At 36.6% G+C, this 57,671-nt stretch carries 60 protein-coding genes, 2 pseudogenes and 1 riboswitch (1 of these 63 running past the window's edge); of the genes and pseudogenes, 37 read left to right on the top strand and 25 right to left on the bottom strand.

Features of this window, described 5'->3' with window-relative positions:
• The 13 genes from AN964_RS22385 to AN964_RS26160 form a co-directional block, all read left to right on the top strand.
• Positions 1-309 carry the final stretch of a peptide ABC transporter substrate-binding protein gene (locus AN964_RS22385; protein WP_055742020.1) on the top strand. Its footprint begins 1,317 nt before the window's first position, so 309 of the gene's 1,626 nt are visible here — the last part of the coding sequence; its start codon lies off the left edge, out of view; the stop codon is at positions 307-309.
• A gap of 130 nt (positions 310-439) precedes the next feature.
• Positions 440-1,375 (top strand): ABC transporter permease, encoded by a 936-nt coding sequence (locus AN964_RS22380; RefSeq protein WP_055742019.1) that lies wholly within the window; start codon positions 440-442, stop codon positions 1,373-1,375.
• A gap of 5 nt (positions 1,376-1,380) precedes the next feature.
• On the top strand, positions 1,381-2,319 hold the full coding sequence (locus AN964_RS22375) for an ABC transporter permease (RefSeq protein WP_055742018.1): 939 nt from the start codon (positions 1,381-1,383) through the stop codon (positions 2,317-2,319).
• Between the two features lie 45 nt (positions 2,320-2,364).
• Positions 2,365-4,398 carry an ABC transporter ATP-binding protein gene (locus AN964_RS27370; protein WP_055742017.1) on the top strand — a complete coding sequence of 678 codons (2,034 nt, stop codon included), beginning with the start codon at positions 2,365-2,367 and terminating at the stop codon, positions 4,396-4,398.
• A gap of 230 nt (positions 4,399-4,628) precedes the next feature.
• Positions 4,629-5,168: a CcdC protein domain-containing protein gene (locus tag AN964_RS22365; protein WP_055742016.1), complete on the top strand. Its 540-nt coding sequence runs from the start codon at positions 4,629-4,631 to the stop codon at positions 5,166-5,168.
• A 366-nt stretch (positions 5,169-5,534) separates the two neighbouring features.
• Complete coding sequence (locus tag AN964_RS22360; RefSeq protein WP_055742015.1) at positions 5,535-6,395, top strand: GNAT family N-acetyltransferase; 861 nt, start codon at positions 5,535-5,537, stop codon at positions 6,393-6,395.
• A 176-nt stretch (positions 6,396-6,571) separates the two neighbouring features.
• Positions 6,572-7,183, top strand: a complete 612-nt coding sequence (locus tag AN964_RS22355; RefSeq protein WP_055742014.1) for a TetR/AcrR family transcriptional regulator — start codon at positions 6,572-6,574, stop codon at positions 7,181-7,183.
• 267 nt (positions 7,184-7,450) lie between these two features.
• On the top strand, positions 7,451-7,726 hold the full coding sequence (locus tag AN964_RS22350; RefSeq protein WP_126649973.1) for a GNAT family N-acetyltransferase: 276 nt from the start codon (positions 7,451-7,453) through the stop codon (positions 7,724-7,726).
• A gap of 68 nt (positions 7,727-7,794) precedes the next feature.
• Positions 7,795-8,073 (top strand): hypothetical protein, encoded by a 279-nt coding sequence (locus AN964_RS22345; RefSeq protein ID WP_055742012.1) that lies wholly within the window; start codon positions 7,795-7,797, stop codon positions 8,071-8,073.
• A gap of 5 nt (positions 8,074-8,078) precedes the next feature.
• The gene (locus AN964_RS27570) at positions 8,079-8,270 is read left to right on the top strand and encodes a GNAT family N-acetyltransferase (RefSeq protein WP_083489517.1); all 192 of its coding nucleotides are present in this window, start codon (positions 8,079-8,081) and stop codon (positions 8,268-8,270) included.
• A 44-nt stretch (positions 8,271-8,314) separates the two neighbouring features.
• Positions 8,315-8,776 carry a ParB N-terminal domain-containing protein gene (locus tag AN964_RS22340; RefSeq protein WP_055742011.1) on the top strand — a complete coding sequence of 154 codons (462 nt, stop codon included), beginning with the start codon at positions 8,315-8,317 and terminating at the stop codon, positions 8,774-8,776.
• Positions 8,777-9,025: 249 nt separating this feature from the next.
• Complete coding sequence (locus tag AN964_RS22335; protein WP_055742010.1) at positions 9,026-9,265, top strand: hypothetical protein; 240 nt, start codon at positions 9,026-9,028, stop codon at positions 9,263-9,265.
• 69 nt (positions 9,266-9,334) lie between these two features.
• Positions 9,335-9,511: a DUF4083 domain-containing protein gene (locus AN964_RS26160; protein ID WP_126649976.1), complete on the top strand. Its 177-nt coding sequence runs from the start codon at positions 9,335-9,337 to the stop codon at positions 9,509-9,511.
• 149 nt (positions 9,512-9,660) lie between these two features.
• On the opposite strand, the gene fabF is transcribed toward AN964_RS26160, so the two are convergent.
• Complete coding sequence (gene fabF, locus AN964_RS22330) at positions 9,661-10,896, bottom strand: beta-ketoacyl-ACP synthase II (protein WP_055742009.1); 1,236 nt, start codon at positions 10,894-10,896, stop codon at positions 9,661-9,663.
• Between the two features lie 111 nt (positions 10,897-11,007).
• Here fabF and AN964_RS22325 point away from each other — a divergent pair, with 111 nt between their 5' ends.
• Positions 11,008-11,889 (top strand): helix-turn-helix transcriptional regulator, encoded by an 882-nt coding sequence (locus AN964_RS22325; RefSeq protein WP_055742008.1) that lies wholly within the window; start codon positions 11,008-11,010, stop codon positions 11,887-11,889.
• Positions 11,890-12,245: 356 nt separating this feature from the next.
• On the opposite strand, the gene AN964_RS22320 is transcribed toward AN964_RS22325, so the two are convergent.
• The 3 genes from AN964_RS22320 to AN964_RS22310 all read right to left on the bottom strand — a co-directional run bounded on the left by AN964_RS22320 (position 12,246) and on the right by AN964_RS22310 (position 14,074).
• The gene (locus tag AN964_RS22320) at positions 12,246-12,758 is read right to left on the bottom strand and encodes a CBO0543 family protein (protein ID WP_055742007.1); all 513 of its coding nucleotides are present in this window, start codon (positions 12,756-12,758) and stop codon (positions 12,246-12,248) included.
• A gap of 167 nt (positions 12,759-12,925) precedes the next feature.
• Positions 12,926-13,234: a TIGR04104 family putative zinc finger protein gene (locus tag AN964_RS27565; RefSeq protein ID WP_055742006.1), complete on the bottom strand. Its 309-nt coding sequence runs from the start codon at positions 13,232-13,234 to the stop codon at positions 12,926-12,928.
• Positions 13,235-13,477: 243 nt separating this feature from the next.
• Positions 13,478-14,074, bottom strand: coding sequence for a hypothetical protein (locus AN964_RS22310; RefSeq protein ID WP_055742005.1), 597 nt, complete (start codon positions 14,072-14,074; stop codon positions 13,478-13,480).
• Between the two features lie 393 nt (positions 14,075-14,467).
• Here AN964_RS22310 and AN964_RS22305 point away from each other — a divergent pair, with 393 nt between their 5' ends.
• The 3 genes and pseudogenes from AN964_RS22305 to uvsE all read left to right on the top strand — a co-directional run bounded on the left by AN964_RS22305 (position 14,468) and on the right by uvsE (position 16,777).
• A complete protein-coding gene (locus tag AN964_RS22305; RefSeq protein ID WP_055742004.1) occupies positions 14,468-15,322 on the top strand; it encodes a DUF6612 family protein in 855 nt (284 codons plus the stop codon).
• A gap of 58 nt (positions 15,323-15,380) precedes the next feature.
• Positions 15,381-15,665, top strand: a pseudogene (locus tag AN964_RS22300) (FtsW/RodA/SpoVE family cell cycle protein); the annotation flags it as partial.
• Between the two features lie 158 nt (positions 15,666-15,823).
• Complete coding sequence (gene uvsE, locus AN964_RS22295) at positions 15,824-16,777, top strand: UV DNA damage repair endonuclease UvsE (RefSeq protein WP_055742002.1); 954 nt, start codon at positions 15,824-15,826, stop codon at positions 16,775-16,777.
• A gap of 33 nt (positions 16,778-16,810) precedes the next feature.
• Here uvsE and splB read toward each other — a convergent pair whose 3' ends face one another.
• Together splB and AN964_RS22285 are read right to left on the bottom strand one after the other, a co-directional pair.
• Positions 16,811-17,839 (bottom strand): spore photoproduct lyase, encoded by a 1,029-nt coding sequence (gene splB / locus AN964_RS22290; RefSeq protein WP_055742001.1) that lies wholly within the window; start codon positions 17,837-17,839, stop codon positions 16,811-16,813.
• Entirely contained in the window at positions 17,832-18,113 is a 282-nt protein-coding gene (locus tag AN964_RS22285) for a transcriptional regulator SplA domain-containing protein (RefSeq protein WP_235950753.1), read from the bottom strand. The genes splB and AN964_RS22285 overlap by 8 nt, the downstream gene beginning before the upstream one ends.
• A gap of 97 nt (positions 18,114-18,210) precedes the next feature.
• Here AN964_RS22285 and AN964_RS26540 point away from each other — a divergent pair, with 97 nt between their 5' ends.
• Positions 18,211-18,369: a hypothetical protein gene (locus AN964_RS26540; protein ID WP_161809307.1), complete on the top strand. Its 159-nt coding sequence runs from the start codon at positions 18,211-18,213 to the stop codon at positions 18,367-18,369.
• 317 nt (positions 18,370-18,686) lie between these two features.
• Positions 18,687-19,433, top strand: a complete 747-nt coding sequence (locus AN964_RS22280; protein WP_055742000.1) for a polysaccharide deacetylase family protein — start codon at positions 18,687-18,689, stop codon at positions 19,431-19,433.
• A 107-nt stretch (positions 19,434-19,540) separates the two neighbouring features.
• Here the strand turns inward: AN964_RS22280 and AN964_RS22275 are convergent, their stop codons facing one another.
• Positions 19,541-19,888, bottom strand: a complete 348-nt coding sequence (locus tag AN964_RS22275) for a potassium channel family protein (RefSeq protein ID WP_055741999.1) — start codon at positions 19,886-19,888, stop codon at positions 19,541-19,543.
• Positions 19,889-20,138: 250 nt separating this feature from the next.
• Here AN964_RS22275 and AN964_RS26535 point away from each other — a divergent pair, with 250 nt between their 5' ends.
• Positions 20,139-20,306, top strand: coding sequence for a hypothetical protein (locus tag AN964_RS26535; RefSeq protein WP_161809306.1), 168 nt, complete (start codon positions 20,139-20,141; stop codon positions 20,304-20,306).
• Between the two features lie 248 nt (positions 20,307-20,554).
• Here the strand turns inward: AN964_RS26535 and AN964_RS22265 are convergent, their stop codons facing one another.
• A complete protein-coding gene (locus AN964_RS22265; RefSeq protein WP_055741997.1) occupies positions 20,555-22,906 on the bottom strand; it encodes an FdhF/YdeP family oxidoreductase in 2,352 nt (783 codons plus the stop codon).
• Positions 22,907-22,955: 49 nt separating this feature from the next.
• Positions 22,956-24,230: an L-lactate MFS transporter gene (locus AN964_RS22260; protein ID WP_055741996.1), complete on the bottom strand. Its 1,275-nt coding sequence runs from the start codon at positions 24,228-24,230 to the stop codon at positions 22,956-22,958.
• Between the two features lie 405 nt (positions 24,231-24,635).
• Between AN964_RS22260 and AN964_RS22255 the strand changes: the two genes are divergently transcribed.
• From AN964_RS22255 to AN964_RS22245, 3 genes are all read left to right on the top strand, one after another.
• Complete coding sequence (locus AN964_RS22255; RefSeq protein ID WP_055741995.1) at positions 24,636-26,027, top strand: MATE family efflux transporter; 1,392 nt, start codon at positions 24,636-24,638, stop codon at positions 26,025-26,027.
• A 58-nt stretch (positions 26,028-26,085) separates the two neighbouring features.
• The gene (locus tag AN964_RS22250) at positions 26,086-26,907 is read left to right on the top strand and encodes a GNAT family N-acetyltransferase (RefSeq protein ID WP_055741994.1); all 822 of its coding nucleotides are present in this window, start codon (positions 26,086-26,088) and stop codon (positions 26,905-26,907) included.
• A gap of 259 nt (positions 26,908-27,166) precedes the next feature.
• A complete protein-coding gene (locus AN964_RS22245) occupies positions 27,167-27,694 on the top strand; it encodes a CBO0543 family protein (RefSeq protein ID WP_055741993.1) in 528 nt (175 codons plus the stop codon).
• Between the two features lie 360 nt (positions 27,695-28,054).
• Here AN964_RS22245 and AN964_RS22240 read toward each other — a convergent pair whose 3' ends face one another.
• The 4 genes and pseudogenes from AN964_RS22240 to AN964_RS27365 form a co-directional block, all read right to left on the bottom strand.
• Positions 28,055-28,681, bottom strand: coding sequence for a cysteine hydrolase family protein (locus AN964_RS22240; RefSeq protein ID WP_055741992.1), 627 nt, complete (start codon positions 28,679-28,681; stop codon positions 28,055-28,057).
• Positions 28,682-29,062: 381 nt separating this feature from the next.
• Positions 29,063-29,431 carry a DoxX family protein gene (locus AN964_RS22235; protein WP_055741991.1) on the bottom strand — a complete coding sequence of 123 codons (369 nt, stop codon included), beginning with the start codon at positions 29,429-29,431 and terminating at the stop codon, positions 29,063-29,065.
• A 36-nt stretch (positions 29,432-29,467) separates the two neighbouring features.
• Positions 29,468-29,866: an SRPBCC family protein gene (locus tag AN964_RS27185; protein WP_235950756.1), complete on the bottom strand. Its 399-nt coding sequence runs from the start codon at positions 29,864-29,866 to the stop codon at positions 29,468-29,470.
• A 93-nt stretch (positions 29,867-29,959) separates the two neighbouring features.
• Positions 29,960-30,193, bottom strand: a pseudogene (locus AN964_RS27365) (ArsR/SmtB family transcription factor); the annotation flags it as partial.
• A gap of 359 nt (positions 30,194-30,552) precedes the next feature.
• Between AN964_RS27365 and AN964_RS22225 the strand changes: the two are divergent.
• Complete coding sequence (locus AN964_RS22225; RefSeq protein WP_055741989.1) at positions 30,553-30,888, top strand: ASCH domain-containing protein; 336 nt, start codon at positions 30,553-30,555, stop codon at positions 30,886-30,888.
• Positions 30,889-31,333: 445 nt separating this feature from the next.
• Here AN964_RS22225 and AN964_RS26910 read toward each other — a convergent pair whose 3' ends face one another.
• Positions 31,334-31,540, bottom strand: coding sequence for a hypothetical protein (locus tag AN964_RS26910; protein ID WP_055741988.1), 207 nt, complete (start codon positions 31,538-31,540; stop codon positions 31,334-31,336).
• Between the two features lie 586 nt (positions 31,541-32,126).
• On the opposite strand from AN964_RS26910, the gene AN964_RS22210 reads away from it, so the two are divergent.
• The 4 genes from AN964_RS22210 to AN964_RS22195 all read left to right on the top strand — a co-directional run bounded on the left by AN964_RS22210 (position 32,127) and on the right by AN964_RS22195 (position 35,031).
• A complete protein-coding gene (locus AN964_RS22210) occupies positions 32,127-32,531 on the top strand; it encodes a hypothetical protein (RefSeq protein ID WP_055741986.1) in 405 nt (134 codons plus the stop codon).
• Positions 32,532-33,029: 498 nt separating this feature from the next.
• On the top strand, positions 33,030-33,782 hold the full coding sequence (locus tag AN964_RS22205) for a peptidoglycan-binding protein (protein WP_055741985.1): 753 nt from the start codon (positions 33,030-33,032) through the stop codon (positions 33,780-33,782).
• Between the two features lie 305 nt (positions 33,783-34,087).
• Positions 34,088-34,480 (top strand): globin domain-containing protein, encoded by a 393-nt coding sequence (locus AN964_RS22200; RefSeq protein ID WP_055741984.1) that lies wholly within the window; start codon positions 34,088-34,090, stop codon positions 34,478-34,480.
• 95 nt (positions 34,481-34,575) lie between these two features.
• The gene (locus tag AN964_RS22195; RefSeq protein ID WP_126647392.1) at positions 34,576-35,031 is read left to right on the top strand and encodes a DUF2269 family protein; all 456 of its coding nucleotides are present in this window, start codon (positions 34,576-34,578) and stop codon (positions 35,029-35,031) included.
• A 230-nt stretch (positions 35,032-35,261) separates the two neighbouring features.
• Here AN964_RS22195 and AN964_RS22190 read toward each other — a convergent pair whose 3' ends face one another.
• The 6 genes from AN964_RS22190 to AN964_RS22165 form a co-directional block, all read right to left on the bottom strand.
• On the bottom strand, positions 35,262-35,729 hold the full coding sequence (locus AN964_RS22190) for a CBS domain-containing protein (protein ID WP_055741982.1): 468 nt from the start codon (positions 35,727-35,729) through the stop codon (positions 35,262-35,264).
• Positions 35,730-35,808: 79 nt separating this feature from the next.
• Positions 35,809-36,099, bottom strand: a complete 291-nt coding sequence (locus tag AN964_RS22185; protein ID WP_055741981.1) for a putative quinol monooxygenase — start codon at positions 36,097-36,099, stop codon at positions 35,809-35,811.
• A gap of 76 nt (positions 36,100-36,175) precedes the next feature.
• Positions 36,176-36,568: a hypothetical protein gene (locus AN964_RS22180; RefSeq protein ID WP_055741980.1), complete on the bottom strand. Its 393-nt coding sequence runs from the start codon at positions 36,566-36,568 to the stop codon at positions 36,176-36,178.
• Between the two features lie 434 nt (positions 36,569-37,002).
• Positions 37,003-38,118 (bottom strand): midas domain-containing protein, encoded by a 1,116-nt coding sequence (locus AN964_RS22175; protein ID WP_055741979.1) that lies wholly within the window; start codon positions 38,116-38,118, stop codon positions 37,003-37,005.
• 72 nt (positions 38,119-38,190) lie between these two features.
• Entirely contained in the window at positions 38,191-39,033 is an 843-nt protein-coding gene (locus tag AN964_RS22170) for a hypothetical protein (protein WP_055741978.1), read from the bottom strand.
• A 286-nt stretch (positions 39,034-39,319) separates the two neighbouring features.
• Positions 39,320-40,843: an ATP-binding protein gene (locus tag AN964_RS22165; protein ID WP_055741977.1), complete on the bottom strand. Its 1,524-nt coding sequence runs from the start codon at positions 40,841-40,843 to the stop codon at positions 39,320-39,322.
• A 212-nt stretch (positions 40,844-41,055) separates the two neighbouring features.
• A riboswitch (TPP riboswitch) is annotated at positions 41,056-41,165 on the top strand.
• Positions 41,166-41,269: 104 nt separating this feature from the next.
• Here AN964_RS22165 and thiM point away from each other — a divergent pair.
• The 4 genes from thiM (at position 41,270) to AN964_RS22145 (ending at position 44,105) form a co-directional block, all read left to right on the top strand.
• Positions 41,270-42,127, top strand: coding sequence for a hydroxyethylthiazole kinase (gene thiM, locus AN964_RS22160; protein ID WP_055741976.1), 858 nt, complete (start codon positions 41,270-41,272; stop codon positions 42,125-42,127).
• Positions 42,093-42,899 (top strand): bifunctional hydroxymethylpyrimidine kinase/phosphomethylpyrimidine kinase, encoded by an 807-nt coding sequence (gene thiD / locus AN964_RS22155; RefSeq protein WP_055741975.1) that lies wholly within the window; start codon positions 42,093-42,095, stop codon positions 42,897-42,899. Before thiM ends, thiD begins: the two co-directional genes overlap by 35 nt.
• On the top strand, positions 42,896-43,549 hold the full coding sequence (thiE, locus tag AN964_RS22150; protein ID WP_055741974.1) for a thiamine phosphate synthase: 654 nt from the start codon (positions 42,896-42,898) through the stop codon (positions 43,547-43,549). Before thiD ends, thiE begins: the two co-directional genes overlap by 4 nt.
• 67 nt (positions 43,550-43,616) lie before the next feature.
• Positions 43,617-44,105, top strand: coding sequence for an NUDIX hydrolase (locus AN964_RS22145; protein WP_268888410.1), 489 nt, complete (start codon positions 43,617-43,619; stop codon positions 44,103-44,105).
• Between the two features lie 22 nt (positions 44,106-44,127).
• Here the strand turns inward: AN964_RS22145 and AN964_RS22140 are convergent, their stop codons facing one another.
• Complete coding sequence (locus AN964_RS22140) at positions 44,128-45,516, bottom strand: protoporphyrinogen oxidase (protein ID WP_055741973.1); 1,389 nt, start codon at positions 45,514-45,516, stop codon at positions 44,128-44,130.
• Positions 45,517-45,889: 373 nt separating this feature from the next.
• Here AN964_RS22140 and AN964_RS22135 point away from each other — a divergent pair, with 373 nt between their 5' ends.
• Complete coding sequence (locus AN964_RS22135) at positions 45,890-48,106, top strand: alpha-galactosidase (protein ID WP_055741972.1); 2,217 nt, start codon at positions 45,890-45,892, stop codon at positions 48,104-48,106.
• A 623-nt stretch (positions 48,107-48,729) separates the two neighbouring features.
• Positions 48,730-50,697 carry an acetate--CoA ligase gene (locus AN964_RS22130; RefSeq protein ID WP_055741971.1) on the top strand — a complete coding sequence of 656 codons (1,968 nt, stop codon included), beginning with the start codon at positions 48,730-48,732 and terminating at the stop codon, positions 50,695-50,697.
• Between the two features lie 90 nt (positions 50,698-50,787).
• Here the strand turns inward: AN964_RS22130 and AN964_RS22125 are convergent, their stop codons facing one another.
• The 4 genes from AN964_RS22125 to AN964_RS22110 all read right to left on the bottom strand — a co-directional run bounded on the left by AN964_RS22125 (position 50,788) and on the right by AN964_RS22110 (position 53,789).
• A complete protein-coding gene (locus AN964_RS22125; RefSeq protein ID WP_055741970.1) occupies positions 50,788-51,342 on the bottom strand; it encodes a DL-endopeptidase inhibitor IseA in 555 nt (184 codons plus the stop codon).
• Between the two features lie 117 nt (positions 51,343-51,459).
• Entirely contained in the window at positions 51,460-51,999 is a 540-nt protein-coding gene (locus AN964_RS22120) for a hypothetical protein (RefSeq protein WP_055741969.1), read from the bottom strand.
• 15 nt (positions 52,000-52,014) lie between these two features.
• Entirely contained in the window at positions 52,015-53,289 is a 1,275-nt protein-coding gene (locus AN964_RS22115; protein WP_055741968.1) for a TolB family protein, read from the bottom strand.
• Positions 53,286-53,789, bottom strand: coding sequence for an RNA polymerase sigma factor (locus AN964_RS22110; RefSeq protein ID WP_055741967.1), 504 nt, complete (start codon positions 53,787-53,789; stop codon positions 53,286-53,288). Before AN964_RS22110 ends, AN964_RS22115 begins: the two co-directional genes overlap by 4 nt.
• Positions 53,790-54,134: 345 nt before the next feature.
• On the opposite strand from AN964_RS22110, the gene bcaP reads away from it, so the two are divergent.
• The 3 genes from bcaP to AN964_RS26820 form a co-directional block, all read left to right on the top strand.
• Entirely contained in the window at positions 54,135-55,538 is a 1,404-nt protein-coding gene (gene bcaP, locus AN964_RS22105) for a branched-chain amino acid transporter BcaP (protein ID WP_055741966.1), read from the top strand.
• A 189-nt stretch (positions 55,539-55,727) separates the two neighbouring features.
• Complete coding sequence (locus AN964_RS22100) at positions 55,728-57,272, top strand: MDR family MFS transporter (protein ID WP_055741965.1); 1,545 nt, start codon at positions 55,728-55,730, stop codon at positions 57,270-57,272.
• 151 nt (positions 57,273-57,423) lie between these two features.
• Positions 57,424-57,671: helix-turn-helix domain-containing protein (locus tag AN964_RS26820; protein WP_055738530.1), on the top strand; the 248-nt coding region annotated here is incomplete at its 3' end.

Below are 57,671 nucleotides of genomic sequence, written 5' to 3'. Positions count from 1 at the left end.
AACAGATGGGGTGCAGATTATAATGACCCATTAACCTTCATGTACGAATGGGTAGATCCAAAAACGCAATCTCGAGGTAATTATAACAACAAGGAATATAATGCTTTAGTCGATGGAGCACAGGTTGAAAAAGATGAGAACAAGCGTATAGATATGTTTGTTCAAGCTGAGAAACTATTAATCGAAGATGGTAACATGACTCCGCTTTATTTTGATGGAAGAGCCTATATGATTAATCCAAAAGTCAAAGGATTAAAGATTGCTCCAGGAGCAACGCTAGAACTTAAATATGTAAAAATAGATAAATAACTCCGATTAGGAGGGGATCCTTCTATCCCCTCCTAATCTATTTCTATTAACAACATATGACTCCAGCAGATTAGGAGAAACTTTTACATTAATTGATTTTCTACCTTAAATGGAAAGATGAGGTGTTTTCATGAAAAAGTTTATCGGGATTAAAATCGTGAATATTATCGTCACGTTATGGATAATTGCAACCATCACATTTTTCTTAATGAAGATGCTTCCAGGCTCCCCTTTTAATGAGGAAAAGCTGGCCACTCTTTCACAGGAGCAACGAATTGAATTTTTGGCAAAGTACGGGCTAGATAAACCAGTATATGTTCAATACGGAAGGTATCTAGAAAACTTAGTCAAAGGTGATCTTGGAGTTTCCTATTATTATAAAGGACAATCCGTAAACGAATTGCTTGCCAAACGTATTGTTCCGTCTGCTTTATTAGGAGCACAAGCAGTTATTCTTGGATTGTCGATAGGACTTATTTTAGGGATGGTCGCTGCATTAAAGCATAATTCATTTTGGGATTATTTGACCATGTTTATTGCGGTAATAGGGGTTTCGATTCCGAATTTTGTTTTTGCAGCATTACTGCAATATTATGTTGGTTTGAAGTGGGGAATCCTGCCCGTTGCCTTTTGGGAAGGCTATGATAGCTCGATACTGCCAACCATTGCGCTATCCTTAATGATTGTCGCTTTAATTGCTCGTTTCATGAGAACGGAAATGATAGATGTCCTTCAGCAAGACTATATTTTAACAGCGAAATCAAAGGGACTAAGCGCATGGACAGTCATTATCAAACATGCTGTTCGTAATGCGATGATACCGGTTATCACCATTTTGGGTCCTGTGGCGGTAAGCATTTTAACTGGCTCATTAGTAATTGAAAGTATCTTCAGTATCCCTGGAATTGGTAGTTTGTTCGTTGATTCCATTAAGTTTAATGATTATACAACCATCATGGGTGTAACCCTTTTCTACAGCGCGTTTTTCATTTTAACCATGCTCGTAATAGACCTTCTATATAGTGTTATTGATCCAAGGATTCGAATTAGTGGAGCAAAGGGGTGAGATAAATGGCGGAAGCAAACCGAAAAATGGATTCCCTGCCTGATGAATTGTTTCAAGTAGTCGGCAGGAAACATGAGGATATTGAAAAAATTTCGAGGCCATCCTTATCCTTTATGAAGGATAGCTGGATTCGGCTTAAAAAAAATAAGGCTGCAATTGTCAGCATAGTTATTTTAGCCCTCATTATTATATTGGCTATTGTGGGTCCATATATGAATCACTATAACTATTATCAAACGGACTATTCTAAAACCTATCAGTCTCCTAATAGTAATCACTGGCTTGGAACGGATAAATTTGGACGGGATCAATGGACACGGATATGGGACGGGACAAGAATTTCACTTTATATTGCTTTTTTAGCAAGTATTTTAGATTTAACGATTGGTGTTACCTTTGGAGCAGTATCCGCTTTATTTGGCGGAAAAGTAGATAGCTTTATGCAAAGAGTGATTGAAGTTTTAGTAGGAATTCCTCACCTTGTCATCGTGATTCTATTAATTATGATGATGAAACCAGGGATCATCACCATTACAGTCGCGATGGTTATCACAGGTTGGGTCAATATGGCGAGGCTTGTTCGTGCCCAGATTTTTAAGTATAAAAATCAGGAATTTATCCTCGCATCTCGCTCATTAGGGGCAGGCAATAAACGAATTATTATGAATCATATGATTCCGAATACGATTGGATTAATCATTATTAATATGATGTTTACAATTCCTAGTGCGATTTTTACCGAAGCGTTTCTTAGCTTCATTGGACTTGGTTTGCAAGAGCCTGCAGCCTCCTTGGGGGTACTGATTAACGATGGTTTTAGAGCGATGCGGAATCAATTTTATCTTTTATTATATCCAGCGATTATCATTACGGCATTAATGGTGTGTTTTAACTTATTGGCGGACGGATTAAGAGATGCCTTTGATCCAAAAATGCGGAAATAGATATGAAAGCCTATCATAATGAGAGTTTTTAGGGAGGCACAAAGTATGGAAAACATTTTAGAAGTGAAGGATCTCCATGTTTCTTTTAAAACATATGCCGGGACGGTCCGCGCTATTCGAGGTGTTAATTTTACCTTGAAAAAAGGGGAAACATTAGCAATCGTTGGCGAATCAGGATCGGGAAAATCCGTTACCTCCAGGGCTATTATGCGATTATTGCCGGAAGGAATTTCCTCTATCGATCAAGGGGAGATTTGGTTTAATAGGCAAAATTTAGTGCAGTTGTCCGAAAGAAAAATGCAGAGTATTCGCGGTTCAGAGATTTCTATGATTTTCCAAGACCCGATGACAGCTCTTAATCCAACGATGAAGGTTGGAAAACAAGTTGCGGAAAGTGTTATCAAGCATCAAAAATTAAGTAAAAGTAAAGCAAAAGAAATCGCAATGGAACTCTTTCAATTAGTCGGAATCCCCAATGCAGAAATGAGATTTAACCAATATCCCCATCAATTTTCAGGCGGTATGCGTCAACGTATTATGATTGCCCTTGCCTTGGCATGTAATCCGAAAATTTTAATAGCTGATGAACCGACAACTGCCTTAGATGTTACCATTCAGGCACAGATTTTAGATCTATTAAAGGATATTCAGAAAAAGACGGGAACTGCGATTATCTTAATTACACATGACTTGGGGGTAGTAGCGAATATTGCAGATTCCGTAGCCATTATGTATGCAGGGAAAATTGTTGAAAAAGGCACTGTGGATGATGTTTTTTACGATCCAAAGCATCCATATAATTGGGGACTGCTTAGTTCTATGCCAAGTTTAGATACCACAGGCGAATTAATTTCCATACCTGGTTCTCCGCCGGACTTAATGGATCCGCCAAAAGGCGATCCGTTTGCTCCAAGGAACGAATATGCATTGGCTATTGATTATGAGCTAGAGCCTCCGATGTATAAGGTTTCTGAAACCCACTATGCAGCAAGCTGGCTGCTCCATGAGAAAGCGCCTAAAGTTACTCCTCCTATTACGGTGAATGAAAAAGGCATTACATTGGTTAAAAAAGATGAATCATCCGTTGCGTTAATGGAACGTCATCCATCCAATGAACCAATTATGGAAGTGAAAAACTTAACGAAGTATTTTACATTAGGTGGACAAATTACGTTAAAGGCTGTAGATAATGTTAGTTTTCAAATTATGAAGGGGGAAACATTCGGACTTGTAGGAGAATCAGGATGCGGCAAATCTACAACTGGTCGAACGATTCTAAAGCTATATGAAGCTACAGGTGGAGAGGTAATTTTTAATCAGCAGCCGATACATGGTAGTTTAAACAATACAGAAAAAAATCGCGTTCATCGGAAAATGCAGATGGTGTTTCAGGATCCTTATGCATCCTTGGATCCACGTAAAACGGTGGAAGATATTATTGCAGAAGGGATGGATATTCATCATTTATATGAAACCAAGAAAGAAAGAGCGGATAAGGTTCAGCAATTGTTGGAACTGGTAGGACTTCAAAAAGAGCATGCGAGCAGATATCCGCATGAGTTCTCAGGAGGACAGCGTCAACGTATTGGGATTGCCAGGGCCCTTGCGGTGCAGCCGGAGTTCATGATTCTTGATGAACCGATTTCCGCACTGGATGTTTCCATTCAAGCGCAGGTAGTAAATCTTTTAAAGAAGCTACAAAAAGAAAAGGGGTTAACCTACCTGTTTATTGCCCATGATTTATCGATGGTAAAATACATCAGCGACCGTATTGGTGTAATGTATTTAGGAAATATAGTGGAAATGGCCCCATCAGAAGAACTATATCGTGAACCATTACATCCTTACACACAAGCGCTACTGTCGGCTATTCCAATACCAAATCCAAAGGTAGAACGCCGCAGGGAACGGATTGTCCTAAACAGTGATCTGCCAAGTGCAATCGATCCACCATCCGGCTGCCGATTCCGCACACGCTGTCCAATCGCCACCGAAAAATGCAAAGAAGTTCCAGAATGGCGCGAAGTCCGCGAAGGCCGCTGGGTCGCATGCCATTTCAGCGAAACCCTAATGAAATGACGTCGGAGAGATAGGTCCATCATCCGCTTTTTTAACAAGTGCGGAAATGGAGCGAAATGTTTTAAGTCCCGTTCCTTGAGTGCAATACAATATTATCAATTTATCGAAAAAAATCTCTATCCTCCGATAGAGATTTTATTTTCGCATTCTATCTTAAGGTAGATGATTATTGGAGGTTTTCAAGGTAAGATAGTAACAACAAAAATATTTGTTTAAAAATGGAGGGTACGATGAATCAGCATTCATACAATATTATTTTTATTATCGCTTTAATTTTATGGATTATTTATAGACGTGTACGACGAAATATTGGGTGGCAACATTTGAATCAGGGGAAAATGTTATTTAGAATGATTTTATTTTTTATTATTGGACTAATATTTTTCGCAGCCGGGATTGCCCATCCAGTCAGCTTAATATCTGACATTGTCGGAATTATTTTAGGAATTATTCTTGCTTATTATGGTTCATCCATAACTAGTTTTGAGCAAAGAGAAGATCGTTTATATTACCGTCCTAATATTTGGATTGGGAGCATTGTTACTTTTCTATTTCTTGCTCGATTTGTTTATCGATTTTACGGAATATTCGTAGGCGGAACCTATGCAAAGTTACAACAAGGGCAACCGAATGATTTTCAAAATATCGGTTACTCTGTAGGCAATTCCTGGACTTCAGGGCTAATGCTAATCATGTTTGCTTATTATATTGTCTACTATATGATTTTGCTAAGAAAACAGAAACAGATCCCCCATTTAGAAGGAAAATAATACAGAATTGAGAATCCGACTAATGAGTAGTTGTCATAAGCAGTAATTGTCAACGAATCATTATGGGAAAGCATTGGTTCTTATGAGGTTGTCCCCGTCCTATTTGGACGGGGAACTTTTTTACGTTAAAGTTTTTTGCATTTTCCACAACTAAAAGTTCTGTTTTTATCGAAGAGACATAATTAGATGAATAAAAACGTTTATAAAGAGAGGAGTATCATTCATTAAATCGAAGGTTATTAAATGATAACTCCAAAAGTTATGATTATTTGCGCTATACAATTTCGGAACTCTCAGATAAAATAAAAACTATATAGTCGGTTTTTTTAGAAATTTAAAAACAAATATTAAAAAGGAGTGGAGTATATGGTGGCTAATAATACTCAAATTCGGTATGAAAAATGTTCAGCTGTAGAGGATCGTTTTATTTTTCAAGCGTTTATGGATGGCTTTTCTGATTACATAGTAAAATTTCAATTTACAATGGAAAGTTTTCTTAGTCGTTTTTTTGGCCCAGAAGGTAACAGTCGAGAAATTTCCTTTATTGCTTTTGATCAGGAACAACCAGTAGGGGTTATACTTGGTGGGATTAAAAATTATGAGTCAATAAAAACGCTGAGATGTGGGGCTCTGGCTATTCACCCTAATTACAGAGGGAAAAAAATCAGCCAAAAATTAATGGAACTCCACGAGGAAGCAGCAATCCAACAGGGATGTAAACAATTATTTCTTGAAGTGATTGTAGGTAATGACCGTGCAATAAATTTTTATCAAAAATTAGGTTATGAAAAAATATATGACATTGTCTATTATACGAATACCGAAGCGAAGCAATTAAATACACATTCTGTTTTCAATGTGGAAAAAATAGATTTTGCGGAGTTTAAGAAAAATATACAAGAATGGAATTATCATATTAATTGGCAAAATGACCTAGAATTTATTGTTCAAATTCCAACTAACCACTATTATGCTGTCTTTGAAAATGGAAGAACTGCAGGTGCTCTCTCGATAGGAGAAAGCGGAAATATTAACTTTTTAATGGTGGATAAGGGCTTTAGAGGAAAAGGTATTGGAACAAAACTTTTACAAGAGGCAGTTAAAGACCTTCAATTAACCAAAATGTCAGCTGGATTTCCAAATAACAGTCTGCTTGAAGGTTTCTTTAAAAAGCATGGTTTTACGAAAGGGTCTTTACAACAGTATGAAATGTATAAGTTGATTTAAAAATATGATATTTCCTTAGTAGCGGAAATCATTTCTTAGAAAAAGAAACTCCTTTAGTCATAGATTCTTCTGGAATTCATGTAAATATAAAGGAAAATGATGATTAGAAAAAAATGATGCATTTTAACCTAAAAATACATTAAATGGTTTTCAGTACTTGATTAGGAGATGGTTAAATGCCAAAGGTTTCTGAGTCTTATAAAGAAAAAAAGAGACAGTTAATTATGGAAAATGCATTAATTTTATTTGGAGAAAAAGGGTATGAATTAACGACAATAGATGATATTGGATTAAAATCCGGAATTAGTAAAGGAATGGTTTATACTTATTTTAAGAGTAAGGAAGATCTATATATTACTTCCATGCAACAAAGGACAAACCATACATTTAGTAAGTTGCAAGAACGGTTTAAAAAATTTAGTTCAGCTGATGAGAAAATTGTTGAGCTATTACGTGTCTATAGAGAAGCTGTTACTACAACTGAGGGATGGACTAACATTATTCGAGTTGACCTAGAATTTTGGATTAATTCATCAAGATATGATCATTTAAGAAATATTATGAAAGAGCATTTTAAAAATCAAATGCTACATTTCCTGATCCAAATAATTCAAGAAGGCCAGAAAAATGGAGAATTCAAAAGAGAGGTAGAAACTGAAACGTTTGCAAGTTTATTTTGGGCAATGCTTGATGGTATTTGCTTACATTATGCTGTAATAGATAAGGAATATGATTATAGAGGTAATTTTTTACTTGCAGAAAAAATGATTCTGCAATATTTAAAATGATTATAAAAAATATTTACTATCAATATTTCGTATGGAGAAGGGTACTGTTCTATTCCTGCTGTAGAACGGTACCCATTCTTTAGTAAAACCGATAAAGTCCTCAAAAATTAATTGTAAAAAGAGGATATCCTATCCAACCTCTAGCTTCTTCTAAAAAATTGAAACAATCTTCCTAAATATCACGTAATATAGTACAAACGATTTTTGAGGTGTTCGGGTGATTCAACATTCTATGATAGGCAATGGTTCTAGTGGCTATGGCAGTGAATTAAAGAATATTCGCTTGATGTATACAGAAAAAAGGGGATTGCAACGAATATCATTATAGAGTTGGAAAAAGCAGCTTTACAAAAGGGGGCTAATACGATCGGTATTGGTGTAGGTCTTTTTAAGGACTACGGAAGTGCACAGAGACTATATACGAAATTGGGATATATTCCAGATGGGAATGGAATTCAATATGATGGTAAACCAGTTCAGAAGGGTACATATGTTTTTGTAGATGATGATTTAGTTTTATATTATACGAAAAAATTGGTTTGAGTTTATATATTGGAAAATGAATGGTTTCTTTTATACTTTAAGTATTTAAAAAAAAGGGTGAGCTACAAATGAATTTATCCATACGTGATGCAAATGAAGAGGATATTCAGGATATTATCCATCTTAGAAGACAGCTGGATGATTATCATGTTAAGTTGAGACCGGATGTATTTATTAATGAAAATTTATATGATGAAAAAGACGTTAAGCAATATTTCCAGGCAAAAAAGTCAAAAGTTATCGTGGTGGAAGATCTAATGACGAAAGAAATAATTGGTTATTCCGTTTTAAACGCTGAGAATGTAGAAAAAAAGTCTATTTTAATAATAGATCCTTCCTTTATGTAAACGAGATTTCTAAAAGAAAGGATAGGAGAGGGAAAGGTATCGGTAAATTCGTTTTTGAATATATTATTGATTATGCAAAAAACATGGGCGTTGAATCGATAGAATTAGATGTTTATGAATGTAATGAGACTGCTGTGCATTTATATAAATCAATGGGAATGAATAATAGATATAGTCGGATGGAATTAAAGCTATAATTCTTATTACAAGAAAAATTTGGACGTGTTTTAGGGGGGCTTTCATGCAACTTTTGACATTTAGTGTGGAAGAAGCAAAAAATTTTTCTGAACAAGGATGTATGGAGGAATGGGTACATATTTTCCTTAAAACTGTTGGAGAAAATAAGGAATTTTCAAACGGATTAAAACTAGAAAGACGATATTGGCTAGGTCCAATATTGATTTCGTTGAACGAAATCAATAGGTGCTGTGGGCCAGAGGGAAACATGGAATATCAAGTTCCAAATACAGAATGGGAAAATCAGATAAAGAAATTTTGTGAAATGCTGGAGAAAGGGTGGGAGTGCCCGCCTTTAATCGTCCAGCATCAATCAGGAAAATTAATCATCAATGATGGAAACCATCGTTATGAAGCAATGAAAAGGCTAGGATTTAAAGAGTGTTGGGTAATTTTATGGGATACAAAAACACCTGAGTATATTAATAAATATGTTAATGACTCCTATTGTCGAAAAAAGGTTTGAAATATTAACAACGGATCGCAGTCAATGTAAGATTCTAGTGAATATGAATCTATAATAATAAATTTTTCTTTTAATAATATAATCATTTTTCAACACGAGTAAAACAAAGATATATATCTAGTTTTTCTTGTGTTTTTTTATTATAGACATTTTGTCTCTTTATATATGAAGTCTTGTTTGTTTGAAAATGCTTTATCCTGAATCTTTTTACGATGTGAAACGTATTTATTGTTAGAAGGAGGGATGCGCATGAAAAAATATATATTATTTTTTGGAGTGTTTGTGTCTGTATTTCTGGTATTGCAGATTTTTTCCGGAATGCTGCTAACATTGTTTTACACACCAAGTATATCTTTGGATGGCAATGCAGCATTATCATCCACTGTAGAATTTGGTAATATTAACATTATTCCAACCATTATCTTTGCGTTTATCGCATTAGCAGCATCATTTATAAGTACCAAACTTCTAAGCAAAAAGATGGGATAGAGGGACAGTTCCCTCGTCCCATTTTTTCTAAAGGGTCTTAAAATGATTCGACCATGAAAGGAGACATATATGCACGGTCATTTAAATACTGGGGATATTATTTTTCAATTATTTACGTTTTGTATCCCAATTGTTTTTTTAGTTTTTATTATTAGTTTTATTGTTTCTAATAAAAATAGGAAAAAGCAATTAAAACGGATAGAGGAAAAATTAGATTTACTGCAAAATAAGGATAGTTTGGAATAGGGGACAAGTCTAGGTCCAAGTTCCTCTCTACTCATATTCATACGTAAATGAGTTGGGACAACGAACCTGTCCCTTCAGACCATTCTGAAGAGCCTGTTTTGAAATTCAGGCCCTAAAAATGGTCATACAGCTAATTTGTATCAGGGTTATTATTCATATTTTTTTAATAGGATAGCCGAGTTATGTCCGCCAAATCCAAAAGAGTTGGACAATCCTATGTTCAATGTCATTTTCCTTGCACCCTCTGGAACATAGTCCAAGTCACAATCCGGGTCTGGATTTTCCAAATTAATAGTTGGTGGAACAATATCTTCCCTTAAGCTTTTGACTAGGGCAATTGCTTCGACTCCTCCAGATGCTCCAAACATATGCCCAATCATCGATTTGTTGGCCGTAACAGGAATGCGATAAGCATTATCTCCGAACAACTTCTTAATAGCGAGTGTTTCGGAATAATCGCCCACCTGTGTACTTGTTGCATGTGCGCTAATTACATCAATTGATTCCGGTGATAAATTAGCTTTTCTTAATGCACTTTTCATTGCCATATAGGCACCAGTTCCTTCTGGATGTGAAGCTACCATGTGGTAGGCATCTGAACTCGCCCCATATCCAATCACTTCACATAAAATAGGTGCATTTCTTCGCATGGCATGCTCTAACGATTCAAGAACTAATATTCCCGCACCTTCACTCATAACAAAACCATCTCTTTTTGCATCGAAAGGCCGACTAGCCAAAGCAGGTTCTTCATTCTTTGTTGATAAAGCTTTCGCATTTCCAAAGCTTGCTAATGACAAAGTGGTAATGGCTGCCTCTGCACCGCCTGCAATCATTACATCAGCATCCCCCATACGAATGAGGTTGAATGCCTCACCAATAGATGTGTTTCCTATCGAACATGCTGTAACTGGGGACAAAGATGGACCAAGTGCACCAAATTTAATACTGATTTGGGCTGCTGCCGCATTTGGAATCATCATTGGTACTAAAGTAGGGCTTACCCTATTAGGGCCTCTTTCGTTTAGAATATTTACATTATCGATTAAGGTTTGGATTCCTCCGATTCCAGAACCAACATATACCCCAAATCTTTCACGATCTAATTGATCCAGATTTAATTGAGAACTACTGATTGCTTCTTCTGCTGCTGCAAGGGCAAACTGACTAAAGCGATCTAAGTGTCTTGCTTCTTTTGCTCCCCATCTTTCTTTGGCATCGAAGTTACGAACAATTCCTCCGATTTTTGTTTTAGAATTAGAAACATCAAAAGTATCAATGGTAGATATTCCTGATTTGCCATTTAATAAATTTCCCCAGAAGGTTTCAACATCATTTCCTAATGGAGAGACTACACCCATTCCTGTAATTACAACTCTTTTCATTGTAATACCTCCTAATTTTTCCTTTTTCTTTATTTTAACTCGCCATTATCCTATTACAAGTTGTGGTTTATCCTAGTATAATAAGTACTAGGAAAGGTTAGGTGGGTTGAATTGAATAGGGAAACAAGATTGCAGGCACTCTCTGATTTTTTAAAAACAAAGCGTTCCAAAATTAATCCTCAAATGGTTGGACTACCAACCGGTACCCGTAGACGAACACCTGGTCTAAGAAGAGAGGAAGTAGCGCAAATTGCGGGTGTCAGTACAACATGGTACACATGGTTAGAACAAGGAAGAGATATTCATGTATCGACATCTGTTTTAGATGCTATTTCGGATGCATTGCTTTTAAATAAAGATGAAAAGAAGTATTTGTATGCATTAGCTTTTGAAGAGATTGCCGATTCTGAGTTTACTTTGGAACAGGAGACACTTATCAGCCCCTCTTTAAAAAAAATATTAAGGGAGCTTCGAAATTGTCCTACGATTATCACGGATAGAAGATGCCAAATAGTCGGATGGAACGAGTCGGCAGCTCATGTTTTTTTAAATTTTGAAATCATTCCGCCTGAAGAGAGAAATTTAATAAAGTTGTTATTTTCGAGAAGAGAATTAAAGAGTTTGGCAGTGAATTGGGATCATTTTGTAAAAGGGTTTATCGCTATTTTCCGTACATACTATGGCAAATATGTTGCAGACGAATGGTATTCTAGTTTTATCTCAGACATGGAACAAGCTTATCCTGAATTTCAGCAGTTTTGGAATGAAAGTGAAGTAAGTTCAGCTCCAGAATTGTTAATTGAATTTCGACATGCGAAGGCAGGAAAGATGGTGTTTAATCTTACATCTCTGCAAGTACAAGGAAATAATGATTTAAGATGCAGTGTATATACTCCAGTCGAAAATTCTGGAACAGAAGAGAAGTTAAAACGTTTAATGGAAATTTTTGAGTATAATGATTATGACTTTGAAGACAATGGATCAAGAAATTGATCTGTGTCTTTTTTTATACAAAAATATTGATTAAAGCAATATAACTTTTCTATTTTTCGAATTACATAACCGATAGAAAAGTTTAATGCTTTTTTTTGAACTAAAGCCCCCTTTACTTTAAGTACAATACTTCACAAACTATAGAAATTTATTACAGGAATGCTGCCCCTTTAGTCGAATAAAAAAAAGCCACCAAATTGGCAGCTGAATCTTTAACATTCTTGCCCACGTTAGTTCAATGTCTTCAGGAGAACAAACAACAAAACTATCGGGTTGTCTCTAAAGCCATTAATAGACAATCCCACACGCTGCCAGTTTACGGCGCAGAAATGTAGGTGGATAGATAAATACATTATTTATTTCATTTTGCTAACAGGGACTTTAAATAGTAATAACAATCCTACAATTATTAGTACTGAAAGACCGTAGGCTAATAATGGCTTTTTATAATGGAGCCGTATAAAAGGCACTTGAACAAGATAAAAAATTACAGACCACCCGAAATTCCAACCATTATGGTAACTCATTAAACCCATTTTGTAGTTTACTAACTCCACGACAGATAAAAGGGTTACCCAGAAAATGATCCAGGCAACCTGTTTTGCCCATCCAATTGGATATCGTCCTAAATATATAAATACAATGGACGGATAAGAAAGAAAAGTTACAAGCAGATTGTTAATAGTATGATTCGGAATAATATCAGTAGGGTTATATTCCCACATCGGATAATTATAAGTAAGAAAGTTATATAACAAGTCAAGTAGAATAACAAAGAGAAAGGTGGACTGATACTTCTTCCAATTCCTCCAATCTCCCCAACGCCATGCCGCAAGAATCCATAACATCATGCGAAAAATAATGTACATTTGCACCATCCTATTTCTAATAAAAACTAGCCGTTATATTATGGCTTATTTTTATTAGAAATATTAGTTCCGATTGTTGTACTAAATTGAACCTTTTGTTCAATAAGAAAAGCCGCTTAAATGGCAGCTTGATGCTTAAACTCTTGCCCCCGTTATTTGAAGAAATACTACCACATCGGATCATCCTTATTACTTAACTTATATAGAAATGGCATCCAAATAAGTACTAAAGCAAATGCAACTAATTCAAAAGTTAATATAAAGTATTTAGATATGCCAAATGATACTAACGGTACAATCAATAAAGGTATAAATACAACAAATAAGCTTAATTGATTTCTTGATTTTTTTGAAACGTATTGGAATGAATCGCAGGATGGACACCTTAACTTGTTTTTAAAATTAAACATTTTTACAAAAGTTTCTTTCCAACTCCACTTATAGCCACATTGCTGACAGATCGGTATTTGAAACAACCCCTTTCAAGCAACCTTATATTATAAATTATAACATTCCTTTCTGACTAACCTAAAAAAAATTAGCATAAATATCCATTTATTTTGAAAATGAGTTACTCCACAAAACGCTAGATTGTTTAAATTAGTTAATGACGATTGTTCAAGTAAACTGGTAGATGATCTTTTACTCTAGCTCCCTTTAGTACAATAATAACTTCAATAAAAAAGGCATTAATCCTTGGATTAATGCCCTCATTCGTTTTAATAAGAACCTACAAAGTACCAATGTTTGTCTAATTTTTTTATTTCTTTAAAGTCTCCATCAAAAACCGTTTTTAAAGGTTTTTGGTCATTGGTTGAATAAACAAATCCTGAAAAACTATCTAAAATTCCTCGAAAGGTAAAGAAAAGGATGGTAAAGCTATCACCAGTTTTCACTGCAATAACATCTCCGCCACCTTTGGAAAGATGGGTGTATTGTTTAGGTAAGTGGATAAGTGATGGACTGTCTGGAACATTATACTTATACTTTCCACTTACCACCTTATCTACAACTTCTTCTCTTTCAGATTTATGCATTTTAAAATCTAAATCAAGCATAGTCTGCGTAAAAGGAAAGTAAAACAAGATAATGATAGTGACAGCTTGGATTACGAATGGCTTCCAATTTTTATATTTGAACAGTTGCACTATGGCTAGAACGGTAATCACAATAAAAAAAACGAAAAGCACTAACCAAAATGGGAACATTAAGAAGGGCGTTATTATTTCAACAATACTCCATTGGAAAAAGCCATTTAAAATAACTAAGAAACTACTAAATAACGATAAAAGTAATAATTTTCTTTGACGTTGCAATTTTTTCCCTCTTCCGATTTAATATATCTGCAGGTTCATTTTATAGATAAAAGAAATTATAATCTAATGGAATATTAAGGAATACCTCATTAAACTAACAGCAACCAAATTGGCAGCTGGATCTTTAACTCTTGCCCCTTTAACTGGAACAAGCAATCTATCTTGGTCTCCTTCTATTTAATAATTCAAGACTCTAGTTAAGCTAACCAGAAAATCTTATAGATAAGTGAGAATAAAAACAAACTTTATTATCAATCCTTTTTATAAAAATGCAAATATTCATCTGTATTAATGTCCAATAAGGACTTTCTTCCTATTATTGGATTTTTATGAAACCATTTTAGATCAGGAGCGTACATATAAATGATCACATAAGGGGGGAATAAACTTTTTATGAAAAAGTTAGTAATGAGTTTTGTTTCGATTTTGTTGTTATTTAGTTTAGCTGCTTGTGGACAGCAGACTGCCGATCCAGTCGATTCAAAGACCAAAAAGAAGGAAAGTCTAACACTTGCACAGGTGTTTGCAAAAACAACGGAAGCATCTAAAGATTTAAAAAGTGTTCATTCTGAAATGGAAATTGATCAAAATATGAATATTCCTGGTCAAGATTCAACAATGGACACTCATTCAAATTTATCCGTTGATATCGTTTTAAATCCAATGGCAATGCATCAAAAAATGAAAATGGATATCAAAGGCGGGGATGCATCTGTTCAGGACCAAGGGATGGATGTTGAAGCATATTTAGCGAAAGAAGGTTTCTTTCTCTATGATCCGACAACAAAACAATGGATGAAAATGCCGGAAGAGCTTTCTAAGCAAATTTTACAAATGCCTGAACAGCAAGCTAACCCTGCTGAGCAACTAAAACAATTACAGAAATTCACAGATGACTTCTCCTTTAAACAAAACGATACTCAATTTATTTTGAATCTGAAAGCATCGGGTGAAAAGTTCGACCAATTTTTAAAAGAAAATGCCAAAAAGTTAATGCCTGATGCACTCAAACAAAGTGCAGATGCCTTTAACAATATCAAGTTTAAAAATGTAAATTACGAAATTTTCATCGATAAAAAGACATTTAATATCACAGCATTAAATATGAAACAAGAAATGGAAATGGCAATGGAAGGTCAAAAATTGACACTCAAACAAGAAATGAAAGGCACATACTCTAACTACAATCAACTGAGTGAAATTAAAGTACCTCAGGAAGTTATTGATAATGCCAAAGAAATGAATTAAGCAAGGTAATATCCAGTAACCGCAGTGGTTACTGGATTTTTTAGTGGAACGGAGGAATGTTATTCTTTTCCTAATTCTCTCTCTATTTATAGCAAGAATTATTATTGTGACTTTAAAAATAAACGATTCTTACGGTAAGCTTTTGCTTATTGGAGCCCTAGCTGTATATGGAGTTCAGTTTGCTACTAATATTCTCATGGTCATTGGCTTATTCCCACTGACTGGTATTTCTCTTCCATTTATCAGCTATGGTTTGATGCCGATTTTACTAAATGCTGTTTTAATAGGAATTGTTTTAAGTGTATATCGGAGAAAAGATTTAATCATATATCGAAAATACTAACGATCATAAGGACACTGGAAATGTTTGCGCATTAACAATGTCCTTTTTGTTTTGTCCGGTTTCAAATTGAGTTTAGGATTATTACCTAAGTTGGAAATACTGAAAATGAATGATAGAAATACTCTTTGAATACTAATAATGGAAAAAAGAGGAAACAAATGAAAATTCGCTTTGGATATGTAGCAAATGCTTTAGGTCTATGGAATGCCAGCCCGTCAAAATCACTAACATTTTCACGCTTTTCCGCTTTACCTAAGAATGAGCGCTTGGATAAGTTAAAAGAAGTTACTGCACAAAATTTACAACATACCAAAAGAATACTGCATTATAATATTGCACATGAAATTGAACTGTATCGATTCTCCAGTTCCCTTGTTCCTTTAGCTACCCATCCGGAAGTATTATGGGATTATATTACCCCGTTTAAAAACGAGTGGGAGGAGCTTGGACAATTGATCCATCAATTTCAAATGCGTCCAAGCTTCCATCCAAATCAATTCACGCTTTTTACTAGTCCAAAAGTGGAAGTAACACAAAATGCAGTGAAGGATATGGAATTTCACTATTCTATGCTTCAAGCGATGAATGCACTCGAGAGAGGGGTTATTAATATCCATATTGGTGGCGCATATGGGGATAAAAGGGTGGCCATAGAACGATTCCATCATAATTTAAAGAGCTTACCGTATGAAATAAAAAAAGTAATGACACTCGAAAATGATGATAAAACTTATGATGTAAAAGAAACTTTGGAAGCGTGTGAAAAAGAAAACATCCCAATGATTTTAGATTATCATCATTATATGGCGAATAAGGGTGAAGTAGATCTAGCTTATTATTTATCACGCATTTTTAGAACGTGGGAAGCTCGTAATATGGTTCCAAAAGTCCACCTCTCTTCTCCGAAGGCGGAGAATGCATTTCGTTCACATGCTGATTTTGTTTCTCTGGAATTTGTGCTTCCATTTTTTAAAATAGCTAAAGAAAGGAATCAAGACTTTGATGTTATGATAGAAGCTAAACAAAAAGATAAGGCAATGCTAAAACTAGTTGAAGACATTGGAGCTATACGAGGAGTTAAACGAATAAGTAGTTCAGTTGTAGAATGGTAATAGAAAAGGGGACCAATTTGTCCCCTATTGGTTTTAAGTAAAATATTCAATCTTCGCATCGGGAAAATATTTATGAATATAACCACCTAATGTATCTTTTATGTCCTCTTGTTCTTCATTTGTGTAGACATATTTTCCGATACCGTATTTACCCCATTTCCATTTTCGCTTTGATTCATCCAGTTCGAGCTTTGTCATTGGATAATTCTCTTGGATAACACGCTTAGCCGGCTTGGTAAATCGATGTTGGATCATTTCAAAGGTTAAATCCTTTCTTGCATTGGATGGTAATGCTGCATCCAGTTTTTCAAATAATTCTTGATAGCCCTTTTTCCAATCATCATGTATGTAAATTGGAGCAACGATAAACCCTAATGGGTAGTCTGCATCTGCCACTTTGACTGCTGCCTCAATCCTTTCATCAAGTCTAGAGGTACCCGGTTCAAAGTATTTTATAATATAGTCATCATTCACACTAAACCGAAATCGTGTTTTGCCATTATGTTTTGCATCTAATAAATGGTCAACATGGGCAAATTTAGTAACAAATCGAAGCTTGCCATATTCAGATGCTCCGAAAAACTCAATGGCTCTTTTTAAAGAATGAGTAAGATGATCTAATCCTACAATATCGGATGTACAGGAAGCCTCAAAACGAGTCATTTCCGGTGCTCTTTCTTTCATATATTCTTCTGCAGCATTAAAAATTTCGTCCACATTTACATACGTTCGAATATATGGCTTGCTTCCCATAGTCGTTTGTAAATAACAATAATGACAGTGCCCCATACAGCCAGTTGCTAAAGGAATAGCATATTCTGCAGAAGGCTTGGAGGTATCAAATTTCAATGTTTTCCTCAACCCAATGACAAGGGTGGACTTGGCAATTCGATATTTTTGAAAATGATTCTCTCCAGGCAAGTTGCGAATTTGATTATGGGAGGTTGTTTGTCGTATTTCAATTCCCATTGATTCAAATTTAGAAACCAGTTCTTTTCCAAGAGGATATACAAGAGCTTGTGGTTCTACATATACAAGCTGCGGCACAAAAGGCTTAACCATAAAACTCCTCCGGGTATCCAAATGCTTCGTGATATGCTTGTTCTGCATCCGCTTCCGATTGAAATACGGCAAATTCATCTGATAACGGATAATATGTTTCGTGTAAAAATAATGCTAGTTGATTGGGGTCCTCTGGATTTTGTACAACTGCAGCTTGTTGCACATTGGCAACGTCTTGTGCATGGGGATTACGAATAATCACATAAACAACTTCACCTGGTCTGATTGTCTGATTGTCTGCCATTTTATCACCTATTTTCTCATTTAAATTCATTGAAAGTATTCCATACTGCTGTAAATTTATGTGGGAACAGTTAGGATATTTTTGTACATAATGAACAAAATAGTTTTCATAAGGTGGTGATTTTTTTATGAAAAATGATAAGAAACAACAAAACCAATCCAACCATTCACAAGAAGGCGCGGGGTCTACATATCATAAAAATCATGCAGGACATTTACCGGACTACGGGGCGAATGATATCGACCCCAATGCCAGTAATGCCAAACGAAATGAGAATGCACAATAAAAAAATGCTTGAAAGTTGTCAATTAAGATTGGTCTGAAGGCAAAAAACACAGAGGAAGATGTTCTTCATGAAGGTAATGAAGGCCCAAAGGAAGAAGGATCTTGAAGAAAATGTCCTTCATAAAGGTTATGAAGACCAAAAGCAAGAAGGAGCCGGAGGAAGAAGTCCTTCATAAGAGTTATGACGGCCAAAAGCAAAAAGGAACCGGAGGAAACTGTCCTTCATAAACCAGTCTGATGGGTAAATTCCTTCAAAATAACTCTAATAAAAACCAAAACTCTTGAAACAATAAGGAAAAAAGTAAAGCGAGGATTTTTATGAAAAAAATTGCGATATTTTCTTTCTTCCTTTTTGTATTATTTCTATCAAATCCAGTTTCTGCAGCTAAAAAAGTTCCTATATTGATTTACCATTCCATTGATGAATTTCATGATCATGGTTCAAAAGAGTTATATGTAACTCCGGAAAATTTTGAGGATCAAATGAAATATTTACGAGACCATGGCTTTACATTATTAACCTTTGAACGTTGGAATGAGATTTATAACGTAAGAAAACCAATTTTTATTACATTAGATGATGGGTATAAAAATAATCTAAACGCCTTCACTATTTTTCAAAAGTTGCAAACACAAAACTTTAAACCTACTGCTACATTTTTTGTTATTTCTGATTTTGTTGGCAGATCAAATCGATTGTCTGAATCTGATTTAAAAAAGCTGGCTGATTCGGGACTAATCTCCATCCAGTCACATACCGCTACACATCCTGATTTAACAAAAGTCACTGACTATCCATATCAACTTAAGAGTTCTAAAGATAAAATTCAGAACATAACAGGGAAACCGGTTATCGCTCTAAGCTATCCCTATGGAAGTTATAATCCAAAAGTTTTAGATGAAACGAAAAAGTACTATCAATATGGACTTACAACCATCCCTGAACTTTATTCACAAAGAAAATTAAAGGATGAAGCTTATCTCTTGCCTAGAATTTATATTAAATATTCTACTGATTTAGAGGAGTTTGCAGAGATTGTGGAAGGGGGAAATAGAGTTCGATAAAACTAAAAAAGGTCTTCCTGTTTAATAGTGGGAATGTGTTTTGGAAGTTATATTAACGTTATGAAAAGATAAATGAAAAGGAGAGGAACATTCATCATCAAGATGATTTATTCTTCTCCTTTTTTGCTAATCTTTGTTTTTGAAATAAATATTCCTTTTGAAATCTTTTGGATAAAACCAATGACTAAGCCAATTCCAGTAAATATATATATTATTGTAAAAATCTTTCCGAGTGTCGTTTCGGGTGAAAAATAAGGATGTCCAATTGTAGTAAGGGTAACGATGCTAAAATATAATGAATCAATAATCGATAAGTGTTCCACCTCGTGATAAAATATCGTTCCGGACAAGATAATGGCAATAGTTAGTATAAGCAATACCTTAAATTCTTTATCGTGGAAAGTATGGATAATCCCTTTAATAAGGCGGGATAAAGTTAAGAAGAAGGAAATCAATGAATATCACCTCCGTATGTTGTTAGACTAGTTTCACCATAAAAATTCAATCTATTGATAAGTAATTCAATAAGATTATCATGCCCAAATAGGAAAACAACTTTACAGAGGAAGTATTGTGCCCTAAATCAAGAGTGACCAGGGAAAATGGGAAAAATAGAAGAAGAATCGTGCCCAGAATCGGGAGAGTGCAAGGAAAATGGGAACGATAGAGTAAGAATCGTTTCCGAAATCGGGAGAGTGCAAGAAAATGGGAACGATAGAGGAAGAATCGTGCCCAGAATCGGGAGAGTGCAAGGAAAATGGGAACGATAGAGGAAGAATCGTTCCCGAAATCGGGAGAGTGCAAGAAAATGGGAACGATAGAGGAAGAATCGTGCCCGGAATCGGGAGAGTGCAAGGAAAATGGGAACGATAAAGGGAGTATTGTGCCCGAAATCGAGAGTACACCAGGGAAAATGGGAAAAATAGAGGGAGTATCGTGCCCAAAATCCAGAGCGCCCTGACAAAATGGGAACAATATATTTTTTATCTAGGGATCAAGGAAAGATTTAATAAGAATGGACATAAAAAACAGGCATCTACAGAAAGATACCTGTAATATTTCTTAAAATGAAGATGATACGTGATAAGAAAGGAAATTCACATTAAAAAGGTGGGACCAAGCTAACCGATTTCTACTTCTAAATCCTCGATGCGTTTTTCTACATATTTTGTGTCTTTGTGGGCGTGGAAGCTTTCTGCCTTTTCGACAATGACTGCCGCGTTATATTCTGGGATGCCGGCATATTTTTCATATACTCCTTTTGGAATCAAGACGTTTCCCTCTGGCCAAAAGACAAGAAGGTTGCTGCGTTGAGTTTCTGCATATTTGGCACGGCCGTGAAAATAGCCAAATTTGTTGTATACGACGATTGCTTCTCCCTCAGCGATGTTTAATTCTTTGGCATCCTCTTCATTGATAAGGACATCGTAGCGATCGGCATTGTTAAATGCGTCTGTCTCATCATAAATCATGGAATTGAATTGCTTTCCTCTTCGGGTCGTGACATAGAAATGGCCCTCTGGCTTACGCAGCTCAGGAAGTTCGATAGCCAACAGGTTGCCCCGACCATCCTCGGTTGGACATATTCCATCCTCACATAGCCATGCACCGCCCCATTGAAAGACATCGCCTTTTTTATTTAAATACTGAATCCCATCGTAATTTGGATTTGCAATGGCAATCTCCTTGCGAATTTGCGAAGCATCGGTGAAATTCATGAGTTCTTTGGCTTCCGGTTTCACTCGTGCAGCCAAATCCACATAAATTTCCCACTCAGACCTTGCTTCCTCAATGCGAGGCCCTTTAATTTCCGGTGAAAAATATACCATTCTCTCTGTAGAGGTAGATGTTCCGCCGCCAGGCTGTTCATAACGTGTCATAGCTGGCAAGACGATCACTTCCTCTTTTGCATCTACAAGAGTGGATGTGTTGAAAATGATATCCTGATGAACACGTAGTTCAACGTTTTCCAAGCATTCCTTGATAAAGTTTGGATCAGGCATTGTTTCTAAGAAATTGCCTCCGGATGTATAAAAGACCTTCAATTTTCGTTCATGATCATTTGGGAGCATGGCGTTTTCTATGGAAACTCCAACAATATCCCCTTGCCATCTAGGAATCTCAAATCCCCAAATTTGTTCCATTCGAGCGATGTTATCCTCTTGAAAATCACCGCCTGGTAAAACAAATGGGTCAGCGCCCATTTCACCAGAGCCCTGTACACCGGAATGTCCGCGTATCGGCATCACTCCGCAGTGTTCTCGGCCAATAAATCCGCGTAGCATCGCCAAATTCGCTACTTGGGAAATATTATCGGTTCCAAATCGATGCTGAGTTAGTCCCATGGACCATACAAACACTGCGCTTTTGGCAGAGGCTAGTAATTCAGCAAACTCTGCCATCCGTTCTTTTGTGAGTCCCGAAGACTTCTCTAATATATCCCAGTCCTGCTTCTTTACATGCTCCTGCAATTGATTAAAGCCATTCGTATGTGCTTCCACAAAATTATAATCAATAGCTGAGCCCTTTTCCTTTTCCTCCATTTCAAACCATTGCTTCATCACACCATTCATAAAAGCAATATCTCCGCCAATATTCACTTGGTAAAAATCATCTGCTATTTTGGTTCCGAATAGAGCTGAATCAGGAATCGACGGCACCCAATAACCGTCCATCGCCGGCTCACGGTAAGGATTGATGACAATAATTTTTGTTCCTTTTCGTTTTGCCGCATACATGTATTTCGTGGAAACCGGCTGATTATTAGCCGCAACCGAGCCCCAGAAAACAAGGACATCCGTTCCAATCCAATCCATGTAATTACAGCTCGACGCCCCGATTCCAAGAGAACGCTTTAATGCGGTTTTGCTTGGAGAGTGACAAATGCGGGAGGCATTATCGATATTATTTGTCCCTAAGAATCGTGCTAGTTTAGCAGCAGTATAGTACACTTCATTTGTAATTCCACGGGAAGTTAAATAGAAAGCTAGTTGTTTCGGATCAATAGATTTTATTTTTTTTGCAATCCGATTCAAAGCCTCATCCCACGTTATTCTTGTAAAAGTACGCTCTCCTTTTTTCCTGGATAGGGGGTAGGGGATGCGTCCTAGCTTACGCAATTCTGTACTATTATATTTTCTTAGATCCTCAATATCACTGTGGAGAATTTCTTCTTTGATGGCAGGCATCGTATTCAATCTCAGCACATTTAATCGTGTTGTACACAGATGCGGCCCAGTTAGAGTTTGATCATGTAATCCAGCGACTCCAAGTGCACATCCGTCACAAACACCCTGAGTTAATATTCTGGCAGCATAAGGAAGATTGTCGCGATTATCCCAGACAACCTTTAACGTATCACGAATATGCTTTGGTTTTACCTTTCCAAGCCCAAACGGTACTGGGCTTACCCAATGCTTTGGTGCAGGTGTTATTGGTAATTTTATCGGTCCTTGATGTTTTGTTTTTCCCATTTTGACCACCTTTGCTTCATTTTCATTATAAAATTTCCGCGGGAATATGCTATAAATTAACTGGTTTTCCGGTGGAGCCTTGCACTGCTTGATTTTCTTTTAGTTTCCGAATATCCACACGTATGACCAAAGAGATAATGAGCGATACAATAAAGAATCCAGCAAAGAAGGTTAAGCTATTTGCATAGCTTCCTGTTGTATCCTTAATCCAAGCAGCGAATAGAGGCCCGACAAGTCCAGCGGCTGCCCATGCTGTCAAAATATATCCATGAATGGCTCCCAGCTGTTTCGTGCCAAATAGATCGCCGATATAAGCCGGAATTGTGGCAAACCCGCCGCCATAACAAGTGTAAACAATAGCTAACATAATTTGGAATAAAATAGATATCGTGGTGTGCGGTAATAAGGCGAATAAGATAATTTGTAAAACGAAAAAGGTTGTATAGGTATTAGGACGGCCGAAATAATCGGAAATAGAGGCCCATCCTAATCGGCCGAATCCGTTAAACAATCCAAGTACGCCGACAAGTGCTGCAGCTTCTGTCGTGGTCAAACCAATACTCTCTTGTGCGAGTGGCTTTGCCGCAGATAAAATGGCAATTCCACATGTTGTGTTAATAAATAACATGATCCATAGGTAATAAAAACGTGATGTTTTGATAGCTTCATTTGCTGTTAATTGTGATAAATCGGTAGCGAGTCGCGTATTATTTTTCATAGTTGCTTCATTAAAGCCTTTAGGTTTCCAATTTTCTGCAGGTTTTTCTAAGTATAATGCCGATATGGTCATGACAACAAAATAGGCAATTCCCAAGGAAAAGAAAGCGTTTGCAGTTCCGAACGATTTAATCAAAGCATCCATAATCGGACTGCTGATGGCTGCTGCAAAGCCAAATCCCATAATGGCTAAACCTGTTGCAAGTCCGCGCCTATCCGGAAACCATTTTACCAATGTGGACACTGGTGCAATATATCCGACACCTAAACCAATTCCACCAAACACTCCATAGAAAATGTACAATAATGGCAATGAACCAAAATGAACAGCAATGCCTGATCCGAAAACTCCGACTCCAAAGAAAATAGCTGCTAGTAAACCTGCTTTTCTTGGTCCGTGTTTTTCCACAAAATGTCCTAAAAATGCTGCAGAAAGTCCCAGGAATAGAATAGCAATACTAAATGTCATTTGTACTTGACTTGCTGACCACCCAAACTGGCTAATAAGAGGGTTTGTAAAATTACTCCATGCGTACACGGACCCGATACAAATGTGGATACCGACTCCTGACAATGCAATCAACCAACGATTTTTTGCCTTTTTCAAACAATTTCCTCTCCCTTATTCGACTTATTTTGTGTGAAAAAAGGGTTGGTCTTTCTACTTTTAGAAGTTTTAAGAAAAAGGATTAATGAACAGATAAAGTAAATCGGCCAACATTTACTTACTGTGAATGGAGTGGACTACATATGTGTTAGTTCTAAAATTTCGAAATATTTTCACACAATTACATTATATCACTTGACAATTGAAAACATGAACAGTATCTTTGTGAATTTCTGCAATTTTAATAGAATATGAGAGTTTATTAATATAATTACTGCCTTGATTCGACTGGTGTCCATCTTCATAAATGAATAAGGAATCATGGAAACTTTTCAAATAATAACACTTTAAAGCATAAATCTGATATATAATGGTAGGTAATGAAAAAATTAAGGGGTAACATCTATGAATCAAACATATAACAATAAAGAAAAAATTAAACAAATTTTCATCTTATTAATCCCGATTTTAATCACACAACTGGGTATGTTCTCAATGGTGTTCTTCAATAATATTATGTCAGGCAGGTACAATTCTTCCGATTTGGCAGCTGTTGCAATCGGCTCCTCCATTTGGAATCCTGTTTTCACTGGATTAAGTGGGATATTGCTTGCGGTGTCTCCAATCGCTGCTCAGCAGCTGGGGGAAAAGAAAAATAAGGATGTATCATCTACCGTGGCTAATGGAATCTATCTTTCTGTTATTATTGGACTCTTAGTAATTCTGCTAGGCTTTTTTTTGTTGAACCCAATTTTACACATGATGCATTTAACTGACAAAGTAGAGGAAACAGCACGTGATTATTTGATTGGCCTTGGCTTTGGAGTTGTACCTTTATTCATTTTTAATGTATTACGGTCTTTTATTTATGCATTAGGGAAAACACGCATAGTGATGGTGATATTACTAATTTCACTGCCCATAAATTTCTTTTTTAATTTTGTGCTTATTTTTGGGAAATGGGGCTTTCCTGAGCTTGGCGGTGCAGGAGCAGGATATGCGACATCTATCACTTATTGGTTTATAGCGGGGATAACGGCATTTATTATAAAATCACAGCGACCGTTTTCCTTGTATAAGGTTTTTCCAAAGATAAAAATGTTTTCGGCAAATATGTGCAAAGAAATTTTAAAAATTGGGGTTCCAATGGGATTGTCTACCTTTTTTGAAACAAGCATGTTTGCAGTGGTAACCATCTTAATCAGTAAATTTAGCATCACAACGATTGCGGCCTATCAATCGGCGCTTAATATTGTTTCTTTCCTTTATATGATTCCCGTCAGCATTTCATTGGCAATTACCGTTTTGGTGGGATACGAAGTAGGAGCAAAAAGATACAAAGATGCACGGGCCTACAGCTGGCTTGGAGTTTGTTTATCCATTGTTATGGCGCTTTTTACCGGACTCCTTGTTGTCATATTTAGATATCAAGTCGCTGGTTTCTATTCCAATGAAACAGCTGTTATTAACTTGACTGCACACTTTTTAATTTTCGCCTTGTTTTTCCAAATCTCTGATGCGATTCAGGCTACCGCTCAAGCAGCCTTAAGGGGATATAAGGATGTGAATCTATCGTTTATTTTGACGCTCATTGCTTATTGGTTCATTTGTTTGCCGGCGGGATATGTGTTAGCCAATTTTACAGGTCTTGAAGCGAGGGGATTTTGGATCGGATTAACAATAGGATTGCTTGCAGCAGGCATATGTTTATCCATTAGGCTTTTGTATATTCAAAAAAAGAAATTTGCCAGTTTCCAAAATAAAAATGTGCTTGATGTAATGGCAAAGGATTTTTAAATAAGTGAGACTTTATATGTCGGTAAGTAGAAAAAAAGGCGGTTTGGGGGAATAATGAATGTTAAGCAAAAAACAATTAGGGGAAATCAAACAGCTGCAGCTAGCTTGTGAACAGGAAGAAGCCATTCATTTAAAATTAAATTGGGATATGCTGGAGCTGCGAAATGATCAGGAGCTGACAGATTTTTTTCATTATGAAAATGAAAAACTTGTTGGATTTTTAGGGATGTACAGTTTTGGCAATAAAGTAGAGGTTTGCGGAATGGTTCATCCGCACTATCGTCGTAAAGGAATTTTTACAAGATTATTGAAAGAAGCATTGGCAGAAATTAAAAAGCAAGAGGTAGAAGTTGTTTTATTAAATGCCCCGGCTAATTCTTATTCGGCGCAATGCTTTTTACGCACAGTTCCATGTCAATTATCTTTTTCAGAGTATCAAATGAAATGGACAGAGATTGATTTGGGCAATGAGCAACAGATTGTAATTAGAAAATCTACAGACAACGATCTGGAAACTGAAATTCAATTGGATGTGGAATGTTTCGGTTTTAAAGAAGAGGAAGCACGAAACCATAGCAAGCGTATTAGAAAGGAAAACACGCAAAGTTACTACATTATAGAAGAAGACCAGCAACCAGTTGGGAAAATCCGCGTGCAGCATTTGAATGGAGAAGCATGGATATATGGCTTCGCTATTTTTCAAAAATATCAAGGAAAAGGAATTGGAAGAAAGGCTTTGAAAAGAATTATTCGTGAACAGCATGCATTAGGTTATCCGATTTTTCTCGAGGTAGAGACGGAGAATGAAAATGCCCTAAAATTATATCAGTCATGTGGATTTAAAACGGTGGATGGGCAGGATTATTATCAATTAAATTAGGAATTTAATGAGATTTAAATCAATTTATGAAAATTATATGAGGATCTATAGAACAGTATTTAGTGGTACTGTTCTTTTTTGTTTAGAATCAGGTAACCGATGATTTGCCAGTTGCTGAATATATTTACTTGGCAATAACATATGGAAAAAGTTTTTTCAAAAAAATATTTAAATGATATTGAAGGTGATGATTTTAGGGTCATACTAAATGTAAATAATTTGAATTTGGAACTATTTATATGTTAAACGAGGTGGACCAATGATTGCCATATACGGTCTAATATGGTTAGCTGCAGGGTGGAAGTGGGGAGATTGGAGAAATTGGAAAAAGTATTATTCAACGATTTTATATTTTATTTTGGGAGATTTCATCTATCAATATTTTTTATATGACAACTACCCAATGTGGATATATACTTCTCAAGGTATCGATAAGCATGCGGGGCTAACACATACGCATATATTTTTAATCATAATGATAATCAAATATCCTGCAACAGCACTTATTTATTTATCAAAATTTCCTTTACATAGCCGATTAAAGCAATTATTGCATATTATTGTTTGGATAGTGATCTATGCTATTAATGAACAAATCGATATTTACAACCATTTTATTAAATATGAAAATGGCTGGAGCTTTTGGTGGTCTGTATTTTTTAATACGGTCATGTTTATTCTATTATGGGTTCACTACCGCAAGCCCCTTCTTGCATGGGGGCTATCCATTGTATTTATCGTATTTCTCTGGCAAGTCTTTAACGTGCCTTCTACTGTGTTTAGGTAAGTTTCAGAAGTTAAATATATGTGCGCCATATATGGAGGGCTAATTTAAAGCATATATTTTTCAAAATATAGAGAGTGAGACCGAAGTACGGATTTTCAAAAGAGTAGTCGTTGCTTACTGGACCTTAGAATACGGTTCATAAAAGCTTATATTGAGGACAGAAACATAGAAAATGTAGGGTAACGTTGGATTAAATAATGATCACGACAAATTATTGAACTTAACGGTGGATTTCCTTTAGTAGGGGATGCTTTTATTGAAGTAAAGGGAAGTTAAGTAAACGAAGAATGAATTAAACGGTTTTGGGGTTAATAGTGGCTTTTATATTGCTTCCCCTATTTTATATACTTATTTTTATAATTACATATTTAAAATTGCTTCTTGTGTTGTCCATGTAGCACTGCTGAAAACTCGGTAGTTTGTAATGGCAGCTTGAAAATCGTTTTCGCTAATCGTAGCAGTAGCATCGTAAACAACTGCTGTCTTGAAACCATTCTCAATTAAATCTCTCATATGTGATTCTACACAAACATTTGATAATACCCCTGCTAAAATCACTTGTTCTTTTCTGCGTTGTCTTAATTGATATACAAGATCATTCGTCTGGGGACTGGCCACCTTGTGTGGTGTTGCAATGACAGTTGTTTTGTCCCATATATAAGGGGCTAAAGATGGGACATAATCAGCTTCCGGAGTAGGAGGAGTATATTGGTTTAATTTTTGATAGACACGAAAATTAATCAACATTTCTTGTTCGTTACCTGTAAACTGCCAATCGTAGTCATGTGGATATAAAAAATGTGGAGAAACAAAGAGTTGATAACCTTTACTATGAGCTACACTTAAAAGGAGTTCCAAATTGGATAATGTATTATTTTGTTTAATGTTAGCTTTCGTCAAATGATAACCTCTGCCTCCAGGAGACAAAAAGTCATTTTGAGGGTCTGTAATAACAATTGCGGTGTTCACAGGGGTTGGTTTAAACATAAAGCTGTTCACCACCTTTTAATTATTTTCTTTAAAAGAATATATGAAATAAATCGCTAAAGCATTCACTGAAATTCAGCGTTTTTAAATTCTTGTCTAACACGAAAGATTGTGAAATATTAAAGTGGAGTTAATGGAAGAGGAAGGTTTAATTTAAGTACATTTCTTCACTAGTTATAAAGGAAAGCCGAAATACCATTTTGTATATTCGGCTTTTTCTATGTTTACATTTCCATTTAATATCGACATCAATCTGTTTTGTCGATCATGTCATTGTTTTATTTGTTATATGAATAATTTACCATTGGATGCAGTAAGAGTGATTCTAAGCTGGCTACTCTTTTTGACGAATGGACATCAGGTGCTCGTTATTCACTCATCTTATGAAAATGGATGTTGCAGATAATCTACATTTAGGATTACTAAAATGATATTCAATACAGCAAACATAAGGGCTGGTGCTGTTTTTCCAAACGAATCTTTGACCCTAATATGTGCAAAGCATGCCAATATCATTGTAATTCCAAGCCAGATACCTGCCCATGCTATAGGACCACCAACCCAGTAACCGATGATAAGTAGGAGTGCTCCTATTAATTGAACAAAACCTGTTACGACACGAAACCATTGAGGTAGTTGAATTTGATTAAAGATATCAACCCAATATTTGGCCCCTATGATTTTAGCAACACCTGAAAAAGCATAGTATAAAACCAACAAACTTTGAAGAATCACGGAAAATATAAACATATTGATTTCCTCCCCTAATGGTAAATAATATTTGTGTTACAGCTCAGTTAACACTTGTTCGAGTTTACCACCCATTAATACCCATCCTTGTTTGGCACCATGGTACGCATGCCCTTCCTTTTCGAATCCAGTTTGCTCAAGATGCAAATGCGTCGTTTTATCTACTTCTTTCAACGTCCAAGTAACAGTAGTACTTTCTCCTGCGGTAATCCAAGTGTAAGATAGTTTATTTGGCTGATCCACAACAAGTACTTCGGAATCGACAATGCCATCCCACACTTTATTCGGCTTGGTTCTGAATTGAAATTTATGACCAACAATCGGTTTAAAATCATTATCCATAACCCATTTTGCAAGTATTTTTGAGTCTGTTAAAGCCAGCCATACACGTTCAATGGAACTGTTAAATTGAAAATCTAATGAAACTTTAGGCATTTCTTCTTCCTCCTGTAATAGTTGATGTAAAAGCATTATTTTTTCATTCCAAAACTTTGTGTAATAAGTTACCCAATCTTGAATTTCCTGAAGAGGTGCCGCATTTAGACGATATCTGGTTTCCCTGCCAACTTTTCGGCTGATGACAAGTCCAGCATCCTTGAGAATGGTCAAATGTTTAGAAACTGCCGTGCGGCCAATTTGAAAATGAACAGTTAATTCATGAAGTGGCATTTCAGCTACATTTGCTAACAAATCCAGGATCTTGCGTCTCGTAGGATCAGCAACAGCGTCATAAACATCTCTCGTTGTATTTTTCTCTTTCAATACACCCTCCTCCTAGTTTTAAGGTGCTTAATACGCCACCATTAGGTGTCTTAATTTCTAATTCAATAATAAGACACCAAACAGTGTCCTGTCAAAATAATTTTTGTAAGAATATACTACATTTTTCGACAAATTTATTTGGATTACAATTCATAGCAACTAAGGAGTGATTCTTTAATATGTTTTAGGTGGCGTTAATTGCAGGATTCACGCTTTTTTTGTTGAAGTTAAGTAAGAATGTAGTCATCTTGCCTTTTATGTGGTGAAGTTCTGCTTCATGGATGGCTATTCAGACAGTCTAATTAATGAAGGAAGTATAATTAAAAGTGTTGAAACATAAAGAGGGGTGAAGAATAAAGATGCATCAAATGGGGTTATATGGCGAGTATTTTGAAGCAATCAAAAAAGGGAAGAAAAAGGTTGAAGTACGCTTAAATGACGAAAAAAGAAGAAAAATTAAAATAGGGGATACGATTAAATTTATTAAGGTTCCTGAACAAGATGAAACCTTGCAAGTTCAAGTAACAGAACTCAGAACATACAATACATTTAAAGAAATGTATGAGTCTATTCCTTTTGAAGATTTTGATTGTGAAGGTTGGTCAATGGAGGAAATGGTTAACGGAACCTATGATATTTACACACCAGAACAAGAAAGAGAATGGGGATCATTAGCGATTACAATTAAATACTAATCCGATGTTACTCTGCTAAATGACAGGATTGTTCCCACATTTCCGAAGAATTTTCGAGAATAAAATAGACTTAATCACTTTTCAATTTGACAGATGGCGGGAGTTTTGTAATTGAAATTGGAATTTGTTCTCCAGAAGAAATTACCCATCACTTGGGAGAAAAAGTTCCTCCCAATAGAGTCACGGCACACGATTTAAATCCTGATAGAAGGTAAGGTTAAAGGGGAATGTTGGCGAATGGTTTAGGTACGACGTAAACAACTTATTTGGAGATATTTACGAAAAGCTTGCTAATAAAGTGTGGACTCAACTAAAGAAGGCTGAAGAACATTCGAAAATAATCACATGAATATAAGATGATTGAGTTATACAGTGGGATTGCTGCGGTAATCCCATTTTTAAACAGGGAGATTAGTTGTGTTGACACAAACTACTACAAATGGACTCAAGACTTGCCAGCCATTACTATACCAATGATTATAAGGAGTAATCCAATTAGAATTGCCCCACTTCCAATAGAAAATATGAAATCAAGTATAAATGAAATAGTACCCAATGTTTTATTTTTATATGATTTAGCTACAAAAACAAAATAAAAGATAGCTGAAATAATAAGAACCAATCCTAATAAAGAAAGTAAAAGCCAAGTCATACACGAACAACTCCAATAAATTTGTACTTCTTACATTTTAGCATTTTTTAATGGTAAAAAATCAATTATGGAACAGTACGAAGAATATGTGTCACATAGACCGGGAGAGAGGGCACATAGACTTGAGAAAGGGTCACATTAAATTGGATGGAGGGAGTGAAAACCAGTGGGGGTACACAAAAAAGAATATGTGTCACATTGACCGGGAGAGAGGGAACATAAACTTGAGAAAGGGTTACATTAAATTGGATGGAGGGAGTGAAAAACTGGTCGGGGTACATAAAAAAGAGCATGTGTCTCATTCACGCGGAAAGAGGGCACATAGACTTGAGAAAGGGTAGCATTAAATTGGGTGGAGGGAGTGAAAAACCAGTGGGGGCACACAAAAAAGAATATGTGTCACATTGACCGGGAGAGGGGGCACATAGATATGCGAAAGGGTCATATTAAATTGGCTGGAGGGAGTGAAAAACCAGTCGGGGTACATATAAAAAAATGTGGGTCACATTGACTCGGGAGAGAAGGCACATAGATTTACGGAAGGGTTACATTGATTTATCGGTATTTACTAAATAGGAGTGGTTTATTGAAAAAATTTATATTTCTCATTTGTTTCTCACTAATTTTTTTAGCAAGTTGTTCTCAAGTAGTTGGTATGCATAACAAAGGATTAGAGAAATCTATTAATTCTACTTTGGAGAAAGAAAACGTGACGGAATTAAATTTTATTTCTCTAACGGAATTCGATTGGGATAAAGCATACCTAATAACCCCTTACTCTGATCAACAAACCATAAATAAGCAACTGGGGGTTAAATTTAAAGATCCAGCTAATATGAATTATCGAGATGATATATATTTGTTTGTATTTCTAAATAAGAATAAAGTAGTTCAGTATGTTGAAATACCAACTAAATATGGACAGCTGATGCTTGGAAGTAAAGATGGTTTTACGCCGTCAAATGCAATCATAAAGATTCAAAAAAAATAGTAATTTGAAAACTAAATGTACATCGTAATAAGATGTCTCTTAATATTTACTTCATATCAATAGAAAGATTGTGAAAAAATGTATTTAAAGTAACGGGTAGCGTTAATCAAAGGATTAACGTTTTTTTTGTGAAGTTAAGTAAGAATGTAGTCATCTTGCATTTTTTGTGGTGAAGCTTTGCTTTAAAGAATACCATGTTAATTCGAAGAAATTGGTCTCAGTAGATTCTTTAATGCACTGAAGTTTTCTTAGTCCGTATAACTAGGATTCCAAGCATTATCGTACACACTCTATGAATTGTGAGTATATTACTAAAATTGAAAATGAGATTTTAGACTTATTTACAGTTCATTGATATTGGGTTAATTTGGAAAAGCGGAAAAATTTTATTTTGGCGACAAAAGCAAATTATCTCCCAAGTTGGAATATTCATAAAAATCGTAGTTCCCCTGCCAATTTAAAATTAATTAGGATATTTTTAAAAGGGAAGGAAGGTAAATGAATTTGAAAAAAGCAGGTAGTACAAAATTTAAAAAAGCACTGATATCTTTCGTATCATTGGTTGTGCTTTCAGTTTTTACCCTATCGAGCGCTTCTGCTTCAGTAATTGGAAATGACTATCCTTACAAAGGTAAAAGTGGAGTCGATCCATGGGGATTCTATAAGGGAGAGTGTACCTCATTTGTTGCTTGGCGAATGAATCATTTGGGTGCAAAATTCTCTAATAACATGAAAGGCGGCCATTTTGATAACGCAAAATATTGGGCAGGAAATGCAAAAAGAATCGGTTTTAAAGTTGATCATAAACCGAATGTTGGGGCGATTGCCCAATTCACCGGAGGAAAGTATGGTCATGTTGCTTATGTAGCTGAAGTAAAAAATAATGGCAAAACCATTAAGATTGAAGAATATAACCATGTATATAGGCATGGCTACAGTGTCCGGACAATTTCGGTATCCAGCGTTAGTAACTTTATTCACGTTCCTCTATCAAACACTAAGCCTACTAAGGCACCACCATTCCCGGGCACTCAGTACTTTAAGCCTGGCGCAAATAACAAATATGTCACAATGCTTGGCCAACAACTTGTAAAAAAAGGATATGGCAAATACTATAAGTCTGGTCCTGGCCCTAAGTGGAGTGATGCAGACCGACAAGCAGTTGCAGCATTCCAGAGAGCACAAGGTTGGACCGGTAAGGATGCAGATGGTTATCCTGGGCCTGAGACTTGGAAAAGGCTTTTTAAATAATGATGATGTTGTACTAGGTTAAAAACTCCTTTCAAATTATTTGGAAGGAGTTTTTTTATTTAAGGAAATTCGCAACCCCAATGGACTGTTTCTCATTTATTGTTTATAAAAAAAGCCGGCTCAAGCCACAGTTTAGATACTTTCTAAGTCCGTTTTGATTTAATTCATTTTAGGGTTAAAGTCACAGCTGTCCTGACACCATATGTATTTTTATAAAAATTTCTCCAATTTGTGATTTATATTACGGTGGTGGATAAGTAATTAAGTATATAATAGAGACACAATCACTTTTGGAGGAATCAATCATGGAGCCTCGGTTACAAACACTTTATGAGCAAATTGGCGGGGAGACGATTGAAAGATTGGTAAAGTCATTCTATCCTAAGGTTTATGCCGATCCAGATTTAAGTCCTATATTTCAAGGGGATATGAATGAAATAATGCGAAAGCAAAGGATGTTTTTGACACAGTTCACAGGCGGCCCTACATTATACAGTCAGGAATTTGGTCCTCCTGCCATGAGGCAGCGTCATTTGCCGCATGAAATTACCCCAAAGCGCGCGCAGTGTTGGCTGAGATGCATGTGGGCCGCTTTTCAAGATGTAGGCTTAGATAAGCATCCTACTGGTCTATTTTTCTTTGATAGATTGAAACAAGTTGCCGCCATTATGATAAATACAGAGGATACAGATGCTTGAGAAGGGGAGCGTTTTAAAAGGCTTCTCTTATTTTTGTTTTCTTATAGATGGATTTCATACTTCCAAAAATAGATGTTGGAAAGGAGGGAACCGGTTTGTTCACATTATATAAAATACTTGTTTTTATACATATTTTTTCTGCCATACTTGGTATGGGACCTGGGTTTATTTTAAGCAGACTTGTAAAATCTGCTAGGAATATGACTGAACTAAGGCATGCATATGCGATAAAACATAATCTGCATATTTTTGTTATGATAGGTGGTACTTCTCTGCTCATAACAGGGTTATTAATGGGTGCGATCAATCCTTCACTTTTCCAAGCCGGATGGTATTGGACTAGTTTAATTCTTTTTTTTATTGCGCTTGCAATGGGACCAATTGTTTTAAAACCGAAGTCAAAGCCTATTAAAAGTCTATTAGAAAAAACAAGCGGTGAAGAAATTCCAAAGGAATATTATCCGTTATCGAAGGTTCTTTTTTCACTTGAACGTCTTATCAATATTCTCTTTTTAGTGATTATTGCATTGATGATATTGAAGCCATTTTAAAGGTAAGAATCGCCTTTTTTGTTGATATACGCGGAATAATTGCGTAGTTGAATTTTTATCCCCTAGAGGACGCTTATATAACCTTTGCACAAAGGGAGGAGCTTAGAAAATGGGGAAATCTTCATCACCATTGGCTCATATGGCGGAAGAAAGACAACAGCTTAGTATGAAATTTAGTGTATGAAATAAACGTGGAGGCAAGAAATGTTTTCTTTGCCTCCACGTTACTATTATAAGGACTGAAGAATATTCTTTTGTATGGTTCTAATAACATCCCCGCGACTTATGACACCAACAACTTTATGCTCATTATTAATAACCGGGATTTTTTTGAAATGGTGTTTTGCTAAAAGATTTAAGACAGTTTCTATCTCATCATTTTCTTTTACAGTAATTAGCCCCTGTTTTTTGGCTAGCTTAAAAAGTGGTTCATCCTTTAGGTTAGCAAGAATATTTTCTAATTTTCCTTTTTCTAATGTATAAGTCATAAGGTTATAAAAATCGTATACAACGGTATCCTTTGGCTTAATACTTCTCAAAACATCACCGTCACTAATCATACCAACTAATTTTCCATCTAAATCAACAACTGGAACTCCGCCGATTTTATATTTAACCAACGTATTTAACAGGTGTTTAATGCTATCGTCCTTCCTGACGGTAATGACATCATGAATCATAAAGTCTTTAACCTTCATTTTGTGGACCTTCTTTCAACATTATGTTAGTAATAAGTCTTTACAGTTTAATTATAAATCTTTAGAGCAATTTTCACACTTATTTATCTCCTACAATATGTACGTCAAGATTAATTGGTTCTGATAAAAACTCCTTTGAAGCTTGTATAAAGTGAACAAAATGTTCACTGTTCTTATGGCTTTCTACCGCTTCTTTATTCCTCCATTTTTCTAAGGTAAGAAATGTATTTGGCTCATCAGTTGCTTCAAATAGACGATATTCAAGATTGCCTTCTTCTGCTTTTGACTGCTCTACAGCTTGTCCTGCCTCTTCCAAAAAGGCAGCCCTGTATTCTGGTTTTATTTTTAAAAAACCATGAATGATAATCATTGAAAATTTCCTCCTTATGACATCTATTTTGTCTTTACATTTTCCTTAACGGGGAAAATATATTCGAAAAGATACTTTAGATTACTCTAAGAGGAACTGCTTCCGGATATAACTCATCACATAAAAGTTCCGCACCCAAATTTGGTGCGGAATTATATTTGTTAAAATAAGAAGCCTGATGTACGTCTTCTACTAGAACGTCTACTGCTAGAACGTCTTCTACTAGAACGTCTTCTACTAGAACGTCTTCTACTAGAACGTCTACTGCTAGAACGTCTTCTACTAGAACGTCTACTGCTGGAACGTCTTCTACTAGAGCGTCTACTGCTAGAGCGTCTACTGCTAGAACGCCTACTGCTAGAGCGTCTTCTACTAGAACGCCTACTGCTAGAACTGCTGCTGCTGGAACGTCTTCTACTAGAACGTCTTGAAGAGCTTCTCCTGCGACGCCTTGAAGTAGGTCCAGCAAACATTTCGTTATTACCTTCTGGGAATTCAGTCATGAACTTTGTTAATTCTGGATCAAGGTTACTATATACTTCTTGAATCTCTTCTTGGTTTAGCATTTCCACCTGTATACCCCTTTCTTTGCATTGTTAATTTGATACCTTCGTTTGGTCCGAATGCTGAAGGTACTTGTCATTCAATAAATGAATGGAGTGAACACTACATGTTATGCTATGAGATTAATCATGGTTTTAGGCATTCATAACTTATTTTTAAAAATTCCGCTCTAGTACAAGTTTTAAGTGGAAAAAGTAAAATCAGAAGAAGTAAGAAATTATTTTTAGGAAGGGGCGAAGACATAAGGGAAGAGAAGGAACGTTATATTAGTAAAAACAAAAACATCCCCTTATACAGAGAATTTGTTCTGTAAAGGGAATGTTTTTTTATTTATTCGTATTATTCTTCTGTAGAATCCTGATTTTCGGAAACGAAATCTTTATCTTCTATGTTTGTCAATGTTTTATTGTCAGTAGCTTCATCATTATCATCGGAAACAACACCGGCTTGATCAGAATCATTTTTGTCTTCGTAAACTACTCCGGCACGCTCAGCGTCATCATTGTCTTCATCAACAATACGGGATTGCTCATCATTTTTGTCTTCGGAAACAACACCGGATTGCTCATCATCCTTGTCTTCAGAAACAACACCGGTTTGCTTATCATCCTTGTCTTTGGAAACAACACCTGTGTGGTCAGAATCCTCTTTGTCTTCAGAAACAAGATCAGATTGTTCATCATCCTTATCTTCAGAAACAACACCTTTTACGTTCTCGTCGGAAACTACGGTTTTATCGTCATTGCTGTTTTTGTCTTCAGATTTGCTATCCGTTTTTTGATCTTCTGATACTTCAGAGGAATGATCCATTTCTTCATCGGTTGCAAGAACTGCAGAGTTAGGTGCTGCGTGTAATTTTGCGTTTTCACTAGCATGCTCAGCTGCTTGAGAGTGGATTTTATTTGCATGAGATTTGTTTTCTTTATGCTTTGTTTTAGACTCCACTTCCTTAGTCTTTTGAGCTTTATCCGCATCTCTATGGTGTTTTGCAGTTTCCATGACAGTGTTGTCTGTAGGAGAATCCTGTTGAGCACCTTGTCCAGATTTAGCTTGTTCCACGGCATGAACAGCCGAATTAGCTGCTGCATGCAATTTTGCCATTTCGCTTGCATGTTCAGCTGCTTGAGAGTGAATTTTATTAGCAATAGATTTATTTTCTTTTACTAAAGGTTTTTCACTGCGCTCCTTCATTGCCTTAGGATGTTCTGCATGATGATGTTTCTTCGGTTTATCTATTTTTACTACATCCACATCTACTTTAGCTTTCACTTTTGCATGATGTGCAAAACCTTTTTCATGTAAAGAAATGGCTGCTTCCCTTTTTACATGGTGGTTATCATGTTTGCTGAAGCCTGCTGCTTCACTATTATGTCCTCCGATCAATACACCGATAGATAAAGCTCCAGCTAATGCCATTGATTTAATTACAGTTGAACTTTTAATATTTACTTTCATTTTTATTTCGCTCCTTTTTTATGCTTTACTGTTATTTTTACTTATCCATTCAGTATGCTTATAAAAAAGGAACTATTTAGGCGGCTGGACTGGCGGAGCATTTGTCCATTGGTTACATAACTCATGTGAGCGGGAAATAAATAACCGATCAAAGCTAGGCAATTTATAATGTCCCCATTCAAACCATCCTGCAATACTCATTGTGCTGGTCCCTATATTATACCTGTCATTAGAGCCGCCAGTTGAATTATTGCCTCCAAGTGTTGTTGTGGTAATAATCTGAATATCTTGAGGCAGTTTTTTAACTGGGACAGGTGAATCTTTTTTAGGTTTGGAAACCAAATTACTTGAATCAGAGATTCTTGTGGATAGATACTTTTTAGGTTTCACTGTTTTCCTAATACTTGAAACAGAATCAGGTTTCTTTATTATCGTGACCTGTTTTTCCATATGTGGTTTCAAGTTAGGAACAGACTTTTTCTTTACATCCATTTCTGGTTTTTCTGTCTTGACCCGATGAATCATTCCGGAAACAGATGAATTTTTATTTTTAATAGTCTTGAAATGTCCCTTTTTAAGACCTGGATTTTTCTGTTTTTGCTTATCTTTGGCATGGATGATGTTTCTAGCATGCCCGTTTTTTAATCCGTTGACTGCCTTTTTAGCGACATTTGGTAAAGATTTATGGACCAGGTTAACCTGGTGATGATCCTTTTTTTGCTTTTTCTTGAGATGTTCTTTGGAACTGTTTAGATTATTCCCAAATCCATTACCCTTAAGACTGGATACGACCGGAATCGTCTTTTTGTCATTAGAAGCAGGGGCATGATCATTTTTGTCCGCCAGTACAACACTGGGGAAACATAGGGCCGCACCAATAATTAAACCTTTTAATACAAATCTCGGGAAGTGCATCCTTTCACCTCCTTTCAGAGAATCTAGACTGAAACTACTCTTCATTAGGATTTCTTACGAAAGACAATAATCTTTATGGAATGCTTTTATAAAGAATTACTAAAAAGCTTGTCACTTTTTGTCCGTTTTCAATATAAATAGATCTATTTACCTGTATTTTGATAAGAAAATGACATTTTAATAGATATATTGTGATTATTGTTAAAAAAAAAAGGACCCTAAGATCCTTTTTGAAATTCATTTATCTTTTTGATCGGATTTACCTGGAAGCTCAAAAAGAAACCGTTTAAATGTTATTAAGAAGAGGAAAGGATATATGAAAGGTGGTTCCTTTATTCAATTCACTTTCCACCATAATGGTTCCACGATGATTTTCAATAATTTTATAGCTGACCATTAACCCTAACCCATTTCCATTTTCCTTTAATGTGTAGAAGGGTTCTCCTATTTTAACGACTTGTTCAGGTAACATCCCAATTCCGTTATCTTGTATGGAAATCATTACATTTTCCTCGTCCAATGAGCTGAAGATCTTAATTTTGCCTCCATTAGGTAATGCATCAATAGCGTTTTTAAGCATATTCAGAAATACTTGAGCTAATTGATTTCTTTCTCCGTAGATGAGAATGTCGTTATCGTGATATGCTTCGGTAATTTCAACATTTTTCATAGCGGCTTCCGCGTTGAGTAAATGAACGACATTCCTTATGATATCGACTAGGTTGCAATTATTAAATTCAACAGTATGCGGTTTCGCGAACACCATGAATTCGTTCACAATAAAATTAATGCGGTCAATTTCCTCTAATATCGTTTTAGAATAAAGATATTTCTTCTCATCTGAAAAATGGTCAAGAATTTGAACAAAACCGCGAATGGTAGTGAGAGGATTGCGGATTTCATGTGCAATCCCAGCTGCCAGTTCACCTACCAACGATAACTTCTCGGTCTTGCGAAGCATTTCTTCGGTATTTTTTTGCTCTGTAATATCATGTTGAATGGAAAAATGCTGAAACGTGTTCCCGTTGCGATCTTTAAACGGCACTATAGTGCAATCAACCCAATATAGACTGCCATCTTTTGCTTTGTTACAAATTTCTCCTTTCCAAACCTTGCCTTGTTTTATATATTCTCGTATTTCTTGAAAAAATTCTTCCGTGTGATAGCCGGAGTTTAAAAGATTGTGATGGTTTTGCCCTATTAGTTCTTCTTCCTTGTATTTCGTTATGTCGCAAAATTTTTGATTAGCATATTTAATAGCATCCTCCTTATCCGTAATAACAAGGATCGTTGCCTCTTTCAATGCATTTTTTAGATCATTCAGTTCACGCAGGGTGATATTTTCTTCTGCCAAAGATGAGGCATATTGACGCAATTCTTTTATGATGATCGGATTCATTTGGTTTGAAAAAATAGTAGATGCTTGCTGTATAAAAGAATCTATTTTTTTCATTACTTGAAATAGAACCTGTGGAGAGATGCTGCAGTTGTTTATCTCTTCTTCTAAAAAGTCCATAATCACCGATTTATAATGATGGCTCGGAAAAAGATATTGCTTTTGAAGTCGTGTATGAAATATGTACGTTTTTTCTAGTAACAATCTTGCCCATTTATTCATCATGAAATGAGTGGATTCTATATTCTGGGAAAGAGAATTACCAAGACAATGAAAAAACACTTCTTGGATAGATGTAAGATTTTGGAGTAAATGAAAATGTGGATCATTGCTTTGTTTTTCCTGTAGATTTTTCGCTAATAGGTGGCAATGATCCATTAACTTTTGACCAATCCGTTTCAATTCCTTATCCATACCCTCCACCTCTTTCAACAATAGTCTCTTTGTACCATTAAATTTTGACAACAAACCACAAAATCCCTTTTTTTTGTGCCTGTTACCACAAATGGATGTTAAGGGTGTCAGGGACCACTTGTGTACAATTATACGATGGACGCGCAACACTGTTTAATTGCTTTACATATTGAATTCTGCGGGATATGATAAGTACAAAGAATAAAAGTTTTAAAGACTACTAGGGGTGCCCTAATTTGGGCTGAGAGAAAAACAGGATGTTTTTTAACCCTTTGGACCTGATCTGGTTAATACCAGCGGAGGAAAGTAGTGGAGTGAAAAATGTTTTTTCTCTTACTAATGATGCCAGGTCCTAAAGAAGGAGCTGGCTTTTTTGTATTTCCCCCAGGAACACGACCCAGAATATGACTTTGAGGAGGATGAAAAATGGATAAGGTATTAATTGGAGACATTTTACACAAGGTGAGGAAGGAAAATCCGCTTGTTCATAATATTACGAATGTGGTAGTGACAAATTTTACGGCCAACGGACTTTTGGCATTAGGGGCGTCTCCTGTAATGGCATATGCTCCTGAAGAGGTGGGGGACATGGCTAAGATTGCCGGTGCGCTAGTTTTAAATATGGGAACGTTAAATTCAGCAACGGTAGAATCGATGATTATTGCAGGAAAGTCCGCTAATGACCACGGGGTTCCGGTCATTTTTGATCCGGTTGGAGCAGGCGCAACACCGTATCGAACCGAGATGGCAGGTAGGATTATGAGAGAAGTAAAGATTTCCATTATAAGAGGAAATGCAGGGGAGATTGCTAATATCGCAGGTTTTCAGGCAGAGGTGAAGGGAGTAGATGCAGGGAATGTCCAAGGAAATCAAATAGATCTTGCTATCACCGCTGCTCGTAAACTGCAAACGATTATCGTAGTAACTGGAAAAGAGGATGTAATTACGGATGGTATCACAACCTTTGTGGGTCGAAACGGTCATCCGATATTAACGAAAGTAACAGGCACAGGTTGTTTGTTAACTTCTGTAATTGGTGCTTTTGCTGCTGTTGAAAAAAATCTATTGGCTGCAGCTGCCTCTGCCGTTACAGCATATGGAATTGCTGCTGAATTGGCAGCAGAAAGAACAGCTTCCAAAGGACCGGGAAACTTTCAAATGGAGTTTCTAGATCAGCTTGCATCTGTTTCAGGTCAACATGTAATCGAAAAAGCTTTCATTGAACAAAGAGAAGGGGAGGTGCCGGAAAATGAGAAAAGCATTAACAATAGCAGGCTCCGATAGTGGTGGAGGAGCAGGTATTCAGGCGGATTTAAAAACGTTCCAAGAGCTTGAGGTATATGGAATGTCAGCCATCACAGCAATAACCGCCCAAAATACATTAGGAGTTCAAGCAGTTTATCCCTTATCGGTGGAGGCGGTAGTAGAGCAAATTCGTTCCATAGCAGATGATATTGGGGTGGATGCCCTAAAGACAGGAATGCTGTTCAACGCTGATATAATCCAAGCGGTTTCTGAGCAAATCATCTTAAATAACTGGAAAAATATCGTTATAGACCCTGTGATGATTGCGAAAGGAGGAGCCTCTCTATTGCAGCAAGAAGCAGTATCCGCATTGAAAAAGAAGCTTATCCCGTTATCATTGATTATCACTCCGAATATTCCGGAAGCGGAAGTGATTATTGATATGGAAATAAAATCAATAAAAGATAAAGAAGAAGCAGCGAAAAGATTCATTGAATTAGGTGTAAAAAATGTTGTTATTAAAGGCGGACATGACACGGATCCGTTAGAGACAATGGATCTTTTTTACGATGGATATGAATTTGCTTATTTAAAGTCAAAAAGAATCAATACGGAAAACACTCATGGAACTGGTTGTACCTTTTCGGCAGCTATTACGGCAGAACTTGCCAAAGGCAAAAAGGTGTATGATGCGGTTGTAACTGCAAAAGATTTTATCCAAGCGGCAATTGAAGAAAATATTCCACTTGGAAACGGACATGGTCCAACGAATCATTGGGCATATAAAAAAAGGAGCAGTTTGATAAAATGACGAGAATCGATTCGGATAGTTTAAGAGATATATTAAAATTATATTTTATTATGGGCAGTACAAATTGCTATAAAAGTCCTGCAAGTGTACTGAAGGATGCTATTGCTGGCGGGATCACCTTATTTCAATTTCGCGAAAAAGGAATAGACGCTTTAACGGGCGACGCGAAATTTGCACTTGCCGAGGAGCTACAGACCATCTGCAAAGAACATGGGATCCCATTTATTGTGAATGATGATATTGACTTAGCCATTTCCTTAGAGGCTGACGGGGTACATATTGGCCAAGAGGATGCACCGGTGGATGAGGTTCGTAAAAGGATTGGAGATAAAATTCTAGGAGTTTCCGTTCATACGATGGAAGAAGCATTGACAGCAATGGAAGCTGGTGCAGATTATTTTGGTGTCGGCCCGATTTTTCCTACTAAAACAAAGGAAGATGCGAAACCAGTCCAAGGCGTTCAGCATATTCAACATTTCCGGGAAAAAGGTATCACTATTCCTATGGTAGGAATCGGCGGTATTACAATGGAAAACGCACTTAAAGTTATGAAAGCAGGTGCAGATGGGGTTTCTGTCATCACCGCGATTAGTAAGGCCACCGATATTACCAAGGCAGCACAGAGGTTAAGAGAACAAGTAGAGTACTAGAGAGCGGGTACCCCTGCTCTTTTTTGCTATAATAAAGGAAAAGAAGTTGGTGAAGGGGGAGAGATTCTTGGAGTACAAATATACCATTTGTTTTATCAAAAAAGGAGAGCAAATTCTTATGCTCAACCGCATTAAATCACCCTGGATGGGGATATGGAACGGTGTCGGCGGGAAGATTGAGAAAGGCGAAGAACCGAAAGAGAGTGTTTTAAGGGAAATAATGGAGGAAACAGGTATTCCGTTAAGTGATGTTGAATACAAAGGAGTTGTCACTTGGATGGTAGATGGTTTGATAACCGGGGGGATGCATGCATTTCTGGCGGAAGTTCCGAAAGATTTTGAGTACCATACTCCGATTAGTACGGATGAAGGTATACTTGATTGGAAGAAAATATCGTGGATTCTGCACCCAGATAATCTGGGTATGGCAAATTTAAAATATTTTTTACTGAAAATGTTAGAGGATTCGAATACATATAATCATAAATTTGTATATGAAAATGGGAATGTCGCGGATTATTCGGCTGAACCAATGGAGGAATTTGTAAACGTCTAAAGATAAAATAAAAAGCGGAGATTTACTCCGCTTCTGCTATTTTCCTCGCTGTGTTTTTCCCATTCATGATGCAATCGGCAATTCCTACCCCATAGTAAGAACAACCTGCAAGGATGATATTAGGGTACTCAGCGGCTAATTTGCCATTTAATGCCTCGATGGTTTTGCGATGGTTTAAATGATATTTCGGCATTTTATCCAGCCATTTGGTTACCTCGACACTAATCGGTTTTCCTGTAATCCCTAGACTTTTCTCCACATCCTTCAGTGCAACCTGAACCAAATCTTCCTCGCTAAGGGTGCTGATATGTTCAAACACTTCCGGATTCGTATTTTTATAAAATAGTCTCAACAATAAGTTGTGATTTTTAGAAGTGTGTTCCCACTTCCGACTTGTCCAAGTACAGGCATTGCAGGTTAAATCACTGTTTTCCGGAACGATAAAACCAGTCCCGTCAGCAGGGAGCTTTTCATCCGGAATATCAAATCCTAAATAAACACTTATTAGGGAAGAACTTATTAGCTCATCAAAAATTGAATTTAATTCCTCATTTTTTAAAAGAGATTGTGCTACCAAATGCGGCGTACTTAATACTACATAATCAGCTTCTATTTGTTCATGATTGGAAAATTGTATAAAGTATTGTTCTTGATCTCTTACAACCGCAGTTGTCGGTACCCCTTTTAAAATTTCCACATCCTTTAGTTCTGATTCCATTTTGTCAATTAATGTGGAAAGCCCATTTTTGAACGATACAAATTTCTTATTGTCCGATGATTGAAATCTTGCTTTATTTTCTGAGAGCCCACGAATAATGCTGCCGTATTGATTTTTATAGTCAAGAAGATATGGCAGGGTAGTCGCAATTGTCAGCTCATTTAATTTACCAGAATATACGCCGGATAAAACGGGGGCAATTTGATTTTCAACCATTTCTTTTCCTAAGAAGCTTTCAAGAAACAAACCTATAGAGCTATCTTTCGTAAAAGTTGTGTTTTCCGTTGTAAAATCCTTTAAAGCCTCATTTTTCCCATCTTCGGAGATCAATTCACTGCTGAACAATGCTTCCTTGCTCATTGGAATTCCAAAAACAGTATCATCCGGAATCGGTTTTAATTCATTATGATGATAGATATAAGATTTTCCAGTAGAGTTATGAACGATTTCATCGTGCAGATCTAGTTCATCCAGTAAAGCAGCTGCTCCTTCTTTACGGGCAACAATAGAATCTGCGCCGGTCTCCATAATGAATTCACCATTTTTTATGGACCTGATTTTTCCACCTAATGTGGAATTTGCTTCTATCAATGTTAATTTCATATCTAATTGTAAGGATCTTTTTAATTGTTGCAGATAGTACATGGTGGAAAGTCCGGTGATTCCACCGCCAATGACAACGACTTTTTTCAAGTTGTTCACTCCTAGAATGCTACAAACCTATAAATACTTTTTTATTTAAAAAATTATTTAATCGATCTAGTCTCTGTCTAGCTCCAGCGCCTATCGGCTAGCGGATTTCTCCGTCTCCTCCCTACGATAAGTCAACATCAGCTCGTGGACTACCTCACTGTGTTTCCTTTATCTCAGTCGAAGACTACGAAATCCGTACGCCGATGAGCAAGGCGCTTACGCTTTTCTTAATTATAGTCCACTTTTAGCGCTTTTCCAAAATGTGAATTTGTACACAATGTGAAATATCATCTTTTCAGGTTAAATGCAGGAATTCATACTTCATTTGCAAAATATATAAACTAATAGTTTTGGTGACAAAGGAGGAGACCTCATGCCTATCTTTTTTAATAAGCACTCAAAAGAATTTCATTTGCAAGGAAAGGATAATAGCTATATTTTTACGATTTTAAAAAATAACCAGCTAGGGTCTTTGTATTATGGGAAAAGAGTTAGGCAGCGTGAGTCGTTTGAACATTTATTGCGAATGGAAAAACGAGGGATGACTGCCTATGTTTTTGAAGGGGATTCCACTTTTTCATTAGACATCGTTAAGCAGGAATATCCTGCATATGGAACTACTGATTTCCGAGAACCTGCTTATCAAATCCTTCAGGAGGATGGAAGCAGGATAACTAATTTTGAATATAGGTCCCATAAAATATATGAAGGCAAGCCGAAGCTTAAAGGACTTCCCGCAACCTATGTTAACAAGGATGAAGAAGCGGCAACATTAGAAATTACTCTTTACGATGAGCTGATCCACGTAGAATTGAAATTACTCTATACCGTTTTTGAACATTTGAATGTGATTACACGAAGTGCAGCTTTTATCAATCATGGAAATGAAAACATCCATATTACAAGAGCGATGAGTGCCAGTGTTGATCTTTTTGATGCCGATTTTGAGATGATCCAGTTGTCAGGTGCTTGGGCGAGGGAAAGGCATGTGTTTAGGAGAAGACTTGCTCCCGGTATTCAGAGTATTTCCAGTACAAGGGGGACAAGCAGTGCACAGCAGAATCCTTTCCTTGCTTTAAAAAGAATGGATGCAAATGAATTTCAGGGGGAAGTTTTTGGATTCAGCCTAGTGTATAGTGGGAATTTCCTTGCCCAGGTTGAAGTGGACTCCTACGATGTGACTAGAGTAACGATGGGAATTAATCCGTTTGATTTTGGATGGCTTTTAAAAAAAGGTGAGTGTTTTCAAACACCAGAGGTCGTTATGGTTTATTCGGATCAAGGACTAAATGGGATGAGTCAAACTTACCACCAATTGTACCGAAAAAATCTTGTAAGAGGTGTCTGGAGAGATAAAGTAAGACCAGTATTAATCAATAATTGGGAAGCAACGTATTTCAAGTTTAATGAGGAAAAAATTTTAGATATTGCAAAAACCGCGAAAAAACTTGGAATCGAGCTGTTTGTTCTGGATGATGGCTGGTTTGGAAAAAGAAATAATGATAAAACTTCCCTTGGAGACTGGTTTGTAAATAAGGAGAAGCTCCCGAATGGAATAAGCGGATTAGCCAAAAAAATAAAGAAACTTGGAATGGATTTTGGCCTATGGTTCGAGCCTGAAATGGTTTCAAAGGAAAGCCAGCTATATCATCAGCATCCTGATTGGTTAATCCATGTACCAAATCGTCGGCTTTCCCATGGAAGAAACCAATTTGTTCTCGATTTTTCAAGGAGTGATGTGGTAGATCACCTTTACAATGCCATGTCGAAAATTTTAAGAGAAGCGCGGGTATCCTATGTGAAATGGGATATGAACAGAAATATGACGGAAATTGGTTCGGCTGTGCTGCCTGCGGAAAGAAGCATGGAGGTTGCACATCGTTATATTTTAGGAGTCTATGATTTATATGAAAGACTGATAAATGAATTTCCGCATATACTATTCGAATCCTGCGCCAGCGGGGGTGCCCGATTTGATCCGGGGATGCTTTATTATGCACCGCAAACATGGACAAGTGATGATACCGATGCTATTGAAAGGCTGAAAATTCAATATGGAACATCATTTGTTTATCCTCTAAGCAGCATGGGGGCACATGTTTCTGCGGTTCCAAATCATCAGGTGCATCGTTACACGAGTCTTAAGACAAGGGCAGACGTTGCTTACTTTGGAGTTTTTGGATATGAATTAGACATCACCAAATTATCACATGAGGAAAAAGAAGAAATCAAAAAGCAAGTAGCTTTTTATAAAGGAAATCGCGAGCTCTTGTTAAACGGAACTTTCTATCGATTAATAAGTCCATTTGAAGGTGATGGAAATGTAACAAGCTGGATGGTGGTTTCTGAAGATAAGAAAGAGGCGATTGCTGCATATTATCAAGTTCTAAACCAACCCAATTCTGGATTTAAAAGAATCTATTTTGAGGGATTAGATAAGGATCTGGAGTATCGAATTGAAGGTTTGCCAAGAACTTATTATGGAGACGAGTTAATGTATATTGGATTGGATATTGAAAAGAAGAATGCAAGGAAAGAGGAGTTATTAGACTTTCAATCTTGGATTTATAAAATAAAGGCTGTTCATTAAATTTTTTTACTGGTATACCCAGATGTAGGACATTTTTCTTGGTAAGCAGTTGGGATTTGTCCTTCATAATGCAGATGAAGGACATTTCTCTTGGTAAGCAGTCGGGATTTGTCCTTCATAATGCAGATGAAGGACATTTCTCTTGGTAAGTCGTCGGGATTTGTCCTTCATAATGCAGATGAAGGACATTTCTCTTGGTAAGTGGGCGGGAAATGTCGTTCATAATGCGGATGAAGGACATTTCTCTTGGTAAGTCGGTGGAAAATGTCCTTCATACCCCAGATGAAGGGTGTTTTCTATTTATTCTTAAACGGGCATGGTTTGTCTTTCATCCTTAATGTTCAAAAGACCAACTTGGAGAAAAATCCGGTTCCCACTGGTCTTTATAAGAGATCAAAAGACCAACACGAGGAAAAATCCGAGAGCCACTGGTCTTTATAAGCATACAAAAGACCAACTCAAGGAAAAATCCGGATCCCACTGGTCTTTACATGTATAAATATCTTATTACTAGAATCCAAGGTGACATCCAATGTCTTCCTTAGATATTTATTGCAATAATGAAAACGCTATCTTATAATTATTAGAAATATTCTGTTTATTACATAGAGGAGGTCTTTCGCATGGATGTCACCGGAATTCAGCAAGTCGTCTCAAATAGTAAACTCGTATTTCCGAAAAAGGAGAAAGAACAGTCAACGGCACTTGGAAGTTCTAAAGCTTTTGAAGAGCTATTAAAGCAATCTCAAGAAAATCCTGTGCAGTTTTGGGATAAGGTTGCGAAGGAGTTAATGTGGTATGAGCCATGGGAGGAGACGATTACCGGTGAGCTGCCCGATTTTCGCTTTTTTAAGGGTGGAATAAGTAATCCTTGTTATAATCTGCTTGATAGACATATAGAAAACGGTGCTGCAAACCGGACAGCCCTTATTTGGGAAGGGGAAAACGGTGACACGAAATTTTTTACCTATCAAATGCTTCTAGCAGAAGTGAACCGTTTCGCAAATACTTTAAAAACTTTTGGTGTTGGCAAAGGAGATGCTGTTGCTGTCTATCTTCCAAATTTAGCAGAGGCATTTATTGCCATTCTTGCTTGTTTCCGCATTGGAGCTGTATATAATGCCATTTTCTCCGGATTTTCGGAGAAGTCATTGAAGGATCGACTTGTTCATTTTAAACCGAAAGTGATTGTTACAGCTGATGCGGGCCTTAGGCGCGGAAAACAGATTCCTTTGAAAGAAAAGGTTGATAATGTCATAGCTGATATGAGCTACGTTAATGCGGTGATTGTCGTGGATCGCTTAGGAACCGAGCAAAAGATGGTGCCGGGCAGGGATTATTCGTGGCATGAAATAAGAAAAACGGCTAGCATCATTTGTGAACCGGAACGTATTGAGGCGAATGAGCCAGGGATTGTCTTTTATACAAGTGGGACAACCGGCAAGCCAAAAGGTGTTGTCCACTCCGGAATGGCATTCGTCGTACAAAACTATATATACGCTAAATATCATATGGATCATCGCCACGATGATGTTTTCTGGTGTTCCGCAGATATCGGTTGGCTGACCATGCATATATGGGGGATTGCTGGTGCATTAGCTAATGGTGTTACGACTTTAGTATATGAAGGGGCGCCGGATTATCCGGAGCGGGATCGATTCTATCAAATTATCGATAAATATCGTGTCAATAAGTTGTTTACCGCACCGACAGCTCTAAGGATGCTGAAAAGTCTAGGAGAAAAGGCGGTGGAGCCTTATCATCTTGAATGCCTCGATGTTATTTCTCTTGTTGGGGAACCTTTTGACCCAGAGACGTGGCAATGGACTCATGACGTGTTAGGAAAAGGGGATATTTGCGTCAATAATACATGGGGGCAAACCGAGACGGCGGGTTGTCCGTTGGCTGGAGCGGCATGGCTGACACCAATGAAGCCTGGATCCGCAGGGGTTCAATTCCTGGGGGCAGACGTTGATGTGGTGGATAATGACGGCAATTCTGTACCGCCTGGCGTTTTAGGTAATTTGGTTATTAAAAAACCATTTCCAATGTTATGCAGAACATTATGGAAGGAGCCCGAGCGCTACTATAATGCCTATTTTAGTCAAGTAGAAGGCTGTTATTTTGCCAGTGATCTTGCCTTGAAGGATGAGGACGGTTATTTTTGGGTGGTCGGACGTTCCGATGATGCTTTTAATGTTGCCGGACACCGATTAAGCACCATGGAAATGGAAAGTGCCGTTCTGGAATGCAAAGGCGTATCTGAAGTCGCTGTGATCGGTGTTCCTGATAAAATTAAAGGTGAGGTTCCTCTCGTATTTGTTAAATTGTCTGAAGGAGCTAATGGTAGTGATGAGTTAAAGAACCAAATTAGTGAGAGCATTGTTAGTAGCATTGGTCAAATTGCCAGACCTAAGCAGATTTTATTTACCGAGACATTACCGAAAACAGTCAGTGGAAAAATCATGCGTAGATTATTAAAAGAAATCATCTTAAAAGGCAGTGTAGCAGGGGATGTAACAGGTCTTGAAGATCCATCTACAGTAGAGCATATTAAGGAGCTTGTCGCTGCAAAGGTTACAAGAGAATAGAAAAAAAGGCTGTTATTATGAGAAAGCATAGTAACAGCCTTTTTGCAGAAAGAATTCGGTAAACTGGCCGACTTCCTCCCCTCAAAATTTTTATCTAACTGCATCAAAATCGTTAATCTGCCATTTCCCTCTCACTTTAACAAAGGTTACATTTTGCTTAAAAGTTTCTACAATTTTATTATCAATCGGAACTGGAACGGTAAATTGATATAAGCGTACATCCTTTCGTTGATATATCAACTTTGCTTTTGCGTTCTTCCAATCTGCTAAACTGCCGCCATCGGCATCAGGCTGTGCCATTTTTCCTTTATATACTATAAAATGATACTTTTTAAATGCTTTATCAATGGCATTTAAAGTGAAAACTTCATTCATGTAATTCACAAGCTTGATTTTCGTGTCGAATTCACTGCAAAAATAACGATAGTATTGGCCTTTATATTGAAAAGATCTTGAAGAACAAAAGTAATTTTCCGCCTTAACATTGTGGCCCCCCATGACACTCCAAAAATGTTCCCGTGCACTAAGAGCAAGTTTCATTGCTTTAGAGCTTGTTAGATCCCCAGAGGTTGTTTGGGCTGATGCTCCAATACTGAAAGCAAATAATGCAATGGATGTTATGAACACCATAAATATTCTTTTCACTTTTTCTTCCCCCTTTTTATTTTTTCATTAAATAAAACGGTCCACTGATAGTAAAAGTTACAGTGGAAGCTATTTTTTTATAAAAGAAAAAACGCCATAAATCGTGACGTTTCTTCATTATTTCATTAAAGCTGTTTTGGCTATGTTTAATGCATCGTTTTCATTTAGTGCAGCTAAATCAAAATGCAAATCATACGCTATTTTTTTCTCCGGAAGCATATAAAGAATATGAATTTCCTTTGCATTTTCTCCATTTGTTGTATCTCTTTGCAGAATAACGGAATAAGTTTTAAATGATAAATCCGCTATCTTCTTTTTCTGGATAATAGTACTTTGATTTGGCAGGAGACTTTCAATGGAATCACTAAACCCTAGCCCATCCAATCCCCCAATTAATTTTCCGTTTGTTTGAAAGGAGGTAGAATCCAGTCCATTTTGAATGCTCCAGCTTTTTGGCAAGGATAAAATAATATGATCCAATTCTAGTTTTTGCATCTCAGAATTACTCTGAGCTGGCTGTTTTCCTTTAGAAGTTGAGGTTGTAGCTTTTACAGCTGTCTCTTTTGTAAGTGGTTTCGCCACTTCTTTGTTAGAGCTTGAACAACCTGCAAGGGGTAAAAGTATTGTGAGCATTATAATCATTAATCTTTTTCTCATATTCCTATTCCTTTTCTATTTAAATTGTAAATCCATTTGATAAAGACTGAAATGATTGCCTGTCTCTTGTTGCGTATTCCGAGAAAAAACAATGCTTTTCCCATCTTTAGACCAATTTGGCTGCCAATCACTGTACAAACCACTGGAAACGTATTGAATAGGTGTTTTAGGCGGATTAGCTTTCACTTCTTTTCTCCACACGGCTAATTGTGCCTCATCTATTTTCCCTTTTGTCAGCTGGGAACGTTTATGTGTATTTACATGAATGGCCCAAATTTCTCTTAATGAGGTTTGAATGGTTGCAAGACTGTTAATTTTTTCTGTAATTTTGTCATATTTACTGTATACAATAAACTGCCCATCAGGGGACCAGCTTGATTCCATCCCATTTGTCAGTTTCTTTGCAGCCGATCCATCAACAGCAATCGTCCACACTTCATCGTTATTTTTTGTAAAAGAAAGCATTTTTCCATCAGGCGACCAGCTGGGATCTTTCCCATTTGTCAGTTTCTTTGCATTTGTCCCATCTTGATTAATGATCCAAATTTCTTGTTTTGAAATGTCAAAACCGTGTGGTGATCTCGGTTTGGTCACTGTTTTAGTAAAAGCAAGCTGTTTTCCATCAGGTGACCAAGCAGGTGTGTCATCATTTTCATTCCTATTGGATGGAATAATCACTTTTTGAATATTGGACCCATCCTTATGCATCTTCCAAATTCCAGCAGTTTCATTTTTATAACCGGAAAAAGCAATCATTGAATCGTCTGGTGACCAAGCAGGATCTCGCATATATAGAAATGAACCTATTGAGAATGCTTTTTTTTCATTTGTTTTTGGATTCCAAATCCAAATCTTTTCGTTATTACCAAAGCCGATAAGAGAATGGTTATGAATATAACTTGGATTTTCTACTTCATTTTGTCCTAGAGGAATTAATTCTTTAGTATTAACAACTGATATTTCATTTGCACTTACAAAAGAATGAGAGAATTGCTGCCATACTATGCCAATAATCAATAAAAGCGTTGCTGCAAGCGGGAACCATCTGGATAATCCCCATTTATTCACTTTTTTCCTTAAGGGCATTGGCTGTTCGATTGATCTAATTTTTAAAGCTACACTTTCAATAAAATCATCAGAGGGCAACTCCACTTCCTGTAATCGCTTTATTTGATTTACCGTATCAAATAATTCATCCATATCTTCTTCATGATTATGTGAATAATTTTGAGTATTGTTAATCGCATCGATATATTCAGAAAGACTATCCGTTTTGCTGGAATAGCTCATTTACAATACCTCCAATCATCATTTTTAAGTTGGTTGCGAATAAATTCAATGGCGCGAAATTGATTTACCTTAATATAGGATTCGGTCTTTCGTAGTAATTCAGCGGTTTTTTTGATGGAATAGCCTTGTAGAATTCGATACTTAATGATCTGCTGTTGATCTTCATTTAATAAGGATAATGCATATCTTACCTCGTCTTTGTCTGATATAAGTTCCTCAGGACCCTTTTCATCACTTTCGAACATTATGTGGGGTTCCATTTGTGTAGTGATGGGGCGTTTTTGTTTATTTCTCCAGCGATCAATCATTAAATTTCGGGCAATTGTTTTCAATAAGGCAATCACCGTCACATCTTGATCCTTGTAACGATGTTCGGAACGTATTGCTTTCATAAATGTTTCCTGCGCTATATCCTCTGCTTCCTCTTTATTGTTAGTTCGATAATAAATATAGAGATAGATTTCCTTCCAATGTTCTCTCCAAATTGTCTCCCAGTTCAAATCAAACGAACCCCTTTTGTATCAAAATCAAATCCTTCTAATGTCTCTACATGTTAAACGATATGAAAAAGTAAAAGTTACATAACAATAAAGATTTTCATTACTAGTTATCCAAAACTGATTATTAGTCTTTTTTGTTGCCTTTTGTTACAGAAAATGGGGAAATTTTATAAAAAAACATGAATCGGATTCCTATATTTTTCAAATAAATAAATTATTGGAATACAAAGTAGGAATTTCCTTCACAAAATTGTTGCGAAATAATTAGATTTTTATGATAATATAAAACATGCTAGCGTAATAGTTTTCAGATTATTTAAATTAATTTTTATATTGAGGTGCAGCATGGAAAGACATAAACTTTTTAGAAGAAAATCGATTTCAGAGTTAATTGCTCATTCGGAAAAGCCAGGATCAACTTTAAAAAAATCTCTTGGGGCTTTCGACTTGACGATGCTTGGGGTTGGAGCAGTAGTCGGGGCAGGTATCTTTGTATTACCAGGCAAGGTTGCATCGGAATATACGGGACCTTCCATCATCATATCATTTATCATTGCCGGAATTGCATGTGCTTTAGCAGCACTTTGTTATTCGGAATTTGCTTCTTCCGTACCTGTCGCAGGCAGTGCATATACTTACAGCTATGCAGTGTTTGGTGAATTAATAGCATGGGTATTAGGATGGGCATTATTATTGGAATATGGACTTGCTTCAGCGTCCGTTGCGAGTGGTTGGTCCTCTTATTTGCAAGGTCTGCTTGCGGGCTTTAATATTCATTTGCCGCATGCTTTATCAGGTGCTTTTAATCCCGCAAAAGGGACATTCATTGATTTGCCAGCAGTTCTCATTGTACTCATTATTGCTTTTCTCTTAACTTGGGGAATCCGTGAATCAGCAAAGGTAAATGCTGTAATGGTTCTTGTTAAAATTGCGGTCGTTGTTTTATTTATTGTCGTTGGTATTTGGTATGTGAAGCCGGTAAACTGGACACCTTTTGCTCCATTTGGCTTTCACGGAATTGTAACAGGAGCAGCTACCGTATTTTTTGCCTATATTGGATTTGATGCAGTATCGACTGCGGCTGAGGAAGTCAAAAATCCAAAGCGAAATATGCCAATTGGAATTATTGCGTCACTTTTAATTTGTACTCTGCTTTACATTATTCTTTCTAGTGTACTAACTGGTATTGTACCTTACACTAAATTACTTGGTGTTGGAAACCCGGTAGCGTTTGGCTTGGAGTTTATTCATCAAAATTGGGTAGCAGGATTTTTATCATTAGGTGCGATTGTCGGAATGACAACGGTTATTCTGGTTATGACCTATGGGGGAACACGCTTAGTGTATGCGATGAGCCGCGATGGTTTATTGCCAAAAGGATTGTCAAAGGTTAACAAAAAGACTAAAACACCGGTGGTTAATACTTGGGTATTTTGTATCATTATTGCCTTTTTCGGCGGATTTATTTCCTTGGACAAGCTTGCGGAAATGGTGAACATCGGTACTTTGTTTGCCTTTACGATGGTATCATTAGGCATCTTCTTCCTAAGACATATGAAGGAAAAACCGAAATCTGCATTTAAGGTTCCTTTGTATCCAATTTTACCAGCAGCATCATTCGTATTATGCCTTTATTTAATTTTTAACTTACAATGGATTACTTGGTTATCCTTTGGAATTTGGCTGGTAATTGGTTTAATCATTTATGGTTTTTATGGATCTAGAAACAGTACACTCCGAAATGAATAGAGATAATTAATTGTCAGCAGATTGTATTTAGTAAATACAATCTGCTTTTTTTATTGTTTGCCCTCCGCTGGCGAGCGATCTCTAATGGAAAATTAAATGTAAAAAAAGAAATTCCATGTAGAAGTTCATATTCAGTTCATAAACAATTTATATAATCCGTATATCAAATGTTGAAAGGATTAGATACAGATGGAAAGTATTACAAAATATAAAGAACCAGTTTTAGCTAAAAAGAGTAATAAAATTCTTGTTATGGTTGGCTTAATAATTGGGCTAATTTTTTCTGAGTTGGATGAAACTGTTGTTAATACAGCGATGCCGACAATCATTCGCGATCTTGGCGGATTAGCAATGTATGGCTGGGTTGGCGGTGTGTATATGTTAACCATGGCAGCATTCATGCCCATATTAGGGAAATTAGCGGATTTAATGGGGCGCAAAAAAATTTATTTAACGAGTATGGCCTTTTTCATAGGTGGATCGATTGTCTGCGGATTATCACATTCTATGACGCTTCTTCTAATTGGACGCGGGATTCAAGGATTGGGTGCAGGAGGCTTAATGCCGCTTGCTATGACGATTTCAAGTGATCTTTTTCCGGTTGAACAGCGGGCAAAGGTACAAGGCTTTATGGGCCCGATTATGTTTATTCCAATGTTATTAGGGCCATTAATGGGCGGCTATTTTGTGGATCAAGTGAGCTGGCATTGGATTTTCTTTGTTAATATCCCTGTGGGTATTATAGCAGCACTTCTTTTAGCAGGAGGATTACGTGAATCGACTATTAAGAAAAAAGTGGTTATTGATTGGGGAGGGGCACTTCTGTTAATTTCCTCCATCGTTTCCTTGTTGATTACACCTGTCCTAATTGAAAATAATGGTTGCACCTGGGGGTCACCATTAATTATTGGCTTATTATGCTTGGGAGCAGTTCTAATTGGAATCTTTATTTGGGTTGAATCAAGAGTAAAAGAACCAATCGTTCCTTTGCATTTATTTAAAAACCGAAACATTCTTGTATTGTCTTTGATCGTTTTTACCGTAGGAATCGGCCTAATGGGATCCTTTTCTTCTTTCCCGTATTTTGCACAAAATGTGCTGGGACTTACTCCGACAGAGGCTGGTTATTTGACATTGCCAATGATGGTGGGGGCAGTTGGGTCCGCTATGATTAGTGGATTTTTACTAACTAAAGTACGATATCGTGAACTGTTTGGAATTGCATTTATCATGCCAATAATAGGTTTCTATTTATTTTCGCATATGAGTATCCATACAACCATCATTCAAATTATTATTTTCTTTTTCATTACAGGACTAGGATTAGGAGTTTTATTTGGAGGGGATAACCTCATTGTTCAGGAGTCTGTTGATAAAGAAAACAAAGGTATTGCGCTTGCCACTGTTCCATTGTTTCAAACGATAGGAGCAACAATAGGTGTAAGTATCTTTGGAAATTTGTTATCGTCAACTCTCACAACCAAATTACAAGGCTTAGGGGATAAGCTTCCGGAAAGTATGGCAGCAAATATGAAAAGCTTAGCTGCAGCAGGCGTGCCACATGGATTGCCGAAAGGACTCTTAACACAAATTAAAACATTGTTCATTGAGTCATTTCAGCATATTTACATGTATTCATTTGTGATTGCGATCATTGCGTTTGGCTTGAGTTGGTTTTTGAAGAAAGAGGTACTATCTCCGAAATCAGATGAAGAAAATTTGATGGAAGAATAGTCATCGAAGTTTGTTTGCCTGAATTATGTAGAGAAGTGCCTGAATTATATTGAACGACTTTTTAGCCCCCTTAATCATTTAGACACGATAATACCTTAGGTTTACACTTAATGTATAACATACAAAATGATTCATAGGGAGGTGAAGACCCATGCCTGGAAAGAAAATTGATGTAATTGAAGATGTAAAAAAGAAATATGTTCGGCTTGCGTTAGAAACGGGTAACCATTCTTCTATTGCCCGAAAGGCGGGAATATCAAGAGATACCTTTAGAAGGTGGATGAATGAATATAAAGATGAAATGCTTGATCTAATGGAAAATGAGGGTACAACCATATTATCTGATAACCCCACTAAAGGCGAACTACTAGAAAAGTATGAACAAGCGATGAAATTGCT

Origin of the sequence: Heyndrickxia shackletonii, from assembly GCF_001420715.1 — a bacterium.
GTDB classification, from domain to species: Bacteria; Bacillota; Bacilli; order Bacillales; family Bacillaceae_C; genus Margalitia; species Margalitia shackletonii.
The sequence above is the reverse complement of the archived record's forward strand: the minus strand, read 5'-3'. Positions and strand labels throughout refer to the sequence as shown.

Bases quoted from the DNA above. Each gene is read 5' to 3' on its own strand.
- AN964_RS22380 (WP_055742019.1), top strand. From the start codon at position 440: ATGAAAAAGTTTATCGGGATTAAAATCGTGAATATTATCGTCACGTTA.
- AN964_RS22375 (WP_055742018.1), top strand. From the start codon at position 1,381: ATGGCGGAAGCAAACCGAAAAATGGATTCCCTGCCTGATGAATTGTTT.
- AN964_RS27370 (WP_055742017.1), top strand. From the start codon at position 2,365: ATGGAAAACATTTTAGAAGTGAAGGATCTCCATGTTTCTTTTAAAACA.
- AN964_RS22365 (WP_055742016.1), top strand. From the start codon at position 4,629: ATGAATCAGCATTCATACAATATTATTTTTATTATCGCTTTAATTTTA.
- AN964_RS22360 (WP_055742015.1), top strand. From the start codon at position 5,535: ATGGTGGCTAATAATACTCAAATTCGGTATGAAAAATGTTCAGCTGTA.
- AN964_RS22355 (WP_055742014.1), top strand. From the start codon at position 6,572: ATGCCAAAGGTTTCTGAGTCTTATAAAGAAAAAAAGAGACAGTTAATT.
- AN964_RS22345 (WP_055742012.1), top strand. From the start codon at position 7,795: ATGAATTTATCCATACGTGATGCAAATGAAGAGGATATTCAGGATATT.
- AN964_RS22340 (WP_055742011.1), top strand. From the start codon at position 8,315: ATGCAACTTTTGACATTTAGTGTGGAAGAAGCAAAAAATTTTTCTGAA.
- AN964_RS22335 (WP_055742010.1), top strand. From the start codon at position 9,026: ATGAAAAAATATATATTATTTTTTGGAGTGTTTGTGTCTGTATTTCTG.
- AN964_RS26160 (WP_126649976.1), top strand. From the start codon at position 9,335: ATGCACGGTCATTTAAATACTGGGGATATTATTTTTCAATTATTTACG.
- fabF (WP_055742009.1), bottom strand. From the start codon at position 10,896: ATGAAAAGAGTTGTAATTACAGGAATGGGTGTAGTCTCTCCATTAGGA.
- AN964_RS22320 (WP_055742007.1), bottom strand. From the start codon at position 12,758: ATGTACATTATTTTTCGCATGATGTTATGGATTCTTGCGGCATGGCGT.
- AN964_RS22305 (WP_055742004.1), top strand. From the start codon at position 14,468: ATGAAAAAGTTAGTAATGAGTTTTGTTTCGATTTTGTTGTTATTTAGT.
- uvsE (WP_055742002.1), top strand. From the start codon at position 15,824: ATGAAAATTCGCTTTGGATATGTAGCAAATGCTTTAGGTCTATGGAAT.
- splB (WP_055742001.1), bottom strand. From the start codon at position 17,839: ATGGTTAAGCCTTTTGTGCCGCAGCTTGTATATGTAGAACCACAAGCT.
- AN964_RS22285 (WP_235950753.1), bottom strand. From the start codon at position 18,113: ATGAATTTAAATGAGAAAATAGGTGATAAAATGGCAGACAATCAGACA.
- AN964_RS26540 (WP_161809307.1), top strand. From the start codon at position 18,211: ATGAAAAATGATAAGAAACAACAAAACCAATCCAACCATTCACAAGAA.
- AN964_RS22280 (WP_055742000.1), top strand. From the start codon at position 18,687: ATGAAAAAAATTGCGATATTTTCTTTCTTCCTTTTTGTATTATTTCTA.
- AN964_RS26535 (WP_161809306.1), top strand. From the start codon at position 20,139: ATGGGAACGATAGAGGAAGAATCGTGCCCAGAATCGGGAGAGTGCAAG.
- AN964_RS22265 (WP_055741997.1), bottom strand. From the start codon at position 22,906: ATGGGAAAAACAAAACATCAAGGACCGATAAAATTACCAATAACACCT.
- AN964_RS22255 (WP_055741995.1), top strand. From the start codon at position 24,636: ATGAATCAAACATATAACAATAAAGAAAAAATTAAACAAATTTTCATC.
- AN964_RS22250 (WP_055741994.1), top strand. From the start codon at position 26,086: ATGTTAAGCAAAAAACAATTAGGGGAAATCAAACAGCTGCAGCTAGCT.
- AN964_RS22245 (WP_055741993.1), top strand. From the start codon at position 27,167: ATGATTGCCATATACGGTCTAATATGGTTAGCTGCAGGGTGGAAGTGG.
- AN964_RS22240 (WP_055741992.1), bottom strand. From the start codon at position 28,681: ATGTTTAAACCAACCCCTGTGAACACCGCAATTGTTATTACAGACCCT.
- AN964_RS22235 (WP_055741991.1), bottom strand. From the start codon at position 29,431: ATGTTTATATTTTCCGTGATTCTTCAAAGTTTGTTGGTTTTATACTAT.
- AN964_RS27185 (WP_235950756.1), bottom strand. From the start codon at position 29,866: ATGCCTAAAGTTTCATTAGATTTTCAATTTAACAGTTCCATTGAACGT.
- AN964_RS22225 (WP_055741989.1), top strand. From the start codon at position 30,553: ATGCATCAAATGGGGTTATATGGCGAGTATTTTGAAGCAATCAAAAAA.
- AN964_RS26910 (WP_055741988.1), bottom strand. From the start codon at position 31,540: ATGACTTGGCTTTTACTTTCTTTATTAGGATTGGTTCTTATTATTTCA.
- AN964_RS22205 (WP_055741985.1), top strand. From the start codon at position 33,030: ATGAATTTGAAAAAAGCAGGTAGTACAAAATTTAAAAAAGCACTGATA.
- AN964_RS22200 (WP_055741984.1), top strand. From the start codon at position 34,088: ATGGAGCCTCGGTTACAAACACTTTATGAGCAAATTGGCGGGGAGACG.
- AN964_RS22190 (WP_055741982.1), bottom strand. From the start codon at position 35,729: ATGAAGGTTAAAGACTTTATGATTCATGATGTCATTACCGTCAGGAAG.
- AN964_RS22185 (WP_055741981.1), bottom strand. From the start codon at position 36,099: ATGATTATCATTCATGGTTTTTTAAAAATAAAACCAGAATACAGGGCT.
- AN964_RS22175 (WP_055741979.1), bottom strand. From the start codon at position 38,118: ATGAAAGTAAATATTAAAAGTTCAACTGTAATTAAATCAATGGCATTA.
- AN964_RS22170 (WP_055741978.1), bottom strand. From the start codon at position 39,033: ATGCACTTCCCGAGATTTGTATTAAAAGGTTTAATTATTGGTGCGGCC.
- AN964_RS22165 (WP_055741977.1), bottom strand. From the start codon at position 40,843: ATGGATAAGGAATTGAAACGGATTGGTCAAAAGTTAATGGATCATTGC.
- thiM (WP_055741976.1), top strand. From the start codon at position 41,270: ATGGATAAGGTATTAATTGGAGACATTTTACACAAGGTGAGGAAGGAA.
- thiD (WP_055741975.1), top strand. From the start codon at position 42,093: ATGAGAAAAGCATTAACAATAGCAGGCTCCGATAGTGGTGGAGGAGCA.
- thiE (WP_055741974.1), top strand. From the start codon at position 42,896: ATGACGAGAATCGATTCGGATAGTTTAAGAGATATATTAAAATTATAT.
- AN964_RS22135 (WP_055741972.1), top strand. From the start codon at position 45,890: ATGCCTATCTTTTTTAATAAGCACTCAAAAGAATTTCATTTGCAAGGA.
- AN964_RS22130 (WP_055741971.1), top strand. From the start codon at position 48,730: ATGGATGTCACCGGAATTCAGCAAGTCGTCTCAAATAGTAAACTCGTA.
- AN964_RS22120 (WP_055741969.1), bottom strand. From the start codon at position 51,999: ATGAGAAAAAGATTAATGATTATAATGCTCACAATACTTTTACCCCTT.
- AN964_RS22115 (WP_055741968.1), bottom strand. From the start codon at position 53,289: ATGAGCTATTCCAGCAAAACGGATAGTCTTTCTGAATATATCGATGCG.
- bcaP (WP_055741966.1), top strand. From the start codon at position 54,135: ATGGAAAGACATAAACTTTTTAGAAGAAAATCGATTTCAGAGTTAATT.
- AN964_RS22100 (WP_055741965.1), top strand. From the start codon at position 55,728: ATGGAAAGTATTACAAAATATAAAGAACCAGTTTTAGCTAAAAAGAGT.